The sequence below is a fragment of the Salinicola corii genome, assembly GCF_008298015.1.
In the GTDB taxonomy this organism is placed as follows: domain Bacteria; phylum Pseudomonadota; class Gammaproteobacteria; order Pseudomonadales; family Halomonadaceae; genus Salinicola; species Salinicola corii.
The window spans coordinates 1-57,671 of the sequence record NZ_VTPX01000012.1 but is presented as its reverse complement, the minus strand read 5'-3'; the positions used below and the strand labels follow the sequence as shown (position 1 = coordinate 57,671).

Sequence of the window (57,671 nt, the reverse complement as noted above, 5' to 3'; positions counted from 1 at the left end):
GGCTGCCGAGGCATTGTCGAGAAGTGCCAGCAGCAAGTGCTCCACGGTCATAAACTCGTGTCGCTTGGAGCGCGCCACGGTGAAAGCCGTGTTCAGGGTGAGTTCAAGTTCTTTACTCAACATGGCAGTCCCCTTTTAGCCACTGAGGGCATCGGTCGGCACTTTCACAATCGGGCACAAACAGCGGTTTCGCAAGTCTTCGAAGACAAAAGCGTTGACGATGTGTGTCCGCCATCTATTCTGCGGCATCCACGTCACACATGAGAGGATGCTCACACTCTTTCGCATACTCGTTGACGAGGTGACACTTGGTTTCCGCTACGTCACGGGTGAAGATGCCGCAGGTCGCTTTCCCTTGGGTGTGAACGGCCAGCATGATCTGGACCGCCTTCTCGCTATCCATGGCGAAGAACCGTTGCAGCACCTCGACGACGAACTCCATCGGCGTGTAGTCGTCGTTGTAAAGCACGACCTTGTACATGGGCGGCGGCGCCAGTTGCGGATCCGACACCTGTTCGGCAACATCGCCCTGCTCTTCGCGTTCAGGGTCGGGTGGACGCGCCATACCCGTGCGGGCCGGCTCCCCGGCGAGGCCAGGCGACACGCTATTCAAGATTTCTGACATAGTAAGGATGAATCCCTGGATGCATCGGCTCGGATACGTCAAGCCGGGACTCGGTAAGGTATTGGATACCGTTGAAGACCCGAAGTTCCTTGAAGATGCGGCCGATGGAGCCCGTATGCAAGCCTTCCCTGAAAATAGTCTCGATCAGCGACATCTGCCATGGCGGGACGCTCGAGCAGCGCACCTGGAGCTGCCCACGGCGACCGCAGAAGACCCGATATGAGCCGAATCTATCTGCTGCACAAGCCCTACAACGTTCTCTGCCAATTCACCGATGTTCATGGACGGCGCACGCTGGCCGATTATCTCGACGTGGCCAGAGTCTACCCTGCCGGTCGTCTCGATTACGACTCGGAGGGCCTGCTGCTGCTGACCGATGACGGCGCCCTGATCCATCGCATCAGCGATCCCCGTCACAAGCTACCCAAGCAGTACTGGGTCCAGGTAGAGGGCGAGCCGGATCAGAATGCGTTCAAGGCGCTTCGCGAGGGTGTTACGTTGAAGGACGGGCCGACTCGACCGGTCAAGATTAGAAGGCTCGCACAGCCGGAACCTCCACCCCGCGACCCACCCGTACGCTATCGATCATCGGTACCGACGACCTGGCTGGAGATCGAACTACGCGAAGGTCGCAACCGCCAGGTACGCAGAATGACAGCACACGTGGGCCATCCGACCCTACGCTTGATTCGTGTCGGGATCGGACCGTGGCGGCTCGACGGCCTACCCTCGGGCCACTGGCGCAGCGAAACGATGAACGTCCCCAGGCGTCTTCCTGAGCGCAATGACAACCGGCGCTCGACACCCTCCCGCAAGCGCTGAGTCGTCTTCCAATCTTCAAGCACCCGGAATGGCGTTTCCGATAGCGGACTTTCGAATTGGCGTAGACCGGGTATGATCGGCTGGGGTCCCGCGGCCGGGTGCCGAGGGCAGAGCATCGAGTCGGGAGAATGATGACATGAACCGTTGGACGCCTCGCGTGACCGTTGCGGTGGTGGTGGAACGAGCAGGTCGTTACCTGATGGTGGAAGAGGACCGCGGCGGCCCATTCAGTCTGTTCAATCAACCCGCGGGCCATCTGGAGCGGGGTGAGCGCCTGATTGCCGCCGCCGAGCGGGAGGTTCGTGAAGAGTCGGCCTGGCAGGTGGCCATTACCGACTATCTGGGCCTCTACGTTCACCAGGCTTCGGACGGCCTTATATTCCACAGCCATGCGTTTCTCAGCCTGCCGTTGGCACATCTGGGCAATGCGCTGGACAAGGGTATCATCGGCGCCCACTGGCTCACCTTCGACGAAATCGACGATCTCGACCGTAGCCACCAGCTGCGTAGCCCGGTCGTGATGCAGCGGCTGCGCGACGCACGCGACGGCCGACGCTATCCGCTTGATGTCATTCGCGAGCGCTGACCGGGAAGCGGATCTGCAGCCACCGTGTCGCGGCACCTCCGCCCCCGGGAAATTGCGTATGGGCTCGATGCGATCCCCCGTTTTCAGCTATAATCGCGGGCCGCTCATTCGAGTCGGGCCAATGACTCGGATCCTGCAAGCTCGTCAGGCATCGCAACTGGCGAGTCGGGTCTCACTGCCCACTCCCACCTGCCCCGGAAATCGCCATGACCACAGCCAGCGCAACCAGCGATACCGCGCACGCATTCAGCGAAGGCCCCCAGAAAGTCATCGTCGGCATGTCGGGCGGCGTCGACTCTTCCGTGACCGCCCTGCTGCTGCTCGAGCAGGGATACCACGTCGAGGGCCTGTTCATGAAGAACTGGGACGAGGACGACGGCACCGAATACTGCACGGCCATGGCGGACCTGGCAGATGCCGAGGCGGTCAGCAAGACCCTCGGGATCACACTACACACGGCCAACTTCGCCGCCGAGTATTGGGACAACGTCTTCGAGCACTTTCTCGCCGAGTATCAGGCCGGTCGCACGCCCAACCCGGATATCCTGTGCAACCGCGAGATCAAGTTCAAAGTCTTTCTCGACTACGCCGAGATGCTCGGCGCCAATCTGATCGCAACCGGCCACTACGTGAGAAGAGGAATCGACGGGAACGGTCGAGCCCAATTGCTCAAGGGGCTGGACGGCAACAAGGATCAGAGCTATTTCCTGCATGCAGTTCCCGGCGCCGCCATCGAAAGGACACTGTTTCCCGTCGGAGAGCTGGAGAAACCGCAGGTCCGGGCCTTGGCGGAGCGTCACGGTCTGGCGACGGCGAGCAAAAAGGACTCCACCGGGATCTGTTTCATCGGCGAGCGCCGGTTCAGTGACTTTCTCAAGCAGTACCTCCCCGCACAGCCCGGGCGGATCGAAACGCCCGAAGGCGACGTGATCGGCGAGCATACGGGCCTGATGTACTACACCCTGGGCCAACGGCGCGGCCTGGGCATCGGCGGGCTCAGGAACCACAGCGAGGATCCGTGGTTCGTCGCCGCCAAGGATCTCGAGCGCAACGTTCTCATCGTCGCTCAGGGCGAACACCCCTTGCTCTACAGCGATATCGTCTACTGCGAGCCGGCAGCCTGGGTCGCGGGAACGCCCCCGGAGACATCACGCCTGAGTGCCAAGACCCGTTATCGCCAGCGCGACGTTCCTTGCGAAGTGACGTTGCTGGCCGATGGCGCACTCGAGGTTCGGTTCGATGAACCTCAGCGGGCCGTCACCCCGGGCCAGTCGCTGGTGCTCTACGATGGTGAAGTCTGCTTGGGCGGCGCAGTCATTCGCGCCACCGAGACCATCGACGACGCGGCCGTTGCAGAACTCACCGGCAACTCCTCCGCCATGACAGGGAGCCAGCGCTCGGCATGAATCCGACTCCCATTCAATCGGCACCGCTAGACAGCAACGGCCGTCAGGCCCTGGCGCTGGCCGGCGTGTTCCAGGCTGCCACCGTCGTCGACCAACTGGCACGGACCGGGCAGTGCGACGAGCGAGCCTGGAACACGCTCGTTCGCGCCACGCTGGATACCGATCCGGCAAGCTTCGAGTCGATCTACGGTGGCCATCACAACAACCTGCGCCTGGGCATCGACACGCTGCTGGCGGTGATGTCCCGACAGCAGGCCCAGCCGGCGGTCATGCGTTACGGGTTTTCGATGGTCCTGCTGATGCAGAAGTTGCGCGACGACGATGCCATGATGAGCACGCTCGGCCAGCGCCTCGGTCGCGTTCAAGGGCAGGCCGAGCATTTCGGCGAGACTCACGAAAACGTCATCGCCAGCCTAGGAGAGCTTTATCAGGAAACACTCTCCACCTTTCGTTACCGGATCGTGGTGCAAGGAGAGCCCAGTTTGCTGCAGAGTCGAATGATGCCGGAACGCATACGCACGACCCTGCTCGCCGGCGTTCGCTTCGCGCTGCTCTGGCACCAGCAAGGGGGGCGCCGCTGGCGCCTGATCTTCCAGCGTGGCGCCATCAAGCGCACGCTGCGCGAACTCGACGCCCACTGACGTCGAGTCCACGAATTGAACCACACGAATCTCTTAATCGCGAGTTGCTTGCTCGCGCGATGTCTCGGGAACCCACGATGATTGAACTTTCCGCACTGACCGCCCTTTCACCTGTCGACGGCCGCTACGCAGCCAAGGCCGCCCCACTGCGCGAACATTTTAGCGAGTTCGGTCTGATCCGGGCGCGCGTTACCGTCGAGGTGCGCTGGTTGGAACGCCTGGCGGCCCATCCCGGCATCGTCGAAGTGCCGCCGCTCTCCGCCGAAGCGCAGGTCTTTCTGGACAAGCTGGTGAAGAAGTTTTCGGTGACCGATGCCGAGCGCATCAAGATCATCGAGCGCACCACCAACCACGACGTGAAAGCGGTCGAGTATTTCATCAAGGAGGCCATCGCCGATCAACCGGAGCTCCACGCGATCACGGAGTTCGTGCACTTTGCCTGCACCAGCGAGGACATCAATAATCTTTCCTACGCGTTGATGCTGCGTGACGGCCTCGATGCCCTGGTGCCGACGATGCAGGCGGTCCACGATGCGATCGCCCGGCTGGCCCACGAGCATGCCGAACAGCCGATGCTGTCACGGACTCACGGCCAGACCGCCAGCCCTACCACACTGGGCAAGGAGATGGCCAACGTAGCCTATCGCCTGAGGCGCCAGCTCAAGCAGATAGCGTCCGTCGAGCTGCTGGGCAAGATCAACGGTGCCGTCGGCAACTACAATGCACACTTGGCAACGTATCCGGAAGTGGATTGGGCCGAGAACGCCCGAGCCTTCGTCGAGTCCCTCGGACTCGCCTTCAATCCATACACCACCCAGATCGAACCGCATGACTACGTCGCCGAGCTGTTCGATGCCATCAGCCGCTTCAACACCATCCTGATCGATTTCGATCGCGATGTGTGGGGTTACATCTCTCTCGGCTACTTCAAGCAGCGAACCGTCGCAGGCGAGATCGGCTCTTCCACCATGCCGCACAAGGTCAACCCGATCGACTTCGAGAACTCCGAAGGCAATCTCGGGCTGGCCAACGCGTTGCTCGATCATCTGGCGCGCAAACTGCCCGTCTCCCGCTGGCAGCGCGACCTGACCGACTCTACCGTGCTGCGCAACCTCGGCGTCGGCATGGCCTACGGCCTGATCGCGTACGAAGCGGCGCTCAAGGGTATCGGCAAGCTGGAAGCCAACCCACAGCGTCTCGACGACGATCTCGATCAAAGCTGGGAGGTGTTGGCCGAGCCGATCCAGACCGTCATGCGCCGTTACGGGATCGAGAAGCCCTACGAGAAACTCAAGGAACTGACTCGCGGCAAGCGCATCGATCAGGCAGGCCTTGCCACCTTCATCGATACGCTGGCGCTGCCGGACGAAGTGAAGACCGAGCTCAAGGCCCTGTCCCCGGCAACTTACATCGGTAATGCCATCGATCAGGCCAAGTCGCTCTGAGCGCGCTATATACGTTTTCGTCCAGGAGATCGACATGACGTCAGCCAACAAGCCACGCACGCTGCTGGGCGGTCTCACCTCCGCCCAGTTTCTCAGCCAGCACTGGCAGAAATCGCCGCTGCTGATACGCGGTGCGTTTCCCGACTTCGTCTCGCCCCTGGAGCCGGACGATCTGGCGGGTCTCGCCTGTGAAGAGGGAGTCGAGGCCAGGCTGGTGGAGGAGCAGGGACCAGACAAGGCATGGCAGGTCAGCCACGGACCGTTCGACGAGAACACCTTCGCTCGCCTGCCCGCCAGCGGCTGGTCGCTGCTGGTGCAGGCGGTGGACCACTATGTGCCAGAGGTCGCCGAGCTGCTAGAGTCCTTCGATTTTCTGCCCAGTTGGCGGCTCGATGACATCATGGTCAGCTACGCGCCGCCTGGCGGCAGCGTGGGCGCGCACGTCGACCAGTACGACGTCTTTCTACTCCAGGCCAGCGGACGCCGGCGCTGGCAGCTGGGCGGCAGCCCCGGCGCGAGTGCCCGCTTGATCCCAGGGATCGACCTGCGCATCCTCGGAGACTTCACCGTGCAGGCCGATCAGGAGTGGGTGCTCGAGCCGGGCGACATGCTCTACCTCCCGCCGGGCGTCGCGCATCACGGTGTCAGCGAAGCCGAGGATTGCCTGACCTACTCGATCGGTTTCCGGGCCCCTTCCGCCGACGAGATCGTCACCTCCTTCGCCGACTATATCGGTGAACAGCTCGGCGACAGCCAGCGCTACGCCGATCCCGACCTGCAACCCCCGTTCGCCCCTGGCGAGCTGGACGAGCAGGCCGTGGCCCGCGTGCGCAGGCTGCTGCTGGACGTCATCGATCGACCTGATCAGATGGCGCAATGGTTCGGGCGTGCCATGACGCAGCCAAAATATCTGGACCAGTTGGCCCCGCCGGATTCACCCACCGCACCGGAGGCACTGCGCGCCTCGCTCGAGAGCGGCAGCGAACTGACGCGCAGCCTTGGCTCACGTTTCGCGTGGCACCGCATGGATGATGCCAACGCCACGCTGTTCGTCGACGGAGATGCCATCCGCTGCCCTCTCGAAGTGGCCCGGACACTGGCGTCAAATTCCCGTATAGACGCCAGTGCACTAGCCCATCCCGATAGCGCCCGCTTGCTGGCGGCACTCGTCGACAGCGGCAGCCTGAGCTTTTCTGAAGACGACCGGGATCGCCAGGACTGATGAGGCGGGAATCGCCAGCGGCTCCTACACTCAATCCGTGTCGGGTGCAGTGCCGACGGAATTCATTAGCACTGGACTAGTTTTAGAACACTGTTTTAATGTACTGGGCACGAAGCCATACCTGGATGTTAAGGAGAATCAATCATGAAACGACTCATCGCCCCTGCACTGATCATGAGCCTGCTGGCTCTGGCGGGATGTACCAATACCTCGACCTACTCGGGTGACGTCTATCGGGGAGATCAAGCGGGCACGGCACAGTCCGTAAGCTACGGAACCATCCAGTCGGTGCGACCGGTACAAATTCAGGGTGGCAATGGCGAGAGCATTCTGGGCAGCCTGGGCGGTGCGGTCATTGGCGGTTTGCTGGGCAATCAGGTCGGTGGCGGCTCCGGACGCACCCTCGCAACTGCAGCCGGCGCCATCGGCGGTACGGTGGCCGGCAGCAAGATTCAGCAGGCGACCGACCGCGTCGATGGCTACGAGTTGGAGATTCGCCAGGACAGCGGGCAGAATGTCGTGGTGGTCCAGAAGGCGGACCGCAACTGGCAAGTCGGCCAACGCGTCAAGCTGGTCGCCAGCGGGTCGAGCGTCAGCGTAGCCCCCTACTGATTGCACGACGACAGGTAGACGATACGCCAGCGGCGCCCCAGGGCGCCGCTTTCTGTTAGCGCGGGACTAGTTTTTATGTTCTCGACGTTTTACGTACGCTATTGTATGTCCCGCAGATCCAATAATTCGTTTTAAGGGAATAAGGCGGCACATGAAGGGACACATTTGGTTGCGAACCGGCCTGGCCATGGCTCTGACAGCCATTTCGAGTATCGCTTGGGCGGACGGCATCCTGACGCTGAAGTCGGAAAACGATCTCTTCGCCAGCGGTGATGACGGTCATTACACCAACGGCATCGAAGCCGACTGGTCTTTCAAGCCTGACCAGGATCACTGGACCCGCGATCTCGCCGACCTGATTCCGGGCTGGAGCGCCGCCTCACTGGATGGAGCCTCCTACCGCTTCGGGCAACAGATCTACACGCCGGAAGACATCGACGAGAGGCGCTTGATCGAGGACGATCGTCCCTACGCTGGCGTTCTCTACGCTGGACTCTCCCTGTTCGATGACAAGCAACTGACCGGGTGGCGCCGCACCAGTGGCCTCTATTTCGATGTCGGCCTTGTCGGTCCTGGCGCCGGCGGTCATACCGTACAGGAAAACTTTCACCATCTGATCGATAGCGACAAACCCGAGGGCTGGCACAATCAGTTGCACAACGAGCCCTTCGTCAACGTTGCCTACCAGACCTCCTGGTGGAAACAGGGCCGACTAGGGGGGCTGGAAGCCGAATATGGGCCGTCGGTCGGTCTGGCCGTCGGCAATCTCTATACCTATGGCGCAACCGGTCTCGGGTTGCGTTTGGGACAAGGGCTGGACAAGAGCTTCGGCGTACCGGCCGTGGCGCCTTCTCAAGGCAGCAGGATCTTTTTCGAAAAAGACAGCGGTTTCAACTGGTACGTGTTCGCCAATGTTGAAGGTCGGCTCATGGCCTACAACATGCTGCTCGACGGCAATACCTTCGAGGACAGCCACTCCGTTGACCGGCGACCCTGGGTAGGCGATGCCCAGCTCGGTCTCGCCGTATCCTGGGATCGCTGGCAGTTGACCTACAGTTCCGTCTGGCGCACCCACGAGTTCGAGTCTCAGGATAATGGCGATCAGTTCGGCTCGATCACCCTCTCCACCTGGCTCTAATTACCAGTCTCGAAATCAGAACGGGCGATACTGCTCTCCAGCACCGCCCGTTGCCGCACAAGAGCCGGTCAAGGCAACCGGCGATCCCGTCAATGCAAATTGGCTTTACGCATGACCCAGCAGCCAACACGCAGACCCACCCAAATTCCAATAGCCAGCAGAATCAAGGTCAAAAGCATGGACACAGGCTTGATGATGAACGTCGCTCCCAGTACCGCCAGCGCCGTCGACATGACCCAGCGATCCTGAGAGGGATCCCCTTGCAACTGGGTCGGCAACCGACGCTTGATCATCGCCCCGAGCGCGCCATTCCACGCCCTGAGCAGAAAAAAAAGAAAAACGGCGAAGGCAACGAGCCAAACGACAAAAACGGTCATGACGAACTTCTCCTCGGCCGCAGACTCACGGTAATTTATCGTGGGGTCAGGGTAACCACACCCATAGAGTGGCGCAACTACCGTAAAAGCCGGTCGCGGTAAGCGGGACTCGGTCGGGCCGACTTCCTGGTCATTGCGACCTGACAGGAAGGCTGTGGCGCGTTAGGATGTGACAGACATGCACAAACGCAAAGGTTTCGAGATGCAGATTGCCCAGAACTCCGTGGTCGCGTTCCACTACACACTGACCAACGATGCAGGTGAGGTCCTGGACAGTTCCGAAGGTCGCGATCCGCTGACCTATCTACACGGTGCGGGCAACATCATTCCGGGGCTCGAGAAAGAACTCGAAGGTCACGGTAGCGGTGACAAGCTTCAGGTCGCCGTCGCGCCGAGCGAAGGATATGGTGAAGTCCAGCCGGCACTGGTTCAGGAAGTCCCGCGGGATGCATTCCAAGGCGTCGACGACGTCGAGCCGGGCATGCAGTTTCAGGCACAGACCCAGGAGGGCCCGCTGATGGTCACCGTAACCAAGGTGGAAGGCGACACCGTAACGGTCGACGGCAACCATCCCCTGGCTGGCGAGAAGCTGAACTTCGATGTCGAGATCGCCGAGGTTCGCGAAGCGACCGAGGAAGAAGTATCCCATGGCCACGTCCATGGCGAAGGTGGTCACGAGCACTGATCATCGCGCCCAGCCGAGATGGAGTATTGGAGCACGTCTTCAGATAAAAAAGGGCAGCCGCGAGGCTGCCCTTTTTCATGCTTCACCGGCGAGTGGAGGAACCAAATTCTCGGATAAAACGGCGTCAATACGCATCCGAGACCGAACTCCCTATCGCGCAGCTAATGCTTGCGTCTTAGCCTTAACCTTCGTTGGCCAACATGACCCGTTGAGCCAGCTGTGTGCGTTCGACCGGTCGCCGCGCCTGCCAGTAGTATCGCTTCCAATAGACATTATCGAGACGAGATAACTTCACCCCCTGGGACGACGAGGCGTGAAGAAAGTAACCATCGCCCACGTAAACGCCGACATGATTATAGGGGCCAGGTGGCTGGAAGAAGACCAGGTCCCCTGCCTTGAGGTTGTTTTCGGCGACCCGATCGCCCTCCAGAACCTGCTCTTCGGTCGTCCGCGGTAGCTCGAGAGCGAAGGCCTCTCCGAACACGTTCTGCATCAACGCAGAACAGTCGATACCGCGACGCGTTGTTCCCCCGAGCACGTAAGGTGTCCCGACCCAACGCCTATGCTCGTCCAGCAGGGCCTTTCGAATCACCGCGGGAGAGACGCGCTGCGGCCGAAAGTCCCGGATCACCAGAGGTGCCGGCGGTGCGCTCTTGGGAATATCGACCGCAACGGTGCGAGTCTTGACCAGGGGGAGTGAATACTGAGCATTGACCTGTTGTTGTTTTACAGGGGCAGAGCAACCGGATATGACCATCGCCAGTGCCAGCCCCATGACTGTGCGTCTTAGCATTCAGCGCGACCTCGTTCGCCTGTGAGCCGTTACGGGCGCCGCCTTCTTATCGACAACTCACGGGGAGTCGCCCGGCGAAATGGAGTCGCTGTGGTGGTGACACATCTCGACGAGGTGTCACCGCCATAACGGCCTGTATTGGGCTCGAATCATCGATCAATCGAACAGAAAAAAGCCACGCCCTCTTTCCAGTGGACGTAGCGCAGCGAAGATCATATGTCATCGAAAACGCTTTGGCGAGTGTTCTCGGTTAATGAACAGCGTTAATGTAAACGGTGGGGTTCGCCGGGGAGGATGTCGACATGAAGAGATGTCCAGTGCGTCATGGGACTGCCCGGAAAATCGAGACTTGCCCACGCACCGGCCAACAGCGGCTCGGCTTCCAGCCATGCGCTGAGCGCTTCCCGGAAGCGCAGCAGAAAAGCCTCGCGTTCGGGGGTATCATCCATGAAGAACCCAAAGCCGCTATATAATCCCTCGGCATAATCCCGCCAACTGCTGTAATGGCGCTCCGCCAGGCGCATGGCGGCGTCTAGATAATGCGACAGGCGGTCCTCGTCGAGCCAGTCGAGCTGTCTGCCAGCCAGCGCCAGATCCACTAGTTGCGCGATATCCCAGGCCGTCATGTCCTGATCGTTGCAGCGACAGGCGTTGTCCCGCACGTGCTTCAGCCGCATCAAATGGACGCGGTCTTCTTCCACGCACTCTCCCGATTCGAGAATCGCGATTTCCGCTTCCAGACGAGTGCGATTCAGTGTGTAAGGCGCATAGTTGATCTGATAGTCCTGACGGTCTCCCGCCTCTGTCAAAAAATCCAGAAAATCGACCAGGCCCGAGCCCCCCTGCAGCGCATACTGGTGCTCTATCCACTCCCCCAGCGCCTCTCTGTCTTGCGGCGCCAACGGCTGCGGCGCCTGCCATAGCGCTTCATTGAGCGGCCCTGCCAGCGAGATCGCCGTGAACCGCGCCAGAGTCGGCCGTATACCCGGCTCGAGCCACGTCAGCGACCGCGACGGGGTCAGCCAGTGGAAGGGGGAGCCGGGATCGCACCGGTGCCAAGCGATGTCATCCGCCAAAGAGACTTCATCCGGCGTTTCATCCTCGCTCAGGACGGTTTCCCAGACTTGCCATGCCGACAGCATCCTTTCGGCGTCGCGATAGAAGCGACTCAGTACATCGCACAGCGACTGCGCCAGCGTCTCGATTTCGATGGGAGAATAGCGGCCACTGTCCGACGCCATCACCAGATAGAACGCGTACTTTTCCGCCATCGTGATCGTTGCCGCGTGATCCGCGCAAACGGGCAATCGCCGCGATGCTCCCGGCGATGACCGGCGGCCGGCGGCATGGCGGGAGTCGGCGGCTAGTTGGTTGAGATGATGCGCCTGAGCCGGTATCCAGAACCTAGCCAGTCCCGCAGCCCCCTCTTCCCGGCGCAGGCCCAGAACATCTTCGAGGTAGCGCTCCGCCTCCTGGACCCTTTCCGGTCCCAGCGGTTCGCTCAGGGACCGACGGTGGATCAAATCCGGGTCGCGGATCGAGGCGACGCTCAACACCCAACTGCCGGGGTCTCCCCGATGCTGTCGAGCGAACTCACGTGCCGACTCGCGCTGCGTCTCTTCAAGCATGTCGGCGAGGGGTAACGCCCATGGACTCGTATCGGCGGAGAGCAGGCCACTCCACTCCTTGTCGAAGACCGCCCGCAGATCCCGCCCCTCGAACAGGCTGCGCCCCCGTTGATACGCCCGAGCCGCTGCCTCCCAGTCCGCGTAGCGCTGTTGCAGGAGATCGATGCCATGACCCGCGAACCTCTCCGCCTCCTCCGTCGTGAGCCACCCGGCACAATGGCCAAGGTACGCCTGATCGACAAGCCGGAACCAGTCCCAAGCGGCCCAGTCCAGCGGTTCCGCATCGGCTACAAAACCCAGCAGCACCCGACCGTAATCGTGCTGATCGTTTAACCCCGAGAGCCACTCGAGCTGCGCCTCGGGGCGCTGACGTGCCATCCGGGCGGCATCCAGTTCCCACCCATATCGATGCCCCTGTCCCGCGAGCCAGAACAGCAACGATATGAGCTCTTCACGTCCACCCACGTCGTCCTGTTCGCGCAATAATGTCCGGTATTGTCGCTGCTCGTCGAGAGAGATATCGACCGGCCAGGCAAGCACCGGCGCAATGGCCGCCCTGGCCCGCCACAGGTCGTCCGGCCAGAGATCGACCAACCGGGACTGGAGAGAGTAGAGTCCGGTTGAATCCCGTGGCGCAGATGGGTAGGCGGATTTGAGACGATGACGAAGCGCAAGCCAAGAAACGCCCCGCTGCTGGCGCTCCCGAGCCAGAAGCTCGCGCCCGGCGGCATCCAGAGCCGGATCGTTCAGGGAAGCGAGCGATTGCAGCCAAGTCTTGAGCGTAGGGGCCTGCGCGACGATGCTCCGGGCCAACATGACAAGCCAGGCATCGGCACAGGAAGGTCGAACCCAATTTGCCGCACTCCCCAGCGCGAGCAACTCCAGTGCCGCCAACCAGGTGAACGATGGCGACTGTGTATCGGCGCCGCTCTCCCACAAGCGCCAGGCAAATTCGTCGCGCCCTTCGACCCCTAGCGACTGCAGGCGAACACGCGCCTGCTCGGCACCAAGCGCCAGTCGGGGATCGCTGACAAGGGGCCAGCCACACAGCGTCAGTTGCTGGGCCCACCACGGGACGAGAAGTTCGCTCAAGAGAAACCTCGTGCTACGAGAGACGGCTTGCGCTGACTGCGGAGTGGCTCGAGGCAGTGCGCTTGCGGCGGCATAGTATAACGGAAAGGTCGTCGCGCGCCGATGGCCAACGCGCGATCGAGCACCGAATGTCAGCTCATCTTCTCGGTACGAGCGAGCGGGGGCTTGCCCAGCAGATGACGTAGCAGGAATTTTCTGACCCGCACCACGAACTGCTCCTGGAAGAGCACACAGAACAGCACGGTCAGAATCAGGAAAAACGGGTAGAGCCACAGGTGCAACTCTCCCGCCGCCGTCAGGCACCCCCTGAAATCCGTCAGACACAAGCCAGGATCGCCGGAAAGCACGCGCTCGACGCGCGAAAAAACCGCATAGAGAGGCACATGCAGCGCGAACATCGGCAGCGATGCGCCTCCCAGCCTGGACGCCCAACGCATCAGTCGAGGGCTACGCGGTTCCCCCCAGTGCGCCGCCACGTAGATCAGTGCCAACTGGGCCGGCAGCAACAAGCCATTGTGCAGGGCGTAATACCACGCGTGCCCCAACCCCAACAGATAGACCGCGGCCACGACACTCGCCGCAACGGCCAGCAGCGTCAGGCAACACTGGCCAGAAGACATCAACCGACCTTGCGCCTTACGCTGCGCATAGAAGGCGCAGAGCAAAATTCCGGCGGCGAATTCGGGAAGGCGAATCAACGGATTGCGATGCAGAATGCCAGTTTCCGGCACGCCGTAGTCAGTCGTCAGGATCACATACAGCGGCGGAATCAGATAGATCACATTGACCAACAGTATGGCGCGACGGGGGTGCAGCACCCGACGCAACCGAGGCGCCAACCATGGGAATGTCAGATAGAAGAAGAACAGCGCCGAAATCGACCAGGACGGCGGATTGAAGGTCAGATACAGCGGGTTCCAGGCATGCAGCAGTGTCAAGTTGAGCAGCAGATTGATGCCGGTTTCCAGCGACCCCATGGTGTGATTGAGGCTTTTCCAGTCGAGCTGACCGATATCGTTATTGACGTCGTAGACTACGAATCTCAGCGAGATGTCGCTATCCCCTGGCGCGATTGCCAGATAGCCGACCAGCGCCGACACCGACATGGCGAGGATCAACGATCCGATATGAATAGGGTAGAGATTCGAAAAGCGTTTCAGCCAGAAGCTTTTGGGTGGCTCGCGCATCTGGCAGGACGAGTCGAGATAGACATGCGTCAGCAGAAAGCCGGATAGCACGAAGAAGGCACTGGTCGAGAAGAACCCGATATCGGTCACGTAGTGCGACCATTCGCGTATGGAAGGATAATTATGGAGCGTGTGGAAAATGACGATATAGAGGCCGAGCAGGAAACGCAGCCATTCGAGCCCGATGAAGCGTTCTTTGCGCGTGGCGGTCGATGAATCAAGCATCCGTTGCAGATCTCTGGCCGTCAAAAGGCGCTAGTGTACCTGATTCCATCCGGTAAACACGTCATCGGCTCATCGCGGTGGCGTCGCACCGATCCTTCCAACGAGACGGCCGCGCAGAAGCGCGGCCGCCCGTCATGGCAGTCGATCAGCGAGGCCGATCAATGCCATTGATTGGATCATGCTAGGCCTTCTTGACCTTGGCAACGATCCACAACAGGATGATCGCACCAATGGTCGCAACAACCAGTGATCCAATCAGCCCGTTCGACGATAGCCCCAGCAGGCTGAACAGGAAGCCACCGATCACGGCGCCGACGATGCCGACAACGATATTGCCCAGGATCCCGAAACCGCCGCCGCGCATGACTTTCCCGGCAATCCAGCCGGCGATGCCGCCAATGATCAGCCACAAGATAAAGCCCATAGTCTTACTCCTTGATTCCCTTCGGATGAATAACCGACAAGCAGTTCGATACCGCTTTATTCAAGCGTAGTCATCAATCGACGAATCTTCGATGCTTATCAAGCAAACGAGGCGACTTTCGTCCCGCATGGCGGCACCGACGCAAGGCACCTGCCATATCAACCGAACGCCGGCACCCGCAAAGAAGCTCTCGAGGGCAAGCCGTGCTCGTGCCAGCCCTGATGAGCATCGGCATCACCCCAGACTCTCCAGTGCAATTGGGACAGCATCACCGGATCATCCAGGAACGCCAGGCGCTCGAGGTTGTTCATCGAGGCCGGCCCCTGCTTGAGCGCCTGACTCACACGCTCGTGGCGTCGTCGCTTCAGCGGCTCGGCATGGGCATGCCGCGAGGTGCCGAGCGCGGTCGCCAGTGCATTCGACACCGGGTCCACCACTATTTGGATGAAATTCGGCGTCGGGGCGGCCGCGTTCATCCTGCCCAGATGACGCACCATCCTGCGCAGCACGCGTGGCGGATGGGTCTCCTCGGGAATCCGAAACAGTCGCGCGCGGAAACAGACGCTGCCGAGAGACACACGGCTGGACAGCGCGGATACCGGTATCGAGATCATCATCGCCCCCACGATGGGCGACAGCCACCACAGAAACGTTGGCTCCATGAAGTAGACACCCACCGCCCAGACGGCGCCAATGACGGTCTGGCTCCAGTGATTGCGAATCGCATCGCCCCAAGTAGTGTCGCTGTTTTCGCGTGACGGCGATCGCCACTGGATCGCCCATCCCATGATCGAGGTCAGCACGAAACGCGTGTGGAACAGCATGCGCACAGGAGCCAACGCCATCGAGAACAGCGACTCCAGAACCATGCTCGCCAATACCTTTAGGGGCCCGCCGAACTGGCGGCTTCCCTGAACCCACACCAGGATTACGCTCAACACCTTGGGCAGGAACAGCAGCGTCGCGGTAGCACCGAACAGTCCAACGGCCAGCGTCGGATTCCACTGAGGCCACACCGGAAACATCATTCCCGGTTCGGGGAAATAATTGGGCGTACTCAGCGTGTGAACGGCGAGCAAGGCCGTCGACAGTACCAGGAACAGACACCAGAGCGGTGCGGAGATGTAGGACATCAGCCCCGTCAGGAACACGGCGCGATGGACGGGATGAATACCTTTGGAGAGAAACAGCCTGAAATTCATCAGATTGCCATGACACCAGCGCCGATCCCGATTGAGCTCGTCGAGCAAATTCGGCGGCATCTCCTCGTAACTGCCATCCAGCTCGTAGGCGATCCAAACACCCCAGCCGGCACGTCGCATCAGTGCTGCTTCGACGAAGTCATGAGAAAGGATTTCCCCGGACATCGAGCCCTTACCAGGCAACGGTGCCAACATGCAATGGCGCATGAATGGCGCCATGCGGATGATGGCGTTGTGCCCCCAGTAGTGCGATTCACCGAGCTGCCAGAAGTGCAGCCCAGCGGTAAACAGAGGTCCGTAGACACGGGTCGCGAACTGCTGCATGCGAGCGTAGAGGTTCAATCGGCCGGAAGCCCGGGGCGCGGTCTGCACGATGCCGGCATCCGGATGCGCTTCCATCATCTGAACCAGGCGAGTCAGACAGGCACCACTCATCACGCTATCAGCGTCCAGTACCAGCATGTAGCGGTAGAGCGCTCCCCAGCGGCGACAAAAATCGTCGAGGTTGCCGCTCTTGCGTTTCACGCGGCGCTGGCGTCGACGGTAAAAGACTTGGCCGAACGCCTCCAGATCACGACACAACGCCAACCACGCATGAGTTTCCTGGATCGCGATATCGGGATCGAACGTATCGCTCAGGATGAACACGTCGAAGTGCTGACCATTACCGCTTTGGCGCAACGACTCGATGGTCGCTCGGACACCGGCGAAGACCCGCGGAACGTCCTCGTTACAGATGGGAACCAGCAGCGCGGTACGCGCATCCTCAGGGATCGGCTCATCACCAATTTCGGAGTCAATAGCATAGCGGTCGCGACCACGAAGCAGCTGGAAGAAGCCCATCAGCGCAGTCCAGAAACCCGCGGATACCCAGGCGAACAGGAGCACGAACAACGCCAGGATGGTAATCTCGAGCCACTGTTGGCCCTGCCCTGGCAAAACCGTCCGCATCTGGTTGGCAGCGATGAAGCTCTGGCCAAAAATCAGTACCAGCAGCACCCAGCGGCGCGCGCTCGCTATCATCTGCCAGCGCGGCGCTGGTTTACTCTCCCGATGCTTGCGCCGAAATCCCCGGCCTGCCCAGCTCTTGAAACGCTGCCCGAATCGCACGAAAGGATTGGTCGACCACCCTTCGGGAGCCAGCGGTGTCCGCTTCAGCGGCGGCGCCGTCTTCAGACGGATGATGCCGCGCTCATCGGTACTCAGGATCTCCGGCGGCGCCAGCGGCGGCTCGGCATAGGCCAAGGCCAGACGGCGGCCTACCGAGCTGGCAGCCGGATCGTCTTCGTCGACCTCGCCACCGCCCAACGCGGCGTGCAGCGACGCCATGTCGTGGGTATCCAGGTCGCTGGCGAGCAGCTTGCGCCGCTCGTCCCGATCCTGGGCTTCAAGCGCCAACCGCTCCAGGTAATGCTCGGCTGACACCATCTTCTTGGAGGGCGTCGCTTCAGCCATTGGCGGGCAACCGGTAATACCAGGTTTCGGAAACCCGCTTCTCGCCTTGATTCAGGTAGGCACGGATGTCCAGCGGCTTGCTGTTGTCACTGCGTTTGACCTTGACAAAGACTCGCCAGCCACCCGTGGCCGAGTTGCGTTCGCCATGGCTATCCACCAGTTCACCGTTGTCGCCGACACTCGCCTGCACGCTGACGTTTGCGTCGTCACCGAGTCCTGACAGCGAGGGACCATTGAAATCCAGCACGAACGCCAGGGAACCGTCGGCCTCTCTGACCAGATTGTCTTTGCGCACTTCGCCACGAGAGCGACGAGTCTGGTCGACCCAGGCCAATGCAGGGTCGACGTAGCGGCTCTCGTCCTTGGTCACGGTGAAACGATAGTCGTAATCCAGCGGCGTGCCCGGCTGCGGCGCGGTTTCCGGCAGCCACATCGAAACGATGTTGTCGTTGGTTTCGTTGGGTGTCGGGATCTGGATCAACTCGACCTTGCCGGCGCCCCACTCGTTCTGCGGCTCGATCCAGGCGCTCGGACGCAGGTCATAGCGACTGTCCAGATCCTGATAGCTGTCGAACTGGTGATCCCGCTGCATCAGACCATAGCCCCGGAGGCGCGGCGTGGCCTGCTCGTTGATCATCAGCTTCGCCGGATTGGCCAGGGGACGCCAGGTCCAGCCGTTCTGAGAGTCGCTGATCAGCAACCCGTTGGAGTCGTGGATGGCGGGCCGATAGTTCAGCGTCGATGATGGCTGCTCAGGCCCGTAGAGATACATACTGGTCAGCGGTGCCACGCCCAGTTTCTCCACCGGACGACGCAGGAAGATGCGCGACTTGACGTCGACGACGGTGTCAGCCCCCGGGCGCAGTACGAAGCGATAGGCCCCGGTCAGGCTGGGAGAATCGAGCAGCGCGAAGATCGTCAGGTACTGACTGGTCTTGCTCGGCTTGACGATCCAGAACTCCTTGAAACGAGGAAACTCTTCGCCGGAAGGGAGCCCGGTATCGACCGCGAGCCCCCGGCCGGAGACACCGTAGACCTGGTTCTTGCCGACGACACGGAAGTAGCTGGCGCCGAGAAACACCATCGTCTCGTCTTTACGGTCAGCCTGGTTGAGCGCGTAATTGACCTTGAACCCCGCGATGCCGAGATCGTCATCGTTCTTGACGCTATCCGGAATATCCAGATTCCCGAAGGTGAAGTCATCGGGATTGTAGGCGAAATCGTGTACACCCTGATCATCGACGCTGTGGAGCTGTATGGCGCTGTTGTAATGCATTCCTTCATGGAAAAAGCTCAGGGTGAAGGGCACCCCGTCTCCACTCCAGACATCGCGATCGCGCTTGTACTGGATCTGCTCGTACTGACCATAATCCAGATTGCTCAGCGTTTCCGGCAGGTTTTGTTCAGGTTCACTGTAACCCTGCTGTGAAAGGTCCTCGGCTTTCTTCGCGACATCATCGAAACCAAAAGCCAACACATTTTGGGCGATACCGCTGAGTAGCAACCCCGTCAGGGCTACCACCGGAAGAAGCGCCTTGCGTTTTTCAAGGTTATTCCGCCGGATCGATGCACTCACACTCATACTCCTGTCATAACTATCTTGGCCGATATCAACGAGCTCGAGGCGTTCAAGGCCGTGCATACCGATACTATAAAAAACGGTCAGCCATGCCGAGCCGATAAAGCCGCGCCACCAGGAATGCCGGCAGCGGACGCAACTCACGATGAAGGACGACGAGATAGCGAAGCCTCCTTGCTTCGTACCACCGCAGTCTAGCATACGCTACACTGCGGGTACGGGAAGACCTCGTTGTCGACCCACGACTGCCTGACTGAATAGCGCACCCGGTTCACCGACGGATGAGATCGCTGCATGCCCATGGATTCGCACTTCGATCGAGGGGCCGCGACGACCGGGTTACGTTGGCTGGGCATGATGGCGTATCTCGTCATTTTCAGCTACCCCCTGATCCAGGCCGACCGACTCTACCGGGACGACATCTGGCGCAGTTTCCATGGCGAGATGGGCTGGGTTTCCAACGGTCGTCCGCTGTCCAGTCTCGTCACCCTGCTGCTCAATGGCAATCCACGCCTCGCCGATCTCACTCCACTGCCTCTATGGCTGGGACTGGCCGCCGTCGCCGCGGCCATTCTGTTGTGGCGACGCCGTCTGCTGGCATTCGACACCGGTCACGCCTGGCTTGCGATGCTGATTCTCGTCGCACAGCCATTTTTTCTACAAAACCTCTCCTATCATTTCGATGCGCTTCCCATGGCGCTCTCTCTCGCCTGCGCCATCGCCGGTATCGCCTGGGCGCTGGATCCGCGCCAACATCGACACTGGCAGGCACGCTTCCGCTGGCTGGCCGGAGGCGCCGGCGTTCTGGCGTCACTGTTATTCTATCAGCCAGCTGCCAATGTCTACTTCGTGCTGCTCGCCTTCCACGTCGCCTTGAGTATCTCCCTGCGAGGTCGCCCCGACTGGTCCCGGCATCTGGGAGCACTGACCATAGGCTTGATGGCACTGGTGATTTCGAAGGTCGTTTCCGCGTGGTTGATTGACGGCGATTACAGCATCAAGCACAGCCAACTGGCTCCGCTCGATCAGCTACCCGGTCACCTGATCGATCAGACGTGGAAATTTTGGCGCTACGCAGCAACCACTCTCGGCACCCCGACATGGTGGCTCGTCATGGCGCTGGCTGCCGTGACCGTGATGACGCTATGGATCGCGGCATGGCGCCATCGAAATCTGGCGGGCCTGGCCGTCATGGCCCTGGTCACGATCAGCCTGCCACTGGGCGGGCTCGGCTTTCTGTCCGCGCTGTCCGACCCGATCTGGCGGCCGCGAGTGATGATGGGCTTCGGCGCGGTCTATGCCGGACTGCTCTTCTGCGTGCTGCAGTGGCTCGGGCGCTCCCGCTGGCCGCTGTTCAACCAGTCCACGATTGGCTGGCCGCTGCTGGTGGTCGCGCTCGGCACGCCCCTCACCCTGACCTACGCCTACGGCAATGCGCAAAGGCAGCAAGCGCTTCTCGCCGATCACGTTGCCATGACGCTGATCGACGATCTCGCCGTGCAGCCTTCGGCCGCGCCATTGCTCATCGACGGGACGCTGCCCTACGCCCGGGCAACCCGCAACGCGATCGCCGCGTACCCGATGATAGCCGAGCTGATCCAGCCCTATCTCGACAACGACTACTGGTGGGGCTACCAGGAGCTCTACCGCAGAGGTCTGTCCTCGGGCTTCGAATTCAGCAGCAACACGGCACTGCGGACGGATTTCGAGTCCCGGTGCGGGAGTCTCGCCCCCCTGGTGCGGCGGGCCTGGTACACGCTCTACCGATTCGAGGGACACTACGTGGTTTCTCTCGAACCGCACTGTCATCGAAGCCTGACGACCAGCGAACTCCCCATCGACGACTGAGCGCGACGCCCGGCCTTGCCATCACGATGCGGGGTTCTCCGGCGACATATCGTTCCGGTGCCATGACCCACACGCCAAACGCCTACACATTGATCAGGCTATGTCAGACAAATGGAGAATGGCGCTTTGTCGCCCGGTGCCCAACACTTCCCGGGTAACGTGGCGACAGCTCCCTTTTCGAGCCGCCACTGGGATGCATTCAACCAGGACACCTCTATGCATGCATGGACTCTGATCTCGTTCCTCTTCTTTACGGGATTGGTCGCCTTGATTACGTGGCGTATCACTCACCGTGACGATCTCAGCAATACGCGGGGCTACTTTCTCGCCGGTCGCAGCCTGAGCTTTCCGCTGATCGCGGGCTCGCTACTGATGACCAACCTCTCGACGGAGCAGATGGTCGGGTTGAATGGCGCGGCCTTCTCCGACGGGTTGAGCGTCATGGCCTGGGAAGTCGTTGCCGTTGTCGCCCTGGTGCTGCTGGCGCTGTTCTTTCTGCCTCGCTTCCTGCGCAGCGGCATCGCCACCGTTCCACAACTGTTGCAGGCGCGGTTTGGCCCGACGACGCAACTGATCTGCAACGTCATCTTCCTGGTCGCCTACGCGGTCATTCTGTTGCCGATCATTCTCTACTCCGGCGCCGTCGGTCTTCAGGGCATGCTGGATCTGCCGGTACTGACGGGCATCGAGTCCAGCACCACGCTGCTGTGGCTGACGGTCTGGGGTGTCGGCATCATCGGCGCGATCTACGCCCTGTTCGGCGGGCTGCGAACGGTCGCCGTCTCCGACACCATCAATGCCATCGGCCTGCTGGTCGGCGGTTTTCTGATCGTTTATCTCGGTCTCAATGCCGCAGGAGACGGCAACGGTATCGCCGCCGGTTGGCAGGCCATCCAGCAGGCCCAGCCAGAACGCCTCAACTCCCTGGGTCGCCCGGATCAGCAGGTTCCCTGGCCGACACTGTTTACCGGCGTTTTCCTGATCAACCTGTTCTACTGGTCCACCAACCAGCAGATCATTCAGCGTACCTTTGCCGCCAGGAGCCTTTCCGAAGGCCAGAAAGGCGTCCTGCTGACCGGTTTCCTCAAGCTCCTCGGACCGCTCTACCTGGTGCTGCCAGGCATCATCGCCTACCAGCTCTACGCCGATGAGGGCATCGCCGGCGACCAGGCCTATGGCTACCTGGTCTTCCATCTGCTGCCGCCCTGGCTGACCGGCTTCTTTGCCGCCGTCATGGTCGGTGCGATCCTGTCGTCGTTCAATTCGGCCCTGAACAGCACCACGACACTGTTCAGCCTGGGTATCTACAAAGGGATATTCAAGAAGGAAGCGAGCGAGCAGCAAGTGGTCAACGCCGGCAAGATCTTCGGTTGGGTCATGGCCGTCGCGGCCATGGTGATCGCCCCGCTGCTGGCCGGCCAGGACAGTCTTTTCGACTACCTGCAAACGATGAATGCGATCTACTTCATCCCAATCCTGGCGGTGGTGATCGTGGGCCTGCTGACCAAGCGGGTGCCGGAGTCCGCTGCCATCTTCGGGCTGGTCGGCGGCATCGTGCTGATTGCGGCCGGCTACTTCGTACCGCCGTTCAATGGCATCCTGGAGATCACCAACCAGTATCACTTCGTGGCCGGCGTCTTTGTGGTGCTGGTGCTCGGCATGCTACTGATCGGCAAGATCGCGCCGCGCCGCGAGGCCTGGGTGCACGAGGACGTCAAGGCGGTCGATCTCACGCCCTGGAAGGGGGCGGTACCGATAGCGATCGTGCTGCTGATTCTGGTCTTCGCGATCTACTTCGCCTTCGCTGGTTGACGCGACCGGGGTCGAACCACAACCCGACGACGCCTCGCCTCTGGTGCGAGGCGTCGTCGTTTTCGGCTCTCGTCAGCGGCCGCCCTCCCTGCCCGGGGTTCCCTGACGGCCGCCGTTATCGTTTACCATGCGGACTGGTTTCTTCGGAAATAGAGGCGATGGCCCGACACCTGACTCACGAACTTCGGAATCTGCTCGATCGCGGCCGGGACCGCCAACTACGACTGGCGGTCACCGGGCTCTCCCGCGCCGGCAAGACGGCGTTTTTGACGTCGCTGGTCAACCAGTTGCGCCATGCCGGGATCGATGCACGTCTCGACTTGCTCAAGTCCGCCCGCGAGGAGCGCCTGCTCGGCGCGCAGCGGATCTCGCAGCCGGATCTCGGGATACCTCGCTTTCCCTACGACGAAGCGATCGCCGCGCTCGAATCGACGCCGCCACGCTGGCCCGAGCCAACGCGCGGCATCAGCGAACTGCGCCTGCAGTTGCGCTACAAGACCCGGCGCGCAAGAGGCCTGCTGGGCGACACGGCGACGCTGACGCTGGACCTGATCGACTACCCTGGCGAGTGGCTGCTGGATCTGCCGCTGCTCGAGCACGATTTTCTCAGCTGGAGTGAAAGCCAGCTCCGACGAACGGGGCCGGAGCGCCGGCAGCATGCCGAAGCCTGGCGCGCGGCGCTCGACCGGCATCGCCCCGACGAGGAAGTGGACGAATCCCGCCTGGCCGAACTCGCCGAGCACTACGCGGCCTCGCTGCGCAGCGCGCGGGAAGCCGGCTTCTCCCACCTGCAGCCGGGCCGCTTCCTGCTCCCAGGCGACCTGCAGGGAGCCCCGGTGCTGCAGTTCTTTCCGCTACCGGGCGTCGGGGAGTCTGATCGCCAGACACTCGAGACGCTACCCGCCGACAGCCTTTACCAGACGCTGAAAAAGCGCTTTCGCTTCTATCAGCAGCATGTGGTCAAACCCTTCTACCGCGAGCATTTCCGCCGCTTCGACCGCCAGATCGTGCTGGTCGACGTGCTTGGCGCGCTCAACGCCGGTCCGGAGCGCTTCGAGGATCTCTCCGACGCGCTGGCGACCCTGATGCGGAGCTTCGACTACGGCAAGCGCAGCCTGATGAACCGGCTGTTCTCGCCGCGCATCGACCGCCTGGCGATCGCCGCCACCAAGGCGGATCACGTCACTCCGGACCAGCATGCCAACCTGGTGGCGCTGCTCGAATCGCTGCTGGCCGAACCGATCAAGGACCTGCGCTACGCGGACGTGCCGGTGCGGGCGTTCTCCCTGGCCTCGATACGCGCCACCGAGACCCGGGAAATAGAGAGCGACGGCAAGCGACAGCCGGCACTTCGCGGCCACGGTCTCGACGGAGAGCCTGTGCTGATCTACCCCGGCGACGTCCCCGACAGACTCCCCGAGAACGCGTTCTGGCAACGCCAGGGGTTCGACTTCACCGCCTTTCGACCGGCGCCCTGCCGGTCCCAGGCGCTACCTCACATCCGCATGGATGCCGCCCTGGAGTGGCTGATGGGAGACAAACTGCGATGAGCGATCCTCGGCCCGGACAGCGCTTCAGCCTCGACGATGCCCCCGCCCCCGGGGAGCCCACCACGCTTCAGGGCGCGCGGCACTATCTGCCCACCCAGGCGAGCGACCCCTACCACCAGGACGAGATCCCCGACTCCCCCGCCATCGATGCCGCGATCGCGCCACCGCGCAAACGGCGCTGGGGCTTGATGATCGTCCTCGGCGGCGCGCTGGGCCTCGGCACCCTGGAGGCCGCCCAGACGCTCTACCTCTCGACGCTCGGCGGCGACTGGCTCGCCGGCGCCTGGAGTCTGATTGGCCTGACTGCCGTTGGCCTGGGCGCCCGGGCGCTGTTCGGCGAACTCTGGCGGCTGCGCAAGCTGCGCCGGCACGCTCGCCTGCGCCGGCAACTGGACGAGGAGTGGGTCGACGACGCCCCGGCCACCCACACGGACCCGCTGACCCTGGCCGGAGAGCTGCGCGAGCAGATGGGCCTGCCCAGGGACCACCCCCAGTGGCAATCCTTTCTCGACGCTCATCAGTCGCATCACACCGCCCAGGAGACCCGCCAGCTGATCGCCCACTATCTCCTGCATCCGCGCGACCGGGCGGCACGACGGCTGGTGACCCGGATGTCCGGGGAGACCGCCGTGATGGTCGCGGTCAGCCCGTTGACGCTGGTCGACATGTCCCTGATGGCCTGGCGCAACATCGCCATGCTCGACCGCATCGCCGCGCTCTACGGCCTGCAGCTCGGCTATGCCAGCCGCCTGCGACTGTTCCGGGAAGTCCTGCGCAACATGGCTTTCGCCGGTGCCAGCGAGATGGTCAGCGACGCCGGCATGGACCTGCTGTCGATGAACCTGGCGGCCAAGCTGTCCACCCGCGCCGGGCAGGGCCTCGGTGCCGGACTGCTGACCGCGCGCCTGGGGCTGCGTGCCATGCGCACGATTCGACCGATCGCGTTCGAGGGGGACGAACAGCCACGGCTGGCCGACCTCCGCCGCGAGGTCTGGCAGCAGCTGCGCAGGCTGGACGATCGCGCGGAGCCGCGCTGAAGCCCGCCGTCGCGCCCTCACTCGAGCGCGAAGAACTCCCGCAGGGCATGCGCCACCGCAGACTCGTGGTGGGCGCCGATGGTCTTCGCCCGTGGCAGTTGTCCGATGACGTCGGGATGAGCGTTGGAGACCACGTAGGCGTGACCCGCCAGTGTCAGCATCTCGACGTCGTTGAAGTTGTCACCGAACGCCAGCGTTCTCTCGGTAGGGAGATCGAGCGCCCTGAGCGCCCGGCTCAGGGCCGTCGCCTTGTTCACACCCCGCTGCATGATCTCGAGAGAGTTGGCCGCCGAATAGGTGATGTGCAGCGCCTCGCCGTGGCGCTCCCGCAGGGTGCGCTCCAGCGGCTTCAGCAGCGCCGGCTCGCCGATGTAGAGCACCTTGCCGACGTGTTCGCTGTCCAGATCGGCCATCTCGTCGACCTGGTAGGTGAAGCCGGTCATCGCATGCAGCGGTAGCAGCTCGGGCGCTTCGGCATCGATCAACCAGCGGTCGCGAGTGTAGAGATTGAGCCTGACCGATGATGGTCGCGGCAGATCCACCAGCGCCCTGACCAGCTCGGTGGGCACCAGCGTGTCGCTGACGACACGATCGCCGGCGTCGTGCACATGGGCACCGTTGCTGCTGATGATCCACGCGGGAATGTCCAGTTGGCGCCGGATCGCTGCGATATCCTGGTAGTGACGTCCGGAGGCCAGTGCAATCACGTGGCCCCGAGCCGACAGCGCCTGCAGGGTGTCGCGGGTCAGGGCATCGATGCGATGCTCGGCATTCAACAGCGTGTTGTCGAGATCGCTGGCGATCAGGTACTGGGACATGGAGTCTCCTCGGGTCGGCGGCATGGGGCTTCGACAAGCGCCGGCTGCGGGGCGCTGTCGATAGCAGCTTCGAGCTTCGGGCGAACGGTGTCAAAGGCCGAACGCAAAGCGCCAACCGCCGATTCGGCGACTGGCGCGATGCCCTGTACGGAAAACGTCCCGCCCGGGCCTGGACGGGCCTCCCGTCAGGCAGGCTTGGTATCGATGCCGTTGGCTATCGCCCCCGCCTGGCGCCCCAGCACCAGATGGACGACACCGTTCTCCAGGTCCTGGATACCGGCGGCGCCCAGCCCCGCCAGCGCAGACTCGTCCACTTTCCCGCGATCCCCCAGCTCCAGCCGCAGGCGGGTGGTGGCCACCGCGGCGACGTGGCGAATGTTCTCGGCGCCACCCAGCGCCGCCATCCACGCCTGGCGCGACGCCTCGTCGAGCCGGGCATCGGTCGGTACCGTATCGTCCCCGACCGCCGGCGCCGTCTCCAGCGTCTTGCCGTGATCGCGTACCGCCACTCGGATGTCGTCGGCCACGGCATCGGCGATCGGCCCCAGGATCACCTGCAGGCCACCACCGCGCAGATGCAGAATGCCGCGGGCCCCCAGCGCCTTGAGCGCTGGCTCGTCGATCGCGGCATCGTCTTGCATCACCAGCCGCAGCCGGGTAGTACAGGCGCCGACGCTAACCATGTTGGCCGCCCCGCCCAGCGCGGTCACGAAGGCGGGCCCGCGCTCGCCGGCGTCGTGGCTGACGCTCGTCGTCGCCAGTTCCGGCTCGCGCCCGGGGGTCGGCAGGTCGAAACGCACGATCGCCCAGCGAAAGATGCCGTAATAGAGCGCGAAGTAGCAGAGTCCCACCGGGATCATCATCCAGCCGTTGGTCGAGAGGCCATAGGAGAGCGCGTAGTCGAACGCCCCGGCGGAGAAGGTGAACCCCAGCTTGACATCGAGCATGTTCATCAACGCCATCGAGATACCGGTGAGAACCGCATGCATCGCGTACAGGGCGGGCGCCAGGAACATGAACGAGAACTCGATCGGCTCGGTCACGCCGGTCAGGAAGGCGGTCAAGGCCAGAGACAGCAGCAGGCCGCCGACCTGAGCCCGGCGGGAGCGAGGCGCGGCGTGGTACATCGCCAGCGCGGCGGCGGGCAGGCCGAACATCATCACCGGGAAGAAGCCGGTCATGAAGCTGCCCGCGGTCGGATCGCCGGCGAAGAAGCGGTTGAGATCGCCGGTGACGCCGTCGAAACTGCCGAAGACGAACCACACGAAGCTGTTGAGCACGTGGTGCAGCCCGGTCACGATCAGAATCCGGTTGAGCACGCCGTAGACGAACAGGCCCAGATCGCCGGCGTCGATCAGCCACTGCCCCAGTTGATCGATGCCCTGCTGGATCGGCGGCCAGATCAGACCGAAGAGGCCGCCCAGCACGACGGCGGAGAGCCCGGTGACGATGGGAATGAAGCGCCGCCCGCCGAAGAAGGCCAGATAGTCCGGCAACTTGATCGCCTTGTAGCGGTTGTAGAGCACGCCGGCCACGCTGCCGATGATGATGCCCGACAGCACGCCCATGTTGATGTCGGGGTTCAGCGTCTCCAGCACCGCGTTGAGCACCAGGTAGCCGATCACCCCCGCCAGCCCGGCCGCACCGTTGTCGTCATCGGCGAAGCCGACCGCCACGCCGATGGCGAAGATCAGCGCCAGGTTGGAGAAGATCGCATTGCCCGCGTTGGCGACGAAGCCGATGTCGAGCAGGTCGGGCTGGCCCAGGCGCAGCAGCAGCCCTGCCACCGGCAGCACCGCGATCGGCAGCATCAGCGAGCGTCCGAGTTTCTGCAGACCGGCCATGAGCCGGGAACCGAAGGTGGTGGTCATGACGAGTCCTCAGGATCTTGTTGTCGTGTCGGTGGAGGTCGTGGCGTCGCCGGAGGCGGGTGTCGCCGCTTCGGCGGACGATGCCAGCATCGTTGCCAGTGCCTCTCTCACCGCGGCCGCATCGTCCAGTGCCAGCAGCGCCGGGAGCTGCGCCGCCAACGCTTCGGCGTCCAGCCTGCGCAGCGTCGCCTTGACCACCGCCACCCGCGCCGGTTCGACGGAGAGTTCGTCGACGCCCATGGCGGCCAGCAACGCCCCCGCCAGCGGATCACCTGCCGCGGTGCCGCAGACCGCCACCGGGCATCGACCGCCGGCGCCCTCGAGACACAGGGCGATCAGACGTAGCACCCCCGGATGCAGCACATCGCTGCGCGCCGCCAGCGATGCGACTTCACGATCCATCGCCAGGGCGTACTGGGTCAGGTCGTTGGTGCCGATGGAGAGGAAATCCGCCTCGCCGGCGAGAGTACCGGCACAGAGCGCCGCCGTCGGCACTTCCACCATGGCGCCGAGCGACGGCAGCCGTTCGATGCCGAGCGCGGCAGCCCTCGTCGCCAACCGCCGGCGCACCCAGCGCAGCTCGCCGACGTCCGCGATCATCGGCACCATCAGTCGTAGTCTCGTCAGGCCATCCTCGCAGACCGGCAGCCCGCGACCCGCTTCCAGCAACGCATCCAGTTGGGTGTCGAACATCTCGGGATGCGCTTGCCACAGTCTCGCGCCACGTTCCCCCAGCGCCGGGTTGGGCGTCGCGGGAAGCGCCAGGTAGGGAAGTTGCTTGTCGGCCCCGATATCCAGCAGCCGGACGACCACCGGTCTTCCCGCCATCGCCTCGACGGCGGCGCGATACTCGGCCTGCTGCTCGGCAAGGTCCGGCGCGGTCTGCCGCGCCAGGAACAGGAATTCGCTGCGCATCAGCCCGACCCCGTCGGCACCGGCGTCCAGGGCACCTTGCGCCTCCGCGCCGGAGGCGATATTGGCGGCGACATGAAGATGGCGCCCGTCGCGCATCGTCACCGGCTCGAAGGCGACGGCCAGGTCGGCCTCGGAGCGCTGGCGCTGGCGCGCCTGCTCGGCCTCGACCGCCGCCAGGCGCCGCTCGTCGGGGGCCAGCTCCAGCCGCCCCCGGTCGGCATCGAGGCAGACCCGCTCGCCGCTGGCCTCCAGCAGGGCATCCCCCATCGCCACCAGACAGGGCAACCCTCGTGTCCGAGCCAGAATCGAGACGTGGGAGGTCGAGCCGCCGCCCGCCAGGCACAGCCCGCCGATCTGCCCCGCGACCTCGACGAACTGCGAGGGGGCCATTTCCCGCGCGACCAGGATCGCCCCTTCGAGTCCGGTGGTGGCGACGGCGTCGTGGGTAGCGAAGCGCTGCATGACCTGACGCTGCAGATCGTGGAGATCGTCGGCCCGACCGGCCAGCAACGCGTTGCCGCTGCCACGCAGGCGCTGGATCTCGGTCTCGAGGGCCAGGTACCAGGCGCGTCCGGCGCTGGCGCCCTCCGCGATCTTCGATTCCGCCGACGCCCGCAGATCGGGGTCGTCCAGCCAGGCCCGGTGCGCCTCGAAGATATCCGCCTCGGCCTGCTGTCCACGCGACCCGGCCGCGCGCATCGACCGTTCCAGGTCGGCATCCACCTCGGCCACGGCAGCGGCCAGCGCCCTTCGCTCCCGTTCGGGGTCGTCGGCGGTGTCGGCAACGCGGGGTAGTGCGGCCCGGTAGCGGACCAGCGGGCCGACAGCCAGGCCCGGGCTCGCCGACAGACCGTTCAACGTGCCCGGCGTCGCCTCCGCGGCGGGTGCGACGCTCGGGCCGGCGCAAACATCGGCCCGACCGGCATCGTGCTCGGGCGTCTCCAGCAGCATGACGGCCGCGTCGACCGCGGCCTGGGCCGCCGCTCCGCGAGCCGTGACCAGAACCCGGTCGCCCCGGATCAGGCCCAGGTTGAGCAACGCGCTCAGGCTGGCGACGCTCGCGCCGTCGACGTCGGATCGGTCTTTACCGGCCTCGTCGTCTCGCCCCAGCCTCAGTTCGACGTCGTGCTTCTGGGCGATCGACCTTAGCCTCGACGCCGGGCGGGCATGCAGGCCGTGGGCGGCAGCGATCGTTGCCTCTCCGCGGGCGGACGCCTGGGTGGAGACCTCCCGACCGGCGATCTCCGCCGCCGGGACCGGTGCCTGCCACTGCAGCAGCACCTCGCCCTTGTCGACGATCGTCCCCGGCTTGACCAGCGTCTCCAAGGCGAGGTCGGAGGCGTTGGTCACCACGATCGGCGTGACCAGGGCCTTGGCACGCCGGGACAGCCCGTCGACATCGAACCGGCACAGCGGATCGCCGACGGAGACACGATCGCCGGTCGCGACCAGCAGCTCGAATCCCTCTCCGCCCAGGTCGACGGTATCGATGCCGATGTGCAACAGCCATTCATGGCCGTGATCGTCGCGCAGCGTGAGCGCATGTGCGGTCCGCGCGCACTGGATGACCTCGCCGTCGAATGGCGCATGCAGCGTCTCGTCCAACGGGTCGATGGCGACCCCTGGCCCCAGGGCGCCTTCAGCGAAGGCCGGATCCGGCACTTCGCCGAGTGGAACCACCACCCCGCGCAGCGGGGCGCAGAGAAACCGTGATGTGGATGACATGAAGACTCCCGACTTGTTGTTGTTCCAATCCCGACCGATTCGCCACGTGCTGCTATTCAGGTCAGGCGGCGATTCGCGGCAACGCAAGACATCACCGACGACTCACAGCGTTCGCGTCACCTTCTGCAGGTGACGAGGCTGATCCGGATCGCCACCACGGGCGACGGCCAGCCTGGCCGCCATCACGTAGAAGCTCTGGATCACCGACAGCGGCTGCAGGTCGTCATGACCGGCATCGACCAGCGTCAACTGGCGCGACCCGACGCTCTCGTCGGCGGCCAGCAGCACCCTGGCGCCGATGCTCTCCAGCCACTCGGCCAGCTCCAGCAACCCGGGCTGGTCCGGCCCCGGTGGCGCGAGGACCAGGACCGGATAGCCCGGGCCGATCAGCGCCATCGGCCCGTGACGAACCTCGGCGGCACTGAACGGCTCGGCCTGGATGGCGCAGGTCTCCTTGAACTTGAGCGCGGCCTCCTGGGCCACGGCAAGGCCTACGCCGCGGCCGATGACCAGCAGCCTGTCGACATCGACCAGCGCATCCACCGCCGGCTGCCACTCCTGCTGCGCCGCCGTCTCGAGCGCTGACGGCAGCGCTTTCAACGCCGCCAGCAGTGTGTCGTCTTCCGCCCAGGCCCCGATCAGGTGCGCACAGGCGGCCAGCGTGGCCAGATAGCTCTTGGTGGCGGCGACGCTCTTCTCGACGCCGGCGTGTAGCGCGATCTCGTGCTCCGAAGTCTCGCCCAACAGCGAGTGCGGCGTGTTGACCAGCGCCACGCTGAACGCACCGCCATCAACCAGGGCCCGCTGGGTCGCGATGAGATCGGGGCTGGCGCCGGACTGCGAGATCGCCACCGCCAGTTGCCCACGAACCCGCCACGGCGTGTCGGCGACGGTGGTCAACGAGGGCGGCACCGAGGCCATCGGCAGACCCAGGTGTTTCATGCCGAGATAGGCGAAGTAGGCAGCAGCGTGGTCGGAGCTGCCGCGGGCCACCGTTAGCGCGCCATGCAGGTCCGCCCCGCGCAGGGACCTGCCGAGTTCGGAAAGGATGGCGGCGTTGGCCTGCCATTGGGATCGCAGGCAATTCGGGGCGCTCTGCGCCTCTTGAAGCATCAACGACATCGGTGTTTCTCCTGCGACGCGCCGGCCGCCTGGGGTGTGGTCGATACGTTCGGGGTCGACGAGCCGCGATGGACCTGATCGCCTCCGACGTAGACGGCATCGATCTCGAGGTGGGCATCCATGACCACGACATCGGCCCGACAGCCGATCTCGATCCGTCCGATCTCTCTCTCACCGAGGAAATCGGCGGGATACTGCGACAATCGCCGAGAGGCGTCGTCCAGCTCGAGACCGATCTGGACCAGATTGCGCAACGCCTGGTCCATGGTCAGCGTGCTGCCCGCCAGCGTGCCGTCGGCCAGGCGGACGCCGCCCAGGCACTTGGTGACGTGCTGCTCACCGAGACGGTACTCGCCATCGGGCATGCCGGCGGCGGCCGTGGAATCGGTCACGCCGAAGAGATGGGGAATGCAGCGCAGTGCCGTACGAATGGCGCCAGGATGCACGTGCAGCAGATCGGGGATGATTTCGGCATAGTCGGCGTGCGCTAGTGCCGCCCCGACCATGCCGGGCTTGCGATGGTGGAGCCCGGTCATGGCATTGAACAGATGGGTGAAGCCGTGGGCGCCATGCTCGAGTCCGGCCACGCCCTCCTCGTAGCTGCCCAGGGTATGGCCCATCTGCACGCGGACACCGCGCTCGCGCAGTTGACCAATGAGCGCGGCATGGCCCGAAAGCTCGGGTGCCAGCGTCAGCAGCCGGATCGGCGCCAGTTCCATCAGCGCCTCGACGTCCGCGATCGCGCCGGGGTGGGCATACGGGGGCTGCGCGCCCAGCTTGCCGGGATTGAGATAGGGTCCCTCGAGATGGACGCCCAGCAGCCGCGCCGCCCCGGCTGGCGGTCGATCCATGGTGCGGGCGATGTCCCGTAGCGCCTGACGAATATCGGGCAGCGGTGCCGTCATGGTGGTCACCAGCAGGCTGGTGGTGCCGAAACGGACATGGGTTCGCGCCATGGTCGCCGCTGCATCGCCCCCCTCCATGGCGTCCGCCCCGCCGCCGCCGTGCACGTGCAGGTCGACGAACCCCGGCAGCAGCCGGGGATGCGCGTTAGTCGTGGGATCGACCGGCTCCCCACCGATGGCGACTATCCGGCCATCGCGCCACTCCAGCGTGCCCAGTCGCCATCCCCGGGGGGTCAGAATGTTGCCGTAGAGCATGCCGTCTCCCGTTCGCGCGATCTCATTGGGTCAACTCCACCATGAAGTCGTAGTAATCGGTCCGACAGTAGGTCACCGTCAGTTCCCCGGGGCGGCCGTCGGCCAGATAGCCGAGGCGCGTCATCATCAACAGCGCCTGGGACGGCGGTACCTGCGCCAATTGCGCCAGCTCGGCGTCGGCGTTGACCGCTGAGACATGCTGCAGGGCCCGCACGATCGGCGTACCCAGATCGTCGAGATGGCGATAGAGCGAATGGGTGACGCTCTCCGGGTCGGGCAGGACCCGGCTCGGCAGGCAGCTCTCCTCGACGGCGACGACCACGTCGTCCGCCAACCGCAGGCGTTTGAGCCGCGAGACCTGGTGGTCCGCACTCAAGCCGAGACGCAGGCTCTCTTCCACCGTGGGCGTCCCCGAGCAACGGCTCAGCCAGCGCGAGCTGGGCCGATGACCGCGCTGAACCAGCAGTTCGGTAAAGCTGGTCAGACGTGTCAGCGACTGGTTGAGTCGCGGCGCGATGAACGTCCCGGAGCCATGGGTGCGCTGAATCAGCCCCAGTGCCACGAGTCGGTCGAGCGCCTTGCGTGCGGTGATCCGCGAGATGCTGAGCGACTCCGCCAGGACCCGCTCCGAGGGCAAGGCCTCGCCGGTCTCCCAGTCCCCCGCCTCGATCGCTTCGACCAGTTGCTGGGCCAGTTGGCGATAGAGCGGGGTCGACTGGGCGGCATCCAGCTTGAGCCGGGATAGCGTCGGTGCCATGAAGGTCGGTTCCAAAGTGACGTTGACTGATACCAGTTCAATACCACCAACATAACCAGTCGAATACCAATTCACCAGCCCCGTGGGGGACGACTTTGGTCGCACCTCCCCGCGTCGCCGAGAGCGTCCCGGTCGACGCTACCTCGAGGGGCCGCGTGCGATTGGCGTGGCCAACCCGGAATCCGTATAGTGTCGCTCTCGTCCACCGACCGATCCGATCCGATGCTGCAGAACAACTCTCTTCTGGCCCAGCTGAAGCAGGACATCCGCGCCAACACGCCGCGTGTCCAGGGCACCATCAAGGCCACCGACAAGGGCTTCGGGTTTCTCGAAGCCGAAGACGGCACCTCCTACTTCATTCCTCCCCCCGCCATGAAGCAGGTCGTTCACGGCGACCGCATCGAAGCGGTGATCAAGGAGGATGGCGACAAGAAACAGGCCGACCCCGAGACGCTGATCGAGGCATCGCTGGATCGCTTCGTGGCCCGCGTGCAGAAACGCGACGGCCGCCTGGCCGTGGTGCCTGATCATCCCTCGATCAACCTGTCGCTGAAGGCACGCCTCAAGCGTTCGCTGGAGAAGTCCGACATCGCGGACGGCGACTGGGTCGTCGCGCGCCTGATTCGCCATCCGCTGCGCCCCGACGACAGGGGGTTCTTCACCCAGATCGACGAGCTGGTGGTCAAGAGCGACGACCCGGCGGTGCCGTGGCGCGTCACCCTGGCGCGTCACGCGCTCGAACAGGAGTGTCCGCCAGCGGCCGAAGCGTGGCCGCTGCAGGACGAAGGCCTGGTGCGCGAGGACCTGACCGCCGAGCCGTTCTTCACCATCGATGGTGAGAAGACGCGGGACATGGACGATGCGCTGCGGGTCGAAGCGACCGACGACGGCTGGACGATGACGGTGGCGATCGCCGACCCCACCGCCTATGTGGACGAGTCCCACCCGGCAGACAAGGAGGCACGCACCCGCGCCTTCACGGTCTACCTGCCGGGCCAGAACATCACCATGCTGCCGGAAGCGCTGGCCGACGACCTGTGCTCGCTGAAGCCGGACGTGGATCGCCCGGTGCTGGCTTGCCGGCTGCAGGTCGGCCGCGACGGCACGCTGGGCGAGTACCGCTTTTTCGCCGCCACGATTCGCTCCCAGGCCCGCCTGGCCTACGACGACGTCTCCGACTGGATCGAGGGGCGATCCGGCGCCAAGGCGCCGGCTGCGCCCATCGCCGGGCAGCTCGAGGCGCTGGCCGACCTCGCCCGGGCCCGCGCGGCCTGGCGGGAAGCCAACACGCTGGTATTCAAGGATCGTCCGGACTATGCGTTCGACCTCGACGACGCCGGCAATGTGCTGGGCATCGTCATCGAAGAGCGTCGCATCGGCCAGCGCATGATCGAAGAGGCGATGATCGTTGCCAACGCCTGCTGCGCCGACCTGCTGGCCAAGGAGATCGGCCACGGTATCTTCAACGTCCACAACGCCTTCGAGCCGGAGAAGATCGACCAGGCCGTCGAGTTCCTGGCCACCCAGGAAATCGCCGTCGAGCGTGAGCAGCTCGCCGAGCTGCCGCGCTACAAGGAGCTGCGCCGGACGCTGGACGCGCGTGAGGACGCCTGGCTGGATGCCCGCCTGCGGCGCTTCCAGGGCTACACCAACATGTCGGCCCGGCCGGGGCCGCACTTCGGCCTCGGGCTTCCCGCCTACGCCACCTGGACATCGCCGATCCGCAAGTACGGCGACATGGTCAATCATCGCCTGATCAAGCGGGTGTTGAAGTCCGAAGCGGCGCCGGCCGAGGCCAGCCAGCAGCTGACGGAGCAGTTGACCGAACGTCGCCGACTGAACCGAATGGCCGAGCGTGACGTCAAAGACTGGCTTTACGTGCGTTATCTGGGCGCCACCATCGAAAAGGGTGAAGTTTTCGACGCCGATATCATCGACATCCGCCGTGGTGGCATGCGCGTCCGTCTGACGGCCAACGGCGCCACCGCCTTCGTGCCGGCGCCGCTGATTCACAGCGACCGCAACCAGATGGCGATCGACGACAAGGAAGGCCGCATCCGGATCGACGGTGAGCTGCGTTATCAGCTCGGCGGCTCACTGCGCGTCAAGCTCGTCGAAGCCCGTGAAGCGACGCGCTCGCTGGTGGCCGCGCCCGCCGAGTGAACGCGGTAACGGCCTGCCGGCGCCGGAAGCGGCGGCGGCAGGCTACCACTTTGGTGTGAACGCCCTGTGGCAGTAAAAAGATATACTGCAATGTAGTCATCGCCATTCTCAGGAATGCGCCGTATCGACAGGGAAGTCTTCAAGAGGAGCGGCTCGTTGCACATTGCCGACGTTACGATGTTCTATGCCCCCGCCAGTGGTGGGGTCCGTACTTATCTCGATGCCAAGCATCGGCGCCTCGCCAAGCTGCCTGGCGTCACCTGCAGCCTTCTCATCCCCGGTTCCCAGCTCTTCACCCACAACGGCATTCACGAGGTTCCGTCCCCGCCGTTGCCGTTCAGCCAAGGTTACCGATTTCCCCTGCGTCGTCGCGGCTGGGAACGGGAGCTGGTGCGCCTGTCACCGGACATTATCGAGGCCGGCGATCCCTATGTCACCGCCTGGGCGGCGCTACGCGCCGGACGCAAGCTGGACGTGCCGGTGGTGGGCTTCTACCACTCGGACCTGCCCCGGTTGATCAGCAACCGGCTGGGCAGTGGCACCGACAAGCTGATCGAGCGCTACGTCCACCAGCTTTATCGCCGCTTCGATCAGGTCCTCGCGCCGAGCCGGGTCATGGCCGAGCGCCTGACCCGACTCGGTATCGAGCGGGTTGCCATCCAGCCGCTGGGCGTGGACCTGGAGACGTTCCACCCGAGCCGTCGGGACCTGGCTCTACGTGAGCGGCTGAATCTCGACGACACCACGAAACTGCTGATCTTCGTCGGCCGGGGTTCACGCGAGAAGAATCTCCACGACCTGCTGAAAACCGCCCGGCTGCTGGGCAAGGGCTACCACCTGCTGCTGGTCGGCCCCAGCATGCCCAGCCAGGTACCGGACAATGTCAGCGTGATCGACCGCTATACGCCGACCGAAGAGGTGGCGAGCTGGCTGGCTTCCAGCGATGCCCTGGTTCACGCTGGCACCCAGGAGACCTTCGGCCTGGTGGCGCTGGAAGCCATGGCGAGCGGCATCCCCGTGGTCGCCGCCCGGGCGGGCGCACTGGCCGAGAACGTGCCGCTGGGCTGCGGCCTGTTGAGCGAACCCCATTCGCCCGCGGACATGGCACGCGCGGTCAAGGAACTGTTCGCCAATCACGATGCCGCCCAAGCGGGGCGCCGCGCGCGACGCTACGTGGAGCGCAACCACGACTGGGATGTCGTCATCGACGGCCTGCTCTCTCACTATCGACGGCTGACCAGCGCCACCGAAGGTGCAGGAGAAGCCCAGCAGGGTTCCCAGCATGGATAAGTCACATTTCTCGCTGGTACTCCACGACATCGCCCCCGAAACCTGGTCCGATTATCAACCGTTCGTCGAGTCGATCGACCGTCTCGGCGACCGGCTCGGTGAGCGCATTCCAATGACCTGGCTCGTCGTCCCCGACTTCCATGGCCGGGGCAAGTGCCGCGACAGCGACACGTTGCGCCGGGTTCTCGATGATCGCCTGGAGCGGGGCGACGAACTGACGCTGCATGGCTACTTTCACCGGGACGATGCGCCGGCACCCCGCTCCTTGCGGGATTTCTACATGCGCCGAATCTACACCTGGGAGGGCGAGTTCTACACCCTCGACCAGGCGCGCGCCGGCGCCCTGCTCGATGAGGGCATGGCCCAGTTCGACGCCTGCGGCTGGCCGCATGGCGGCTTCGTCGCCCCCGCCTGGTTGATGAGCGAAGGGACCCGAAAGGCGTTGCAGGAACGCCCGTTCACTTACACCAGCGACCTGCAACACCTCTATCGCTTGCCATCGCTGTCGTCGCTGGCTGCGCCCAGCATCGTCTGGAGCGCCCGCAGCGCCTGGCGCCGCGGCATGTCGAGAGTGGTCAGCGCGCTCCAGTACCGCCGCTTCCAGCACGCGGCACTGCTGCGATTGGCTCTGCATCCCGTGGATATGCGCCATCGCGCCTCCCATGAGTACTGGCTGCATCTCGTCGAGCATCTGCTGGAGGTGGGTCGACAACCGTTGACCAAGCAGGCCTGGCTCGACCAGGCCGCTCCCGATCTCGTCCAGGACAACTTCGCCGGGCCGGCGGACAAGGATCGCTCCGCGGCATGAAGCGCATCCTGTGGCTACTGGCGCTGGGCCTGGTGGCAGCGCTGGCGATACCCATCCTGATTGGCGGGCGCGGCATCGTCACCGAACTGCGAGGCTTTCCCACCTCGCAGCTGCTGCTGATGATGGGCATGATCGTGATCTGCTGGAACGTCAATGCCCTGCGGCTGAGGTTGCTGCTGGCCGGGCGCGCGGGAAAGCTCTCCCAGATCCGAGCCTTCTCCATCGTCATGGCCACCGAGTTCGCCATCTGTGCCACGCCGGGGGGTACGGGCGGCCCGCTGACCCTGCTCGGCCTGCTGGCCCGGCGCGGTGTCCGTCCGGCGCAGGCGTCCGCCATCTTCGCCGTCGACCAGCTGACCGACCTGCTGTTCTTCCTCTCGGGCCTGATCGGCGTGGCCCTCTACGTGCTGATCGAGGCGGTGGACCTGAAGCTCGGCTGGCTGGTTGGGCTGCCCACGCTCCTGCTGCTCACCGCGCTTGCCATGCTCTGGCTGACGCTCAGCAACTACTCCAGGGTGATGCATATCACCGGACGCTGGCTGGCCAAGCTCAACGTCAAGCGAAGATCGCGCTTCGGATTCGCCCGCCGCCTGCTCCACTTCCGCAACTCACTGATGGAAACCCTGCGGTTGCCACGCTGGTTGCTGCTCGGCGTGTTCCTGCTCTGCTGCACACACTGGCTGGTGCGTTACAGCATCCTGTATCTGGTCGTTCAGGGCCTGGGCCAGCATATCGACTGGGCCTGGACGTTCCTGGTGCAGATGGTGTCGATGGCAGCCGGCCAGCTGAGCTTCCTTCCGGGGGGCGCGGGGGGCGCCGAGTTGACCTCGTCGGCACTGTTGACGCCGCTGATCGGCGCACAGAGCGCCGCTGCGGCCGTGCTGATCTGGCGCTTCGTCACCTATTACTTCTACTTGCTGGCCGGCTTTCCGATATTCATCGCCACGGCAGGCAGAGCGTTTCTGCGCATGATGAACAAGCAGAAGAGCGCAGCCAGAGGTCGACCCGAAGCAAGCCGCCAGGAGCGCTAGGCCCCCACAAAAACATCGCCCCGTCAGGCGAACCCGACGGGGCGATGACAGAGACGACGCCGTCTCTAACGACTTGCCAGGCGGACTTACCAGCCAGTCACAGCCTTCAGTGCATCACCGATCTCGGCCAGCGAACGCACGGTCTTGACGCCTGCATCTTCCAGCGCGGCGAACTTTTCATCCGCCGTGCCTTTGCCACCGGAGATGATCGCGCCGGCATGGCCCATGCGCTTGCCCGGAGGGGCGGTAACACCCGCGATGTAGGAGACCACCGGCTTGGAGACGTTGGCCTTGATATAGGCTGCGGCTTCCTCTTCGGCGGTGCCGCCGATCTCGCCGATCATCACGATCGCCTCGGTCTGCGGGTCCTTTTCGAACATCTCGAGGATGTCGATGAAGGTGGAACCCGGGATCGGATCGCCGCCGATGCCCACGCAGGTGGACTGGCCGAAGCCGTGGTCGGTGGTCTGCTTGACCGCTTCGTAGGTCAGGGTGCCGGAGCGCGACACGATACCGACGCGACCGGGCTTGTGGATGTGACCCGGCATGATGCCGATCTTGGTCTCGCCCGGTGTGATCACGCCCGGGCAGTTCGGCCCGATCAGGCGCACGCCCAGCTCGTCACACTTGACCTTGACGTCGAGCATGTCCAGCGTCGGGATGCCTTCGGTGATGCAGACGATCAGCTTGATGCCGGCATTGGCGGCTTCGAGGATCGAGTCCTTGCAGAACGCGGCAGGAACGTAGATGACGGACGCTTCGGCGCCGGTCTTCTCGACCGCTTCCTTGACGGTGTTGAACACCGGCAGGCCCAGATGCTCCTGGCCACCCTTGCCCGGCGTGACACCGCCGACCATGTTGGTGCCGTAGGCGATCGCCTGCTCGGAGTGGAAGGTTCCCTGGCCACCGGTGAAGCCCTGGCAGATGACCTTGGTGCTCTTGTCGATCAGGATACTCATTACTTGCCCTCCGCCGCTTTGACGACCTGCTGAGCCGCGTCAGTCAGGCTGGTAGCAGCGATGATGTTCAGACCGCTGGAGGCCAGTTTCTCGGCACCCAGCTCGGCGTTGTTACCTTCCAGACGCACCACGACCGGCACGTTGACGCCGACCTGCTCGACGGCACCGATGATCCCCTCGGCGATCATGTCGCAGCGCACGATACCACCGAAGATGTTGACCAGGACGGCCTTGACGTTGGTATCGGAGAGGATGATCTTGAACGCTTCCGCCACGCGCTCCTTGGTCGCGCCACCGCCGACATCCAGGAAGTTGGCCGGGCTGCCGCCGTTGAGGTTGACGATGTCCATGGTGCCCATGGCCAGGCCCGCGCCGTTGACCATGCAACCGATGTTGCCGTCGAGCGCCACGTAGTTGAGCTCCCACTCCTGGGCGTGGGCTTCGCGCTCGTCTTCCTGGGACGGATCGCGCATCGCCTGCAGATCGGGGTGGCGATACATGGCGTTGGCATCGAGATTGATCTTGGCGTCGAGGCAGTGGAGATTGCCTTCGTCGGTGATCACCAGCGGGTTGATCTCGAGAAGCGCCAGATCCTTGTCGTGGAACAGCTTGGAGAGGCCCAGGAAGATCTTGGTGAACTGCTTGATCTGGTCCTTGTTCAGGCCCAGCTGGAACGCCAGCTCGCGTGCCTGGTACGGCTGAGCGCCGACCAGCGGATCGATCTCGGCCTTGAGGATCTTCTCGGGGGTTTCCTCGGCCACTTTCTCGATCTCGACGCCACCTTCGGTGGAGGCCATGAAGACCACACGACGGGTGGCGCGATCGACCACGGCGCCCAGATACAGCTCGCTGGCGATATCGGTGCAGTTCTCGACCAGAATCTTGGCGACCGGCTGACCTTTCTCGTCGGTCTGATAGGTCACCAGGTTCTTGCCCAGCCACTGCTCGGCGAACGCCTTGGCTTCTTCCGGGCTCTTGATCAGCTTGACGCCGCCGGCCTTGCCGCGGCCGCCCGCGTGAACCTGAGCCTTGACGACCCACTTGTCGCCCCCGATTTTCTTGCAGGCCTGCGCGGCTTCATCCGGCGTGTCGACGGCGAAGCCTTTGGAAACGGGAAGACCGTAATCGGCAAACAGCTGTTTGCCCTGATACTCGTGAAGGTTCATCGATTCATGCCATTAGGTTGCATGTGACTCGAATGGCAACGAGCCGAAAACCGGCCCGTCGCCCCCGTGCCATCCCCATGGGAATGGCACCTAGTGCAGGAAACGCTGGAGAATGACCTATTTGCGTTTCTTGCGGTTGGCCATGTGAATGGCGTGCCCATCGACAGCCAGCGCCGCCTCGTGCACCGCTTCCGACAGCGTCGGGTGTGCGAAACAGGTCAGCGCCAGGTCTTCGGCACTGGAACCGAACTCCATGGCAATCACGCCCTGGGCGATCAATTCGCCGGCGTGCTGGCCGAGAATATGGACGCCCAGGACGCGGTCGGTCTCGGCATCGGCAATGACCTTTACCATGCCCTCCGGCGCGTTGTTGGCAAGTGCACGACCACTGGCCGAGAACGGGAAGGCACCGGTCTTGACCTCGATGCCCTGCTCCTTGGCCTGCTGCTCGTTGATACCGACCCAGGCCACTTCCGGCGCTGTGTAGATGACGCTGGGAATGGCGTCGTAGTTCATCTCCGGCTTCTGGCCGGCGATGATGTCGGCGACCATGACGCCCTCTTCGGACGCCTTGTGGGCCAGCATCGGACCACGCACCACGTCACCGATGGCGTAGACACCGGAAACATTGGTACGGCACTGGTCGTCGACGAAGATGAAGCCGCGCTCGTCGAGCTTGATGCCGGCACCGTCATCGAGCAGATTTTCGGTATAGGGCTTGCGGCCGACACAGACGATCAGCTTGTCGAAGGTCTGTTCCTGCTCGCCGTCGCTGTCGGTGTACTTGACCACGACTTCGCGGGACTTGCCCTTGCCCTTGATCTCGGAACCGGTCACCCGCGCGCCCATCTTGATGTCCAGGCCCTGCTTCTTGAGCAGTTTCTGGGCATCCTTGGCGATCGCCTGGTCAACCATCGGCAGGAAGGTGTCCAGCGCCTCGAGGACGGTGACTTCACTGCCCAGACGGCTCCACACGCTGCCGAGCTCAAGACCGATGACCCCGGCGCCGATCACGCCCAGCCGCTTGGGCGCCTCGGCGAACTCCAGCGCACCGGCGGAATCGACAATGATATCGTCGGTCATCGGCGCCGGCGGGATGTTAACCGGGACCGAACCGGAGGCGATGATGATGTTGTCGGCCTCGAAGGTTTCGGCCTTGCCGTCGTGACCGGTCACCTCGACCTTCTTGCCATCGAGCAGCTTGCCGGCGCCTTCCAGCGCCGTGACGCCGTTGGACTTGAACAGCATGCTGATACCGCCGGTGTTCTTGGCGATGACGCTGTTCTTGAACTCCATCATCTTCTTCACATCGGTCGCGACATCGCCGACGTTGATGCCGATCTCGGCATAATGGTCGCGAGTCTCGACGAACTTGTGCGAGGTCTCCAACAATGCCTTGGAGGGAATACAGCCCACGTTCAAACAGGTACCGCCGTGAACCGTCTTGCCTTCCTTATTGACCCACTTCTCGACACAGGCCGTCTTGAGGCCCAGTTGAGCGGCGTGAATCGCGGCGACGTAGCCTCCCGGGCCAGCACCAATGACGATCACATCGAATTTATCGGCCATGAAAATATTCCTGTTCGCTTCGTTTGACGTTCAGTCTTCGAATTCGTGTGCGACGGTGCGAATATCCGCTGGCCCGGACGCGAGAGATCCGGGCTCCGGTCATCAGATATCCAGCAACAGGCGCGCCGGATCTTCCAGCAGCGACTTGATCGCCACCAGGAACTGAACCGCGTCCTTGCCGTCGATCATGCGGTGGTCGTAGGAAACGGCGAGATACATCATCGGGCGAATCTCGACCTTGCCGTTCACGGCCATCGGACGTTCCTGGATTTTGTGCATGCCCAAGATGGCCGTTTGCGGCGGATTCAGAATCGGCGTCGACATCAGCGAGCCGAAGATGCCGCCATTGGTAATGGTGAAGGTGCCGCCCTGCATGTCGTCGATACCGAGCTTGCCTTCGCGACCGCGCTTGCCGAAGTCGCCGATCGCCTTCTCGACATCAGCCAGCTTCATGCCGTCGGTGTCACGCAGCACCGGCACCACCAGACCGCGCGGCGTGGAGACGGCAACGCCGATGTCCTGGTAGCCGTGGTAGACGATGTCGGTGCCATCGATGGAGGCATTGACGTCGGGGAAGCGCTTGAGCGCCTCGGTCGCCGCCTTGACGAAGAAGCCCATGAAGCCGAGCTTGACGTCGTGCGCCTTGAGGAAGGTGTCCTTGTATTCACTGCGCAGTGCCATCACCGCGCTCATATCCACCTCGTTGTAGGTGGTGAGCATGGCGGCGGTCTGCTGGGCCTGGACCAGGCGCTTGGCGATGGTCTGGCGCAGGCGGCTCATCGGCACGCGCTGTTCCGGGCGATCGCCTTCGACCGCCGGCGCCGCAGCCGCTTTCGGTGCGGAGGCGGCTGCCGGCTTGGCGGATTTCTTCGCCGAGCCATCCTTGATCGCCTTCTGCACGTCTTCCTTCAATATGCGACCACCCTTGCCGGACCCTTCGAGCTCGCTGACGTCGAGATCGTTCTCGGCAGCCAGCTTGCGCGCGGCAGGGGCCAGAATCTTGCCGTCGACCTTGGCATCCTCTTCCCCGCCATCCGCGGCAGAAGCCTCATCCTGATCGTCGGCGGACGCGACAGAAGCATCGCTATCGCCACCGGCACCTTCCGAGAACACGGCCAGCAGGGCCTCGGATTCGACCACCTCGCCTTCCTCGACCTTGATCTCGGAGAGCGCGCCGTCGGCCGGGGCGACGACTTCCAGCACGACCTTGTCGGTTTCGATCTCGGCCAGAACTTCGTCGCGCTTGACCGCTTCACCGACTTTCCTGGTCCAACTGGCGACGGTGCCTTCCTGCACGGATTCGGGGAAGCTCGGCGCCTTGACCTCAAAGCTCTTGCCGGACGTGGCGGGCTTGGCAGCCGGTTTCTCACCACCCGACTTGTCTTCGCTGGCCGTCTTCTCTTCACTCTTGCCGCCTTCGGAAGCGGCGCCGAGAACGCCCAGCACCTGCTCGGATTCGCAGGTATCGCCCTCCTCGATCTTGATCTCGGAGAGGGTGCCGGCCTCGGGCGCCACCACCTCAAGGACAACCTTGTCGGTCTCGATCTCGACGATCAGTTCATCGCGCTCGACGCTATCGCCCACTTTCTTGTGCCAAGTGGCGACCGTTCCCTCGGCAACGGATTCGGGAAAAGTCGGCGCTTTGATATCAGTAGCCATGTCGTATCCTTAGTCTCTTTTCTCTCGCGCCTGTCTCAGCGGCAAGGCGCCTTACGCGTTGAAAGCGTCGTCGACCAGTTGGCTCTGCTGGGCCACATGGACAGACATGTAGCCCGCGGCTGGCGCGGCGGATGCCGGACGACCAGCGAACTTGAGGCTGTGATCCAATCCCTCGCGCACCATGCCCGCCACCAGGCGCAGATGGTGCTGACTCTGATACCAGGCGCCCTGGTTGAGCGGCTCTTCCTGACACCAGACGACCTGTTCCAGATTCGGATAGGTCTTGAGCGCTTCCCACAGCTCGTCCTTGGGGAAAGGATAGAGCTGCTCGACACGAATGATCGCGGTGTCGTCACGCTCGTTTTCGGACCGGTAGGTCGCGAGATCGTAGTAGACCTTGCCCGAACAGAGCACGGCTCGCTTGACCTGCTTAGGGTCCCGCTCGCCGACGTCGGGGATGACCATCTGGAAGCGCCCCCCCGCCAGTTCCTCCATGGTGGACGTCGCGTCCTTGTGGCGCAGCAGGCTCTTGGGAGACATAACCACCAGCGGCTTGCGCAGCGGACGAATCACCTGACGGCGCAACAAGTGGAAGATCTGCGCCGGCGTGGTCGGCACGCAGACCTGCATGTTGTGCTCGGCGCAGAGCTGCAGGAAACGCTCGAGGCGCGCGGAGGAGTGCTCCGGCCCCTGCCCTTCATAGCCATGCGGCAACAGCAGCGTCAGGCCGCACAGACGCGCCCATTTCGACTCGCCCGAGGAGATGAACTGATCGACCACGACCTGAGCGCCGTTGAAGAAGTCACCGAACTGGGCTTCCCAGATGATCAGCGAGTTGGGCGCGGTGGTGGCATAGCCGTATTCGAACGCCAGGACGGCCTCTTCCGACAGGAAGGAGTCGTAGATGGCGAAGGCGGGCTGGTCGTCCTTGATATGTTGGAGCGGGACATAGGTCGAGGCGTCGGCCTGGTTATGCACCACGGCATGACGATGCGAGAACGTCCCTCGGCCGGTATCCTGCCCGGTCAGGCGCACCGGGTGGCCGGCATCGACCAGGGTGGCGTAGGCCAGCGTCTCGGCAAAGCCCCAGTTGAGCGGCTGGTTGCCGGCCAGCATCTTGCGCCGCTCCTCGTAGACCCGCGCGACCTGGCGCTGAACGTCGACGCCGTTGGGGATCTCGCTCATCTTCTGCGCCAACTGGGTCAGTTGGTCGAGATCGCAACTGGTATCGGTGTCGCCACTCCACTCATGACCGAGATACGGCGTCCAGTCCACGAACAAGCCGGTGTTGGGCTGCTTGACCAGCGCGTTGGCGACATGGTTCCCGGCCAGCAGATCGTCGCGATACTGCTCGCCCATCTGCTTGGCCTGATCCTCGTCCAGCACGCCTTCCTTGATCAGTTCCTCGACGTAGAGCGTCCGCGTCGACTTATGCGACTTGATCTTGGAATACATCAACGGCTGGGTGCCGGACGGCTCGTCGGCCTCATTGTGGCCACGGCGACGGTAGCAGACCAGGTCGATGACGACGTCGCGTTGGAACTCGTTGCGATAATCCACGGCGACCTGGGTCGCATGAAGCACCGCTTCGGGGTCGTCGCCGTTGACGTGCAAGATCGGCGCCTGGACCATCTTGGCGATGTCGGTACAGTACTCCGTCGAGCGCGCGTCGTCGGCACGCGACGTGGTGAAACCGACCTGATTGTTGATCACGATGTGCAATGTCCCGCCGGTCTTGTAACCGCGGGTCTGCGACATCTGGAAGGTTTCCATCACCACGCCCTGGCCAGCGAAAGCAGCGTCACCGTGAACCACCACCGGCAGGACCTGCTTGCCATCGTCGTCCTGGCGGCGATCCTGGCGCGCCCGGACGGACCCTTCCACGACAGGAGAGACGATCTCCAGATGCGACGGATTGAACGCCAGTGCCAGGTGAACTTCGCCACCGGGCGTCATGACATTGGAGCTGAAGCCCTGGTGATACTTGACGTCCCCGGACCCCTGCTCGATCTGCTTCTTGCCATCGAACTCATCGATCAGCTCCGACGGGCTCTTGCCGAGGATGTTGACCAGCAGGTTGAGACGTCCGCGGTGGGCCATGCCGATCACCACTTCCTTGACACCGTAATTGCCGCTGCGCTGAATCACCTCGTCCATCATCGGAATGAAGGATTCGCCCCCCTCCAGACCGAAACGTTTGGTGCCTGGGTACTTGGAAGCGAGATAACTCTCCAGTCCCTCGGCTGCGGTCAAGCGCTCCAGCAGATGTTCACGTTCGCTCTGACTGTATTTCGGCTTGGAACGCACCGATTCGAATCGCTGCTGCAGCCAGCGTTTTTCTTCGGTGTTGACGATGTGCATGAACTCACAGCCGATCGAGCGGCAGTAGGTCTGTTCCAGCGCCTCGACGATCTCCTTGAGTGACGCTTCTTCCTTGCCCAGAAAGAACGAACCGGTCTGAAACTCGGTGTTCATGTCGGCTTGGGTCAAGTCGTGGAAGGAGAGATCGAGATCGGGAACCGTGTCGGGCTTGCGCAAACCGAGCGGGTCGATGTTCGCGCGCTGGTGGCCGCGGAACCGATACGCGTTGATCAGTTGGAGAACCTTGACCTGCTTGCGATTCTCGCTACTGCCGGTAGCGGCGGTCGCCGGAATGCGGCGCTCACGCGCCAGTTGATAGAACTGCTCCCGTATGGGACTGAGGGGGACGTCTTGGGAGGGAGAGCCTTCCAGGCGTGGCAACTGTTCGAAAGCTTGGCGCCACTCTTCGGGAACGGTCGCGGGATCATTCAGGTACTGCTCGTAGAGCGCTTCCACATAGTGGGCGTTGCCGCCACTCATGTGGGAAGTGCGCCACATCAACTCCATTATGCCTTCTTGCATCTCTCGTTCACCCTACACTGATGGGGTGTTGTCGGCGCCGGTCGCAGCTGCGCCTCGGCGTCACTCCGGAACCGTCGCGAGACGGCCAACGACCATGCCATTCAAGGCGTCTTCATGATCGTTAAAAGCCGGTGCACGAGGCACCGGCTGACATCTTGAACTCTGACCGGCTGCGACATCGCGTCGCAGCCGGTAGCGTGGCAATATGATAACAAGCCCAGCGCTACGATTTAAGTCGTAGATGCTGCCTTTGACGATCAGGTCGCGTTGGACAACAGCATTTCGCGAATTTTCCCAATGGCCCGGGTCGGATTCAGCCCTTTCGGACACACGGCGACGCAGTTCATGATGCCGCGGCACCGGAACAGGCTGAACGGATCTTCCAGCTCGGCCAGACGCGACTGGGTAGCGTTGTCACGCGAATCCGCCAGGAAGCGATAGGCCTGCAGCAGACCGGCGGGACCGACGAACTTATCCGGATTCCACCAGAAAGACGGGCAGGAGGTCGAACAGCAGGCGCACAGAATGCACTCGTACAGACCATCCAGCTTGTCGCGCTCTTCTGGAGACTGGAGGCGCTCGATTGCCGGCGCCGTCGTGTCGTTCTGCAAATACGGCTGCATGCGCTCGTACTGCTTGTAGAACAGCCCCATGTCGACCACCAGGTCGCGCATGACCGGCAAGCCCGGCAGCGGGCGCAGCACCAGCTTGTTGTTCTTGGCCACGTCCGACAGCGGCGTGATACAGGCCAAGCCGTTGGTGCCGTTCATGTTCATGCCGTCGGAGCCGCAGACGCCCTCGCGGCAACTGCGACGGAAAGCCAGCGAGCTGTCCTGATCCTTGATCATGGTCAGGACATTGAGAACCATCAGATCGCGCCCCTGAGTATCGACCTGAAACTCCTGCATGTAGGGCGCGGAATCGGTCTCAGGGTTGTAGCGGTAAACGGAAACCTGAAGATTGGACATCGTTGACAACCCCTTAGTAGGTACGGACTTTCGGCTCGAAAGTATCGACCGTTTTCGGCGTGAAATTGACATCTCGCTTGGTCACGGTCTTGTCGCCCGGATGAAAGAGCGAATGTTTGAGCCAGTTGACGTCGTCGCGATCCGGATAGTCGTAGCGGGAGTGAGCACCGCGACTCTCCTTGCGATCAAGCGCCGCGATCGCGGTAGCCTCGGCCACCTCCAGCAGGTTGTCGAGCTCCAGCGCCTCGACACGCGCCGTGTTGAAGACATCGGATTTATCACCCAGATGGGCCTGTCCGATACGCTCGCGCAGCTCCGCCAGCTTCTTGACGCCTTCCTGCATGTTGTCTTCCTGGCGGAAGACACCGAAGGCATTCTGCATGGTGTTCTGCAGCTCGGCCTTGAGTTCGGGCACGGACTCGCCGCCACTGGACTCGTTCCAGCGCGCCAGCCGGCTTGTCGCACGCTCGATGTCCGAGGCGGAGGCGTCGAGATAGTCGATACCCTCGCTGAGCGCCTGGTCGATATAGATCCCAGCGGCTCGGCCGAACACCACCAGATCGAGCAGCGAGTTGCCCCCCAGGCGATTGGCGCCGTGAACCGAGACGCAGGCCGCCTCGCCACAGGCGAACAGACCGTTGACGATCCGATCGTTGCCGTCGCCATCCTGGGTGATGGCCTGGCCGTGCACGTTGGTCGGGATCCCGCCCATCATGTAGTGGCAGGTCGGCGTGACCGGGATCGGCTCCTTGACCGGATCGACATGGGCGAACGTCTTGGAGAGTTCGACGATACCGGGCAGGCGCTTCATCAACACCTCTTCGCCCAGATGATCAAGCTTCAGCATGACGTGGTCGCCATGTTCACCACAGCCGCGTCCTTCCAGCACTTCCATAACCATGGAGCGTGCGACGACATCTCGGCCCGCCAGATCCTTGGCGTTGGGCGCATAGCGCTCCATGAACCGTTCACCGTCCTTGTTGATCAGATAGCCACCTTCACCACGACATCCCTCGGTGACCAGCGTGCCCGCGCCATAGATGCCGGTCGGGTGGAACTGCCACATCTCCATGTCCTGCATCGGGAAGCCGGCGCGCAGGGCCATGCCGATACCGTCGCCGGTGTTGATCAGGGCGTTGGTGGTCGAGGCATAGATACGGCCCGCCCCACCGGTCGCCAGCACGGTCGCCTTGGATTTGACGTGAACGACTTCGCCGGTCTCGATGCACAACGCGATACAGCCGACGACGTCGCCGTTGGCGTTCTTCACCAGATCGATGGCGTACCACTCGTCGAGGAAGACCGTGTTGTTCTTCAGGTTGTTCTGATAGAGCGTATGCAGCAGCGCATGCCCGGTACGGTCGGCGGCGGCGCAGGTACGCGCAGCCTGCCCTCCTTTGCCGAAGTCCTTGGACTGACCGCCAAACGGACGCTGGTAGATCCTGCCGTTGTCGAAACGCGAGAACGGCAACCCCATGTGCTCGAGCTCGAACACCGCCTTGGGCCCTTCGGAGCAGAGATACTCCGCTGCGTCCTGGTCGGCGATGTAGTCGCCACCCTTGACGGTGTCGTACATGTGCCAGCGCCAGTCGTCATTGGGATCGGCGGAAGCGATGGCGCAGGTAATGCCGCCCTGCGCGGAAACGGTATGGGAACGCGTCGGAAAGACCTTGGACAGCACCGCCGTCTTCTTGCCGGATTTGGCCAGCTCGAGCGCCGCTCGCAGACCGGAACCGCCACCACCGATGATGATGGCGTCAAAAGTCAGGTTACGCATGGTTGACATGGATCAGGCTCCCCAGAGGACTTGAACGCCCCACACCAGAAAAACGAAGATGGCAAGAATCACGATGGCCTGAAAGCCGAAGCGAACACCGGTGTGCTTGAGATAGTCGGTGGAAACCGTCCAAAGACCGACCCAGGCGTGAGCGGCCATGGAAATGAAGGCCAGCAAGGAGAAAATGCGCATCCAGGTCTGAGCGAACAGACCACTCCAGGTGGCATAGTCCAGGTTCGGATGAAACAGCAGATACACCACGACAAACAGCGCATAAAGTGCCAGCACCACGGCGGAAACACGCTGAATCAACCAGTCGGACAAGCCACTGCGGCCGAGATTCGTGATATTGGTTACCATACCCAGACTCCTGCCAGAACCACCAGTACGGCACTGATCACGACCGTGATCTGCGCCTTGCGATTGCCACCCTCGAGATCGACACCATAGCCGGTATCCATCAGCAGGTGCTTGATCCCCGCAACGAAGTGGAAGCCGAGCGCCGACAGCAGGCCCCAGGCAATCAGCTTCACCAGCACGTTGTGCGCCAGCGCATCACGCACCGATTCGAACCCCTCGGGAGAAGACAACGAAGCATCCAGCGCCCAGAAGCCGAAAATCAGCCCGACGAAAAGGATGACGCCTGTGATGCGATGTGCGATAGAGGTGAGTGCGGGAAGTGGAAAGTGGATGGTTGACAGGTCGAGGTTTACTGGACGTTTACTATTCACGGCTCTTAAACACTCTCTTAACCCAAACGGGTCGTGCCCGTTCAGGGCGGTGGTTTTTAGAAGCTGGATCACGGTCGCAAGTGCAGTTCCGATGCGGCCCAAACCGGCTGACGATGCCATATCGTGCGGTTGCAGATTATAGGGTTTGGGTAACGGTATGACAAATCACCACACATGCCATTGGCAGGGAAAATGCCCGACCGGCCCCACCGACGCCAGCGTGCGGGTTGTCGACAGTCGAATGAAATTTCTTTTGTCGCTGTCGGCCCACCCCACTCGATAGGTATGATGTCGACTCGGTCCGAAAGCCCACGGACCATTCCATGCCACCGGCACTCTGCCGCCTCTCTAAAACCCGGGACAAACGCCGCAACCACGGTGTCAAGGCGACCTAGGTGAATTGACAATCCCCCGCGGAAATCTATAGTGGGCAAACTATTTTTCGCCCGCACGGCAGTAAAGACAAAGACTTATGTCACGATAAAGGAGGCCAACATGGCTGACAGAAAAGCGAAACTATCGGTCGATGGTGTCGACAACACCATCGAGTTGCCGGTCTACCCCGGCACCGTCGGCCCCGATGTCATCGACGTCCGCAGCCTGACCGCAAAAGGCCTGTTCACCTACGATCCTGGCTTCGTCGCTACCGCTTCGTGCGAATCCGGCATTACCTACATCGATGGCGCCGCCGGTACGCTGCTCCACCGCGGCTACCCGATCGAGCAGCTAGCCGAGAACTCCAACTATGTAGAGCTGTGCTATCTGCTGATGTTCGGCGAACTTCCCTCCCCCGAGGAGTACGAGAAGTTCAGTGGCACCATCGGTCGTCACACCATGGTTCACGAGCAGATCGTCAACTTCTACAAGGGGTTTCGTCGTGACGCACACCCCATGGCCGTCCTCTGCGGCGTCGTCGGTGGTCTGGCCGCCTTCTATCATGACAATCTCGACATCACTCAGGCCGATCAACGCCACGTCAGCGCCATTCGCCTGATCGCCAAAATGCCGACGCTGGCGGCGATGTGTCACAAGTACAACATCGGCCAGCCGTTCATGTATCCGCGCAACGACCTCAACTACTCCGAAAACTTCCTGCACATGATGTTCGGCAATCCCTGCGAGAACTACGAGGTCAACCCGGTCATCGCCAAGGCGATGGATCGAATCTTCATGCTGCATGCCGATCACGAGCAGAACGCTTCGACCTCCACCGTGCGCCTGGCCGGCTCCACCGGTGCCAACCCCTTCGCCTGCATCAGCGCCGGCATCGCCGCGCTCTGGGGGCCTGCACACGGTGGCGCCAACGAAGCGGTACTGGCGATGCTGGACGAGATCGGCGACGATTCGGAAGAGAATATCCAGCGCTTCATCGACAAGGCCAAGGACAAGGACGACCCGTTCAAGCTGATGGGGTTCGGGCATAGGGTTTACCGCAACTTCGATCCGCGCGCCAAGGTGATGAAGGAGACCTGCGACGAGGTTCTGGGAGAGCTGGGAGTCGGCGACGACGCACAACTGCAGATCGCCAAGCGACTGGAGCAGATAGCGCTGGAGGATGAGTATTTCATCGAGCGCAAGCTATATCCCAACGTCGATTTCTACTCCGGGATCATCCTCAAGGCCATCGGCATTCCGACCAACATGTTCACCGTCATCTTCGCGATGGCACGAACCGTCGGCTGGATTTCCCACTGGAACGAGATGATCACCAACGGCTATCGGATCAGCCGCCCTCGCCAGCTTTATACCGGCTACGACAAGCGCGATTACCCGAACAAGTAGTCCAACAGCTTGCAGGAAGCCAACCACGAAGCCGCCGGCACCGCGCCGGCGGCTTTTCTACGCCTGGCCTGCGGCACCACGGAGATTTCCACACTTCCTGTGGATAAGCCTGTTCAAAACCCCTCGATAATGTCACCAAACCGCCTCCAGAAGCGCGCCGACAACAGATTGATTAATCTTTAACCACTTCTAACCAATTGATTTAACTAGATAAAAATTTCATTCACCTATTTTCAGTAAGTTAGCGGCACCAAGAAAAGCGGCAAACCCACGCAGTGGAAAAGCCAGACGATGTCAAGTCAGAAAGGATGGATGCCGAACAGTTATCAACAGCCGAAAAAATCGACGAAGCTGGATATCGGAAGGAGAAAAGCGAGGGAGAAGTGGCGTCCCATAGGGGGTTCGAACCCCTGTTACCGCCGTGAAAGGGCGGTGTCCTGGACCACTAGACGAATGGGACGCTGAAAATGACTCGAAAGCCGGTTCTTGTGGTGGAGCCTAGCGGGATCGAACCGCTGACCTCAACACTGCCAGTGTTGCGCTCTCCCAGCTGAGCTAAGGCCCCGTTCCAAGAACGGGGCGAAATATACGGCCATCCCACTGATAAGTCAACGCTTTACACAGAAAAATTCGAGCCGACACCTGGGCGAAACTCATATCGAGTTACAGCTCTCGATACTGCTTCTCCAGACGCTTGGCCTGTTTCTTGGAAACACCGCCGAGCACCTCGATCGCCTGTCGAAGGCGAGCCCGCGTCACATCCGAGCCCAGAATCGTCATCGCATCGAGCACCGACGTCGAATGGCTGCTGCCCGTTACCGCAATGAACACGGGAGCCAGGAAAGCTTTCATCTTCAGTTCGAAGTGCCCCGCGAGCAGCTTGACCTGGTCCAGCAGTTCGTCTTTCTCCCACCGCGCGATGGCCTCCAACCGCCATACCAGAAACTGCAGCAGCGCCACTAGCGTCTCGCGTTCGAGATTGACGTCATCGAAGCTCTTTTCGCTGACCTCGGGCAGGCCGGCAAAGAAATGGCCGGCCAGCGGCATCGCATCGGAGAGCGTGGTGATTCTCGGGCGAATCTGCGGCAGGATCTGCCCGACGTACGCCTCGTTGAACGCCCACTCGCGCAGTGCTTGCAGCAGCGCCGCGTCATCCAGATCTTCTCGAATATAGACGCCGTTGAGCCAGCTCAGCTTGTCGAGATCGAAAACCGGACCACCCAACGAGACCCGCTGCAGGTCGAAGTGAGCCATCATCTCGTCGAGGCTGAATTTCTCGCGGTCATCCGGCATCGACCACCCCATCCGTCCGAGATAGTTGGTGACAGCCTGCGGTAGAAACCCCATTCGGCGGTAGTAGTTGATCGACGTCGGGTTCTTGCGCTTGGATAACTTCGACTTGTCCGGGTTGCGCAGCAGCGGCATGTGGCAGAGTTCCGGCATCGACCAGCCGAAATACTCGTACAGCAATTGATGCTTGGGCGCGGAGTTGATCCACTCCTCGCCTCTGAGGACATGAGTGATCCCCATCAAATGGTCGTCGACCACGTTGGCCAGGTGATAGGTCGGCATACCGTCCGACTTCATCAGGATCTGCGCATCGACTTGCGCCCAATCGACTTCTATCTGCCCGCGAAGCATGTCTTGGACGATACAGACACCTTCGGAAGGCACCTGCATTCGGATGACGTAGGGATAACCTTCCGCCTCCCGTTGACGCTGCTCTTCCGGATCCAGCGCCAGATCCTGAGGTTTCAACGCAAGATGCAGCCCTGCCGCCTTTCGCTCTTCACGGAGTGCGTCCAGCTCTTCGCTGGTGCGATAACACTTGAAAGCGTGCCCGCTCTCGAGCAGCCGTTCGGCATGCCGAGCATAGATGGCACCGCGCTCACTCTGTCGATAAGGGCCATGAGGGCCACCGATATCCGGCCCTTCGTCCCACTCCAGGCCCAGCCAGCGCAGGGAGTCGAGAATCATGTTCTCCGACTCGGCAGTGGAGCGCTGACGATCGGTATCCTCGATTCGCAAAACGAACTGCCCGCCATGCAAGCGAGCGAAGCAGAGATTGAAGAGTGCGATGTAGGCCGTCCCGACGTGCGGGTCGCCAGTGGGCGAAGGCGCAATGCGCGTGCGTACCGTCATGAATTCCATTCCGTTGATGAACGAGCCACGTGATTGTACGCCTTCCCGAAGGGTGGCTGCAGCGCTTGCTGTCCATTCAGGACGTTGGGAGCGATTCTCCGAGGGACCATCGCCGGTAGACCGGGACACGCCAATGCGTTGAATTTGCACCTTGACGATTCTCGTCGCTGGCCCAACGCTTTGGTCGGAAAAACCGAGAGCAACGCGGCGACGAGTTCATAACCCGAAACATACTTCGGCAATGAGTGGATATCCTCACAGCACCAATACGCAGGCGAGATTCATGGATGGACGGGTTAGGACCACGAATCAAACAACTCCGCCTCCAGGCAGGCATGAGCAAGGCCGCACTGGCGAGACGAGTGGGCGTCTCTGACGTCACGATTTCCTATTGGGAGTCAGGCACCATCAAGCAGATCGGCCATGAGCGTCTCGTGGCGCTCACATCGGCGTTGAACTGTTCGATCAAACAGCTTCTCGATGATGACTCTCTCAGCGCGATGGCTGTCGGCTCTCAGACGTCGAGTGGAGCCGTGATGAGCCTCCACGCGCGCTTGGCGGCTCCCTGGGAGCAACAGGGAACGGAACCGGGCGCGATATCCACGCTACAGATGCTGACCCAGGACTGCCATCTGGTGACGCCAGCGGAAAACGAATCGTTCGATTTCCTGTTCGAGGGCGACTTGGCCGCAATCGTAGCGTGCGACAAGTTTCAGCAGGATGGTCTCTATCTGCTCGAACGGGAAGGGATCCTGCAGATTCAGTATCTCGAGCACCTGGCCTCCGGCAGAATGCGCGTCAGCGGAGAGCAGCTTCACGGCGTGACCGTGGAGAGCGTGCGTCATCCGCCTTTCCGCATCGTCGGCTATGTCAGGGCACGCTGGAGCCGGCAATGACAGTCGGCCTTCACGGCTAGGCTATGTAAGAAAAGTCGGCGAGCGATGACCTCTTGTGAACACCTTCTCAGGCACGGCGAAGGAGCCGACCTTGCATTTCCGGCGCTCGGCTATACAGTTGGCACCAGACTATAGTCGTGCGCCTCTGCCCCATGCGACATCGGTGCAAAGGCGAGTACGGACCAGACATCACGGTGAAGGAGAACCCAATGGAAATGTTTACGGTGAAGCAATCCGAGAGTTCATTGATGGCATGCTGTCGCGCATGTGGCCATGAGCAACCACTGACGCTGGCCACCTCTGACGCTGAAGAACGGATGGCGGTCAGCATCAAGTGCGAGCGTTGCCCCAGCGAGGACGCGTACGTCGCCGTCCCCGCCTCCGCGACCACTGCCGTCGAGACCATTTGACTCTCGCACCCGCTCTTGATGGACCTGTTGTGGAGGCCTAGCCTAGGTGGGCCAAGCCTCCATCCAACGACCTATAGATTCGACTCGATTCGCCTGACTCAACCGTACCGGCGCTGCTGCCGATAGGCGAAGAAGAATACGACCAGCCCCCCTGCTGCCGCCGCCGCCCCCACATAGCCAGTCGCGGTCCACCCCAGTCCTGCGCCGATGGCCATGCCGCCGAGCCATGGCCCCAGCGCATTGGCCACGTTGAAGGCAGCGTGGTTCGAAGCGGCGGCCAGCGTCTGGGCATCCGCCGCCACATCCATCAGGCGTGTCTGCAGTGCCGGGGAAAGCGATACCATGGTACCGATCGCCACACAGATCAGTAGTATCGACCATAACGACTGCGCAGCCAGCGGAAAGAGCAGCAGGATAGTGATGCACCAGACCAGCAACCAGCCGACCCCCTTGAGCTGCATGCGATCGTATAATTTTCCGCCCACGATATTGCCGACGATGGCGCCGGCGCCAAACGCCGCCTGGGCCACGGGAATCCAGTACGGCGATACCTGCGTCACGTTGACAAGGACCGGTGCCAGATAGCTGAAGACGCAGAACATGCCGGCGAAGCCGATGGCGCCGATACCCAGCGTCAGCCAGACTTGCGAGCGCTTGAGTGCCGTCAGTTCCTGCGCAGGGCTATTGCGCTTCTCCTGTCGGTTCAACGGCAGATAGATGAACACCAGTATGACCGTCAAGATGGCAATGCCCCCAACCAGTGCAAAGGCCAGGCGCCAACTCATCATCTGACTCAGCCACGTGGCGAGCGGGTTGCCTGCCAGCATGGCGATGGTCAGGCCGGACATGACCCGGCTCACCGCCTGCGCGCGCTTGTGCGGGGGAACGAGCGACGCCGCGACCAGAGAGGCGACGCCAAAGTAGGCACCATGCGGTAGTCCGGAGATGAATCGGAAGATCATTAATGTGTGATAGTTGGGCGCCAAGGCGCTGGCGATATTGCCCAGAGCGAAGAAAGCCATCAACATCAGCAGAAGATGGCGTCGGTAGAAGTGGGCCCCCATGACGGCAATTAATGGCGCGCCCACGACGACACCCAAGGCATAGGCGCTGATGACGTTACCCACCTGCGGCTCCGAGATGCTCAACGCCTCGGCCACGTTCGGCATCAGTCCCATGATGGTGAACTCACCAACGCCAATGGCAAACCCTCCTACGGCGAGCGCCACCTCTATCAACAACGCATACCGTCGGGAGGGCTTGGTAGCGCCGGTCGGGTGAGCATCAGCCACGGACATCTCCCACTTTAGTCGAACAATATTGGCTGCAATTATTCACATCACCCTGCAGTATGGGAACCGCTGTCCAGCAAAATTTTCGACAATCTGGCGGCCGCCCCGGAATTCGGGTCCTGCTGACTGAAAGGTGAAGCGTCGAAGTTACGTCTTGGCAGCAATGCCGTTGAGTTTTCGATACCCAAACCCAAACGTTCGTATGGAGCTTGAATTTTAATATTACAGTAGAAACAACTTAACGACTTGCCAAGACGAGTGATCTTGCCCACCGACAGTGGACACCTCGTTAAGACAGTACACTGATACGAGGTTACCCATGACAAGGCAAGTCGCTTCGATGAAGAAGACCCGCAACCGATACTCCCCGGAATTCAAGGACGAAG

The 57,671-nt window shown here is 62.6% G+C and carries 46 protein-coding genes, 2 tRNA genes and 1 pseudogene (1 of these 49 running past the window's edge); 21 read left to right on the top strand and 28 right to left on the bottom strand.

Annotated features, from left to right (window positions below; all coding sequences use genetic code 11):
* Both clpA and clpS read right to left on the bottom strand, forming a co-directional pair.
* Window positions 1-123: the 5' end (the start) of an ATP-dependent Clp protease ATP-binding subunit ClpA gene (gene clpA / locus F0A16_RS17610; RefSeq protein ID WP_149436686.1), read on the bottom strand. Its footprint begins 2,142 nt before the window's first position; only the first 123 of its 2,265 coding nucleotides appear in the window; the start codon lies at window positions 121-123; the stop codon falls past the left edge of the window.
* A 112-nt stretch (window positions 124-235) separates the two neighbouring features.
* Window positions 236-565, bottom strand: coding sequence for an ATP-dependent Clp protease adapter ClpS (gene clpS, locus F0A16_RS17605; protein ID WP_149436766.1), 330 nt, complete (start codon window positions 563-565; stop codon window positions 236-238).
* A gap of 279 nt (window positions 566-844) precedes the next feature.
* Here clpS and F0A16_RS17600 point away from each other — a divergent pair, with 279 nt between their 5' ends.
* The 8 genes from F0A16_RS17600 to F0A16_RS17565 all read left to right on the top strand — a co-directional run bounded on the left by F0A16_RS17600 (window position 845) and on the right by F0A16_RS17565 (window position 8,497).
* Entirely contained in the window at window positions 845-1,447 is a 603-nt protein-coding gene (locus F0A16_RS17600) for a pseudouridine synthase (RefSeq protein ID WP_149436684.1), read from the top strand.
* Window positions 1,448-1,583: 136 nt separating this feature from the next.
* On the top strand, window positions 1,584-2,033 hold the full coding sequence (locus F0A16_RS17595; RefSeq protein ID WP_149436682.1) for an NUDIX domain-containing protein: 450 nt from the start codon (window positions 1,584-1,586) through the stop codon (window positions 2,031-2,033).
* Window positions 2,034-2,239: 206 nt separating this feature from the next.
* Entirely contained in the window at window positions 2,240-3,439 is a 1,200-nt protein-coding gene (gene mnmA / locus F0A16_RS17590) for a tRNA 2-thiouridine(34) synthase MnmA (protein WP_149436680.1), read from the top strand.
* Window positions 3,436-4,080: a high frequency lysogenization protein HflD gene (hflD, locus tag F0A16_RS17585; protein ID WP_149436678.1), complete on the top strand. Its 645-nt coding sequence runs from the start codon at window positions 3,436-3,438 to the stop codon at window positions 4,078-4,080. The genes mnmA and hflD overlap by 4 nt, the downstream gene beginning before the upstream one ends.
* A gap of 80 nt (window positions 4,081-4,160) precedes the next feature.
* Window positions 4,161-5,525 carry an adenylosuccinate lyase gene (gene purB / locus F0A16_RS17580; protein ID WP_149436764.1) on the top strand — a complete coding sequence of 455 codons (1,365 nt, stop codon included), beginning with the start codon at window positions 4,161-4,163 and terminating at the stop codon, window positions 5,523-5,525.
* A 34-nt stretch (window positions 5,526-5,559) separates the two neighbouring features.
* Window positions 5,560-6,747 carry a ribosomal protein uL16 3-hydroxylase gene (locus F0A16_RS17575; protein WP_149436676.1) on the top strand — a complete coding sequence of 396 codons (1,188 nt, stop codon included), beginning with the start codon at window positions 5,560-5,562 and terminating at the stop codon, window positions 6,745-6,747.
* A gap of 144 nt (window positions 6,748-6,891) precedes the next feature.
* Window positions 6,892-7,359 carry an outer membrane lipoprotein gene (locus tag F0A16_RS17570; protein WP_149436674.1) on the top strand — a complete coding sequence of 156 codons (468 nt, stop codon included), beginning with the start codon at window positions 6,892-6,894 and terminating at the stop codon, window positions 7,357-7,359.
* Between the two features lie 151 nt (window positions 7,360-7,510).
* Complete coding sequence (locus tag F0A16_RS17565) at window positions 7,511-8,497, top strand: lipid A deacylase LpxR family protein (RefSeq protein WP_149436673.1); 987 nt, start codon at window positions 7,511-7,513, stop codon at window positions 8,495-8,497.
* Window positions 8,498-8,586: 89 nt separating this feature from the next.
* Here the strand turns inward: F0A16_RS17565 and F0A16_RS17560 are convergent, their stop codons facing one another.
* Window positions 8,587-8,874 (bottom strand): hypothetical protein, encoded by a 288-nt coding sequence (locus F0A16_RS17560; protein WP_149436671.1) that lies wholly within the window; start codon window positions 8,872-8,874, stop codon window positions 8,587-8,589.
* Window positions 8,875-9,076: 202 nt separating this feature from the next.
* Between F0A16_RS17560 and slyD the strand changes: the two genes are divergently transcribed.
* Window positions 9,077-9,559 (top strand): peptidylprolyl isomerase, encoded by a 483-nt coding sequence (gene slyD, locus F0A16_RS17555; protein ID WP_149436762.1) that lies wholly within the window; start codon window positions 9,077-9,079, stop codon window positions 9,557-9,559.
* 181 nt (window positions 9,560-9,740) lie between these two features.
* On the opposite strand, the gene F0A16_RS17550 is transcribed toward slyD, so the two are convergent.
* The 6 genes from F0A16_RS17550 to F0A16_RS17525 all read right to left on the bottom strand — a co-directional run bounded on the left by F0A16_RS17550 (window position 9,741) and on the right by F0A16_RS17525 (window position 19,141).
* The gene (locus F0A16_RS17550; RefSeq protein WP_149436669.1) at window positions 9,741-10,352 is read right to left on the bottom strand and encodes a C40 family peptidase; all 612 of its coding nucleotides are present in this window, start codon (window positions 10,350-10,352) and stop codon (window positions 9,741-9,743) included.
* Window positions 10,353-10,615: 263 nt separating this feature from the next.
* Window positions 10,616-13,072 (bottom strand): DUF1266 domain-containing protein, encoded by a 2,457-nt coding sequence (locus tag F0A16_RS17545; RefSeq protein ID WP_149436667.1) that lies wholly within the window; start codon window positions 13,070-13,072, stop codon window positions 10,616-10,618.
* Window positions 13,073-13,203: 131 nt separating this feature from the next.
* The gene (locus tag F0A16_RS17540; RefSeq protein WP_149436666.1) at window positions 13,204-14,484 is read right to left on the bottom strand and encodes an acyltransferase family protein; all 1,281 of its coding nucleotides are present in this window, start codon (window positions 14,482-14,484) and stop codon (window positions 13,204-13,206) included.
* A 181-nt stretch (window positions 14,485-14,665) separates the two neighbouring features.
* The gene (locus tag F0A16_RS17535; RefSeq protein WP_071233199.1) at window positions 14,666-14,908 is read right to left on the bottom strand and encodes a GlsB/YeaQ/YmgE family stress response membrane protein; all 243 of its coding nucleotides are present in this window, start codon (window positions 14,906-14,908) and stop codon (window positions 14,666-14,668) included.
* Between the two features lie 158 nt (window positions 14,909-15,066).
* Window positions 15,067-17,565: a glucans biosynthesis glucosyltransferase MdoH gene (gene mdoH, locus F0A16_RS17530; RefSeq protein WP_149436665.1), complete on the bottom strand. Its 2,499-nt coding sequence runs from the start codon at window positions 17,563-17,565 to the stop codon at window positions 15,067-15,069.
* On the bottom strand, window positions 17,558-19,141 hold the full coding sequence (locus tag F0A16_RS17525; RefSeq protein ID WP_239023875.1) for a glucan biosynthesis protein G: 1,584 nt from the start codon (window positions 19,139-19,141) through the stop codon (window positions 17,558-17,560). Before F0A16_RS17525 ends, mdoH begins: the two co-directional genes overlap by 8 nt.
* Window positions 19,142-19,438: 297 nt before the next feature.
* On the opposite strand from F0A16_RS17525, the gene F0A16_RS17520 reads away from it, so the two are divergent.
* The 4 genes from F0A16_RS17520 (at window position 19,439) to F0A16_RS17505 (ending at window position 25,391) form a co-directional block, all read left to right on the top strand.
* Window positions 19,439-20,992 (top strand): glucosyltransferase domain-containing protein, encoded by a 1,554-nt coding sequence (locus F0A16_RS17520; RefSeq protein ID WP_149436663.1) that lies wholly within the window; start codon window positions 19,439-19,441, stop codon window positions 20,990-20,992.
* A 216-nt stretch (window positions 20,993-21,208) separates the two neighbouring features.
* Window positions 21,209-22,804, top strand: a complete 1,596-nt coding sequence (locus F0A16_RS17515; protein ID WP_149436662.1) for a solute:sodium symporter family transporter — start codon at window positions 21,209-21,211, stop codon at window positions 22,802-22,804.
* A 158-nt stretch (window positions 22,805-22,962) separates the two neighbouring features.
* The gene (locus tag F0A16_RS17510) at window positions 22,963-24,354 is read left to right on the top strand and encodes a YcjX family GTP-binding protein (protein ID WP_149436661.1); all 1,392 of its coding nucleotides are present in this window, start codon (window positions 22,963-22,965) and stop codon (window positions 24,352-24,354) included.
* Entirely contained in the window at window positions 24,351-25,391 is a 1,041-nt protein-coding gene (locus F0A16_RS17505; protein WP_149436660.1) for a YcjF family protein, read from the top strand. The genes F0A16_RS17510 and F0A16_RS17505 overlap by 4 nt, the downstream gene beginning before the upstream one ends.
* Before the next feature lie 17 nt (window positions 25,392-25,408).
* Here the strand turns inward: F0A16_RS17505 and F0A16_RS17500 are convergent, their stop codons facing one another.
* The 6 genes from F0A16_RS17500 to F0A16_RS17475 all read right to left on the bottom strand — a co-directional run bounded on the left by F0A16_RS17500 (window position 25,409) and on the right by F0A16_RS17475 (window position 33,759).
* Window positions 25,409-26,209, bottom strand: coding sequence for a Cof-type HAD-IIB family hydrolase (locus tag F0A16_RS17500; protein ID WP_149436659.1), 801 nt, complete (start codon window positions 26,207-26,209; stop codon window positions 25,409-25,411).
* 185 nt (window positions 26,210-26,394) lie between these two features.
* Entirely contained in the window at window positions 26,395-28,080 is a 1,686-nt protein-coding gene (gene nagE, locus F0A16_RS17495; RefSeq protein ID WP_149436658.1) for an N-acetylglucosamine-specific PTS transporter subunit IIBC, read from the bottom strand.
* A 9-nt stretch (window positions 28,081-28,089) separates the two neighbouring features.
* Window positions 28,090-30,720 (bottom strand): glucose PTS transporter subunit IIA, encoded by a 2,631-nt coding sequence (locus F0A16_RS17490; RefSeq protein ID WP_149436657.1) that lies wholly within the window; start codon window positions 30,718-30,720, stop codon window positions 28,090-28,092.
* A 102-nt stretch (window positions 30,721-30,822) separates the two neighbouring features.
* Window positions 30,823-31,842: an SIS domain-containing protein gene (locus F0A16_RS17485; protein WP_223119818.1), complete on the bottom strand. Its 1,020-nt coding sequence runs from the start codon at window positions 31,840-31,842 to the stop codon at window positions 30,823-30,825.
* On the bottom strand, window positions 31,833-33,002 hold the full coding sequence (gene nagA, locus F0A16_RS17480; protein WP_149436656.1) for an N-acetylglucosamine-6-phosphate deacetylase: 1,170 nt from the start codon (window positions 33,000-33,002) through the stop codon (window positions 31,833-31,835). Before nagA ends, F0A16_RS17485 begins: the two co-directional genes overlap by 10 nt.
* A gap of 22 nt (window positions 33,003-33,024) precedes the next feature.
* Window positions 33,025-33,759 (bottom strand): GntR family transcriptional regulator, encoded by a 735-nt coding sequence (locus tag F0A16_RS17475; protein WP_149436655.1) that lies wholly within the window; start codon window positions 33,757-33,759, stop codon window positions 33,025-33,027.
* Window positions 33,760-33,981: 222 nt separating this feature from the next.
* Between F0A16_RS17475 and F0A16_RS17470 the strand changes: the two genes are divergently transcribed.
* The 4 genes from F0A16_RS17470 (at window position 33,982) to F0A16_RS17455 (ending at window position 39,051) form a co-directional block, all read left to right on the top strand.
* Complete coding sequence (locus tag F0A16_RS17470; RefSeq protein ID WP_149436654.1) at window positions 33,982-35,922, top strand: exoribonuclease II; 1,941 nt, start codon at window positions 33,982-33,984, stop codon at window positions 35,920-35,922.
* 156 nt (window positions 35,923-36,078) lie between these two features.
* Window positions 36,079-37,212: an N-acetylglucosaminyl phosphatidylglycerol synthase gene (locus F0A16_RS17465; protein WP_149436653.1), complete on the top strand. Its 1,134-nt coding sequence runs from the start codon at window positions 36,079-36,081 to the stop codon at window positions 37,210-37,212.
* Window positions 37,205-38,020 carry an N-acetylglucosaminyl phosphatidylglycerol deacetylase gene (locus tag F0A16_RS17460; RefSeq protein WP_149436652.1) on the top strand — a complete coding sequence of 272 codons (816 nt, stop codon included), beginning with the start codon at window positions 37,205-37,207 and terminating at the stop codon, window positions 38,018-38,020. The genes F0A16_RS17465 and F0A16_RS17460 overlap by 8 nt, the downstream gene beginning before the upstream one ends.
* Window positions 38,017-39,051 carry a glucosaminyl phosphatidylglycerol flippase gene (locus tag F0A16_RS17455; RefSeq protein ID WP_149436651.1) on the top strand — a complete coding sequence of 345 codons (1,035 nt, stop codon included), beginning with the start codon at window positions 38,017-38,019 and terminating at the stop codon, window positions 39,049-39,051. Before F0A16_RS17460 ends, F0A16_RS17455 begins: the two co-directional genes overlap by 4 nt.
* 86 nt (window positions 39,052-39,137) lie before the next feature.
* On the opposite strand, the gene sucD is transcribed toward F0A16_RS17455, so the two are convergent.
* The 9 genes from sucD to sdhC all read right to left on the bottom strand — a co-directional run bounded on the left by sucD (window position 39,138) and on the right by sdhC (window position 50,763).
* Window positions 39,138-40,010 (bottom strand): succinate--CoA ligase subunit alpha, encoded by an 873-nt coding sequence (sucD, locus tag F0A16_RS17450; protein WP_110600706.1) that lies wholly within the window; start codon window positions 40,008-40,010, stop codon window positions 39,138-39,140.
* The gene (gene sucC, locus F0A16_RS17445) at window positions 40,010-41,176 is read right to left on the bottom strand and encodes an ADP-forming succinate--CoA ligase subunit beta (protein WP_110600705.1); all 1,167 of its coding nucleotides are present in this window, start codon (window positions 41,174-41,176) and stop codon (window positions 40,010-40,012) included. Before sucC ends, sucD begins: the two co-directional genes overlap by 1 nt.
* A 117-nt stretch (window positions 41,177-41,293) precedes the next feature.
* Window positions 41,294-42,745, bottom strand: coding sequence for a dihydrolipoyl dehydrogenase (gene lpdA / locus F0A16_RS17440; protein WP_149436650.1), 1,452 nt, complete (start codon window positions 42,743-42,745; stop codon window positions 41,294-41,296).
* Window positions 42,746-42,847: 102 nt separating this feature from the next.
* Window positions 42,848-44,404 (bottom strand): 2-oxoglutarate dehydrogenase complex dihydrolipoyllysine-residue succinyltransferase, encoded by a 1,557-nt coding sequence (gene odhB / locus F0A16_RS17435; RefSeq protein ID WP_149436649.1) that lies wholly within the window; start codon window positions 44,402-44,404, stop codon window positions 42,848-42,850.
* A gap of 51 nt (window positions 44,405-44,455) precedes the next feature.
* Complete coding sequence (locus F0A16_RS17430; protein WP_149436648.1) at window positions 44,456-47,287, bottom strand: 2-oxoglutarate dehydrogenase E1 component; 2,832 nt, start codon at window positions 47,285-47,287, stop codon at window positions 44,456-44,458.
* A gap of 257 nt (window positions 47,288-47,544) precedes the next feature.
* Window positions 47,545-48,255, bottom strand: a complete 711-nt coding sequence (locus tag F0A16_RS17425; protein ID WP_149436647.1) for a succinate dehydrogenase iron-sulfur subunit — start codon at window positions 48,253-48,255, stop codon at window positions 47,545-47,547.
* Window positions 48,256-48,268: 13 nt separating this feature from the next.
* Window positions 48,269-50,041, bottom strand: a complete 1,773-nt coding sequence (gene sdhA / locus F0A16_RS17420; RefSeq protein ID WP_149436646.1) for a succinate dehydrogenase flavoprotein subunit — start codon at window positions 50,039-50,041, stop codon at window positions 48,269-48,271.
* Window positions 50,042-50,044: 3 nt separating this feature from the next.
* The gene (gene sdhD / locus F0A16_RS17415; RefSeq protein ID WP_149436645.1) at window positions 50,045-50,392 is read right to left on the bottom strand and encodes a succinate dehydrogenase, hydrophobic membrane anchor protein; all 348 of its coding nucleotides are present in this window, start codon (window positions 50,390-50,392) and stop codon (window positions 50,045-50,047) included.
* The gene (gene sdhC, locus F0A16_RS17410; RefSeq protein ID WP_223119820.1) at window positions 50,386-50,763 is read right to left on the bottom strand and encodes a succinate dehydrogenase, cytochrome b556 subunit; all 378 of its coding nucleotides are present in this window, start codon (window positions 50,761-50,763) and stop codon (window positions 50,386-50,388) included. Before sdhC ends, sdhD begins: the two co-directional genes overlap by 7 nt.
* A gap of 495 nt (window positions 50,764-51,258) precedes the next feature.
* On the opposite strand from sdhC, the gene gltA reads away from it, so the two are divergent.
* Window positions 51,259-52,545, top strand: a complete 1,287-nt coding sequence (gene gltA, locus F0A16_RS17405) for a citrate synthase (RefSeq protein ID WP_149436643.1) — start codon at window positions 51,259-51,261, stop codon at window positions 52,543-52,545.
* 384 nt (window positions 52,546-52,929) lie between these two features.
* On the opposite strand, the gene F0A16_RS17400 is transcribed toward gltA, so the two are convergent.
* The 3 genes from F0A16_RS17400 to gltX form a co-directional block, all read right to left on the bottom strand.
* Window positions 52,930-53,005, bottom strand: a tRNA-Glu gene (locus F0A16_RS17400).
* A 29-nt stretch (window positions 53,006-53,034) separates the two neighbouring features.
* A tRNA-Ala gene (locus F0A16_RS17395) sits at window positions 53,035-53,110 on the bottom strand.
* Between the two features lie 98 nt (window positions 53,111-53,208).
* Complete coding sequence (gene gltX / locus F0A16_RS17390) at window positions 53,209-54,687, bottom strand: glutamate--tRNA ligase (protein WP_149436642.1); 1,479 nt, start codon at window positions 54,685-54,687, stop codon at window positions 53,209-53,211.
* Between the two features lie 287 nt (window positions 54,688-54,974).
* Here gltX and F0A16_RS22140 point away from each other — a divergent pair.
* The 3 genes and pseudogenes from F0A16_RS22140 to F0A16_RS17380 form a co-directional block, all read left to right on the top strand.
* Window positions 54,975-55,109, top strand: a pseudogene (locus F0A16_RS22140) (helix-turn-helix transcriptional regulator); the annotation flags it as partial.
* Window positions 55,110-55,223: 114 nt separating this feature from the next.
* Window positions 55,224-55,583, top strand: a complete 360-nt coding sequence (locus F0A16_RS22035) for a hypothetical protein (protein ID WP_239023878.1) — start codon at window positions 55,224-55,226, stop codon at window positions 55,581-55,583.
* Window positions 55,584-55,792: 209 nt separating this feature from the next.
* A complete protein-coding gene (locus tag F0A16_RS17380) occupies window positions 55,793-55,993 on the top strand; it encodes a hypothetical protein (RefSeq protein WP_149436640.1) in 201 nt (66 codons plus the stop codon).
* 98 nt (window positions 55,994-56,091) lie between these two features.
* On the opposite strand, the gene F0A16_RS17375 is transcribed toward F0A16_RS17380, so the two are convergent.
* Entirely contained in the window at window positions 56,092-57,285 is a 1,194-nt protein-coding gene (locus F0A16_RS17375) for an MFS transporter (RefSeq protein WP_239023874.1), read from the bottom strand.
* Window positions 57,286-57,671: the final 386 nt, after the last annotated feature.

Excerpts from the sequence above, each read along its gene's own strand:
- clpS (WP_149436766.1), bottom strand. The coding sequence starts at position 565 with ATGGCGCGTCCACCCGACCCTGAACGCGAAGAGCAGGGCGATGTTGCC.
- F0A16_RS17600 (WP_149436684.1), top strand. The coding sequence starts at position 845 with ATGAGCCGAATCTATCTGCTGCACAAGCCCTACAACGTTCTCTGCCAA.
- F0A16_RS17595 (WP_149436682.1), top strand. The coding sequence starts at position 1,584 with ATGAACCGTTGGACGCCTCGCGTGACCGTTGCGGTGGTGGTGGAACGA.
- mnmA (WP_149436680.1), top strand. The coding sequence starts at position 2,240 with ATGACCACAGCCAGCGCAACCAGCGATACCGCGCACGCATTCAGCGAA.
- hflD (WP_149436678.1), top strand. The coding sequence starts at position 3,436 with ATGAATCCGACTCCCATTCAATCGGCACCGCTAGACAGCAACGGCCGT.
- F0A16_RS17575 (WP_149436676.1), top strand. The coding sequence starts at position 5,560 with ATGACGTCAGCCAACAAGCCACGCACGCTGCTGGGCGGTCTCACCTCC.
- F0A16_RS17570 (WP_149436674.1), top strand. The coding sequence starts at position 6,892 with ATGAAACGACTCATCGCCCCTGCACTGATCATGAGCCTGCTGGCTCTG.
- F0A16_RS17565 (WP_149436673.1), top strand. The coding sequence starts at position 7,511 with ATGAAGGGACACATTTGGTTGCGAACCGGCCTGGCCATGGCTCTGACA.
- F0A16_RS17560 (WP_149436671.1), bottom strand. The coding sequence starts at position 8,874 with ATGACCGTTTTTGTCGTTTGGCTCGTTGCCTTCGCCGTTTTTCTTTTT.
- slyD (WP_149436762.1), top strand. The coding sequence starts at position 9,077 with ATGCAGATTGCCCAGAACTCCGTGGTCGCGTTCCACTACACACTGACC.
- F0A16_RS17550 (WP_149436669.1), bottom strand. The coding sequence starts at position 10,352 with ATGCTAAGACGCACAGTCATGGGGCTGGCACTGGCGATGGTCATATCC.
- F0A16_RS17540 (WP_149436666.1), bottom strand. The coding sequence starts at position 14,484 with ATGCTTGATTCATCGACCGCCACGCGCAAAGAACGCTTCATCGGGCTC.
- F0A16_RS17535 (WP_071233199.1), bottom strand. The coding sequence starts at position 14,908 with ATGGGCTTTATCTTGTGGCTGATCATTGGCGGCATCGCCGGCTGGATT.
- mdoH (WP_149436665.1), bottom strand. The coding sequence starts at position 17,565 with ATGGCTGAAGCGACGCCCTCCAAGAAGATGGTGTCAGCCGAGCATTAC.
- F0A16_RS17520 (WP_149436663.1), top strand. The coding sequence starts at position 19,439 with ATGCCCATGGATTCGCACTTCGATCGAGGGGCCGCGACGACCGGGTTA.
- F0A16_RS17515 (WP_149436662.1), top strand. The coding sequence starts at position 21,209 with ATGCATGCATGGACTCTGATCTCGTTCCTCTTCTTTACGGGATTGGTC.
- F0A16_RS17510 (WP_149436661.1), top strand. The coding sequence starts at position 22,963 with ATGGCCCGACACCTGACTCACGAACTTCGGAATCTGCTCGATCGCGGC.
- F0A16_RS17505 (WP_149436660.1), top strand. The coding sequence starts at position 24,351 with ATGAGCGATCCTCGGCCCGGACAGCGCTTCAGCCTCGACGATGCCCCC.
- F0A16_RS17500 (WP_149436659.1), bottom strand. The coding sequence starts at position 26,209 with ATGTCCCAGTACCTGATCGCCAGCGATCTCGACAACACGCTGTTGAAT.
- nagE (WP_149436658.1), bottom strand. The coding sequence starts at position 28,080 with ATGACCACCACCTTCGGTTCCCGGCTCATGGCCGGTCTGCAGAAACTC.
- F0A16_RS17490 (WP_149436657.1), bottom strand. The coding sequence starts at position 30,720 with ATGTCATCCACATCACGGTTTCTCTGCGCCCCGCTGCGCGGGGTGGTG.
- F0A16_RS17485 (WP_223119818.1), bottom strand. The coding sequence starts at position 31,842 with ATGTCGTTGATGCTTCAAGAGGCGCAGAGCGCCCCGAATTGCCTGCGA.
- nagA (WP_149436656.1), bottom strand. The coding sequence starts at position 33,002 with ATGCTCTACGGCAACATTCTGACCCCCCGGGGATGGCGACTGGGCACG.
- F0A16_RS17475 (WP_149436655.1), bottom strand. The coding sequence starts at position 33,759 with ATGGCACCGACGCTATCCCGGCTCAAGCTGGATGCCGCCCAGTCGACC.
- F0A16_RS17470 (WP_149436654.1), top strand. The coding sequence starts at position 33,982 with ATGCTGCAGAACAACTCTCTTCTGGCCCAGCTGAAGCAGGACATCCGC.
- F0A16_RS17460 (WP_149436652.1), top strand. The coding sequence starts at position 37,205 with ATGGATAAGTCACATTTCTCGCTGGTACTCCACGACATCGCCCCCGAA.
- F0A16_RS17455 (WP_149436651.1), top strand. The coding sequence starts at position 38,017 with ATGAAGCGCATCCTGTGGCTACTGGCGCTGGGCCTGGTGGCAGCGCTG.
- sucD (WP_110600706.1), bottom strand. The coding sequence starts at position 40,010 with ATGAGTATCCTGATCGACAAGAGCACCAAGGTCATCTGCCAGGGCTTC.
- sucC (WP_110600705.1), bottom strand. The coding sequence starts at position 41,176 with ATGAACCTTCACGAGTATCAGGGCAAACAGCTGTTTGCCGATTACGGT.
- lpdA (WP_149436650.1), bottom strand. The coding sequence starts at position 42,745 with ATGGCCGATAAATTCGATGTGATCGTCATTGGTGCTGGCCCGGGAGGC.
- odhB (WP_149436649.1), bottom strand. The coding sequence starts at position 44,404 with ATGGCTACTGATATCAAAGCGCCGACTTTTCCCGAATCCGTTGCCGAG.
- F0A16_RS17430 (WP_149436648.1), bottom strand. The coding sequence starts at position 47,287 with ATGCAAGAAGGCATAATGGAGTTGATGTGGCGCACTTCCCACATGAGT.
- F0A16_RS17425 (WP_149436647.1), bottom strand. The coding sequence starts at position 48,255 with ATGTCCAATCTTCAGGTTTCCGTTTACCGCTACAACCCTGAGACCGAT.
- sdhA (WP_149436646.1), bottom strand. The coding sequence starts at position 50,041 with ATGTCAACCATGCGTAACCTGACTTTTGACGCCATCATCATCGGTGGT.
- sdhD (WP_149436645.1), bottom strand. The coding sequence starts at position 50,392 with ATGGTAACCAATATCACGAATCTCGGCCGCAGTGGCTTGTCCGACTGG.
- gltA (WP_149436643.1), top strand. The coding sequence starts at position 51,259 with ATGGCTGACAGAAAAGCGAAACTATCGGTCGATGGTGTCGACAACACC.
- gltX (WP_149436642.1), bottom strand. The coding sequence starts at position 54,687 with ATGACGGTACGCACGCGCATTGCGCCTTCGCCCACTGGCGACCCGCAC.
- F0A16_RS22035 (WP_239023878.1), top strand. The coding sequence starts at position 55,224 with ATGAGCCTCCACGCGCGCTTGGCGGCTCCCTGGGAGCAACAGGGAACG.
- F0A16_RS17380 (WP_149436640.1), top strand. The coding sequence starts at position 55,793 with ATGGAAATGTTTACGGTGAAGCAATCCGAGAGTTCATTGATGGCATGC.